Origin of the sequence: Bacillus sp. FSL M8-0049 (genome assembly GCF_038593355.1) — a bacterium.
Taxonomy (GTDB): Bacteria; Bacillota; Bacilli; order Bacillales; family Bacillaceae; genus Bacillus; species Bacillus safensis.
On the sequence record NZ_CP151986.1, the window covers coordinates 2,816,249 to 2,873,919 of the forward strand.

The window sequence follows — 57,671 nt, forward strand, 5'->3', positions numbered from 1 at the left end:
TTATAGTATGATGCTCCTCTTTAAAACTTTTAGAGGCCGTCTGAATATAGACCAATTGGAGAAAAAACCGCATGAAGCACCGATCGGCATGCTCATTCCGCCCATCATTCTAGCTGCACTTGTGGTCACCTTCTTCTTTTTCCCTAATATTCTTGCCTATTCTGTCATTGAACCCGCAATTGCGGCGATCATTCCTGAAGCGATTGAAACAGGAAGCCGGTTTTCTGTAAAAATTGAAGCATGGCATGGCTTCCAGCCAGAACTCTATATGACAATAGGTGTTGTTGTACTCGGCACAATCGGCTACTTGACGCTTTCAAAATGGCGTCCTATATACAACATCTTTAAGGAAAAATGGTCATTTAACGCTTTATACGACCGCTCTCTTATCGGTTTGGAAAAAGGTTCATACCGCCTGACAAACAGTTATATGACTGGTTTTCTTCGTGACTATCTTGTCTATGTGTTTGGGTTCATGATTATCGTCATTGGCGGCGTGATGTTTTATCAGCAGGCCTTTTCATTTCAAACAGATCAGGCTGCCTCAATTGGCACGTATGAGGTGATTCTTTCACTTGTGATGGTGGCGGCGACGATTGCCACAGTATTCGCAAGCTCACGATTAACAGCTATTATTGCTCTAGGTGTCATGGGCTACACGCTGTCACTATTCTTCGTGATTTTCAGAGCACCTGACCTTGCGCTGACGCAGTTGATTATTGAAACGATTTCAGTCGCACTGTTTTTGCTTTGCTTCTATCATTTGCCGAAGCTGAGCTTAAAGCAAAAAACGAGAAGATTCAAAATGACCAATTTCATCATTTCTTTAGGTGTTGGGGTTGTTGTCACTTGTCTAGCCTTCGCTTCCACAAGTCAGCAGTCACTTGACACCATCTCAACTTACTTTATTGAAAACAGCTACAAACTTGCTGGCGGTGACAATATTGTCAATGTCATTCTTGTAGATTTCAGGGGCTTTGATACCCTTTTTGAAATTACCGTGCTCGCCATTGCGGCACTTGGTATTTATGGGTTATTAAAAACACAAGTAAAACGGAAGAGAGGTGTGCGGCGATGAGAAAGATTGATACGAATGATATGCTTTTGCAAGTCACAACAAAAATCACAGCATTCATCATCTTGCTTTTCTCCCTTCACCTATTTCTTGCAGGACATAACAATCCTGGCGGCGGATTCATTGGCGGCCTGATGAGTGCTGCGGCTGTCGTTCTTCTGCTTTTAGCCTATGATCTGAAAACAGTAAGACGCATTTTGCCATTTGACTTTATTTATGTAACTGGAGCCGGTTTGCTCGTTGCGATCCTGACAGGTATGGGATCCTTTCTATTCGGTGCACCTTTTCTATCCCATGCATTTGATTATTTTCAATTACCGTTTTTAGGAAAAACAGAACTAGCGACAGCCGTCCTGTTTGATATCGGTGTGTATCTGGTTGTTGTCGGTGTCACCATGACCATTATTCAAATGATTGGAGAGAAGGAATAATGGAATTTCTAATGTCTATTATCGTCGGAATTATTTTTATGGCGGCGACCTATTTGATGCTGTCAAAGAGCCTTCTGCGGGTCATCGTCGGTACTGCTGTTTTGAGTCACGGCGTCCACTTGCTTCTTTTAACAATGGGCGGTTTAAAAAAAGGAGCGCCTCCAGTTCTAAAAGAGGGGCTCACATCCTATGTAGATCCATTACCACAAGCATTAATTTTAACAGCCATTGTCATTGCTTTTGGTGTGACATCCTTATTACTTGTCATGGCCTTCCGTGCCTTCCAAGAGCTGCGAACAGATGACATGGATCAAATGAGAGGAAATGATCAGCATGAATAATCTCGTGATCCTGCCTATTTTAATTCCATTACTAGCTGCTACACTGTTGATCTTTATGAATAAAAACATCATGCTGTCAAGAGTCTTTAGTGTCTTGGCATCTCTTTCAGCCATTATATGTAATGCATATTTGGTTCAAACGATTTTCACAAATGGGATACAAACCCTTTATTTGGGCGGCTGGAAAGCGCCATTTGGGATTGCCCTTGTGGCCGATCAATTTGCTGCACTCCTTGTACTGACCGCTTCCGTTGTCGGGCTTGTGACAGTCTTCTTCTCCTTTCAAACGATTGGGAAAGAAAGAGAGCGTCTCTTCTATTATTCTGGCGTGCAGTTTTTGTTAGCTGGCGTGAGCGGAGCCTTTTTAACAGGAGATATTTTCAACCTGTTTGTATTCTTTGAATTACTGCTGATGGCGTCTTATATGCTCATTGTATTAGGCGGATCAAAGCCTCAGCTTCGTGAATCACTCAAATATATTGTGTTTAATATCATCTCGTCGGCATTATTTATTGTCGGAGTCGCCTGTTTATATGCAGTGACGGGTACGCTCAATATGGCTGATTTAAGTGTGAAAATAGCTGAATCAGGGCAAACAGGGCTAATCACTGTTATTTCCATCCTGTTCCTCATTGTATTCGGCTTAAAAGCTGGGATCTTCCCGCTTTATTTCTGGCTGCCAGGATCGTATCACGCGCCGCCAGCAGCGATATCAGCTCTATTTGGGGCTTTGCTGACAAAGGTTGGCTTATATGCGATAGCCAGAGTCTTTACATTAATTTTTATACACGATACAGGCTTCACCCATACACTCATGGCGTGGCTTGCCGCACTGACGGTGATATTCGGTGTGATAGGCTCGATCGCCTATTCTGATGTACAGAAGATCGTGATTTATAACATTGTCACAGCTGTTGGGGTCATTTTGTTTGGATTTGCAGCCAACACACCTGCATCACTCCAAGGTGCCATTTATTATCTCATTCACGACATGGTGATCAAAGGGGCTTTATTTATGCTGGCAGGTGCCCTCTTTGTGTATGCTGGTACAAATCAACTGAAAAAAATGGGCGGACTGATTCAATCCCAGCCTCTATTAGGATGGATGTTCTTCATATCGGCTTTATCGCTTGCAGGAATTCCGCCGCTGAGCGGCTTTGTTGGAAAACTAAAAATTGTGGAAGGTGGATTTTCTGCTGGACACATGACGTTTTCTATCCTGGTCTTACTGTCCAGTCTTCTTGTCCTCTACTCTATTATGAAGATTTTCATGTCCGCATTTTGGGGCGAGGAACAGGATATGCGAAGAAGAAAGCCGTCAATTAAAGGAATGGTGTACCCTGGCGTACTGCTTGTCGTCTTATCGCTTGCCATTGGGTTAGGGACAGAGTTCATTGCCCCTTATATCAATCAAGCAGCGGAAATGCTCTCTACACCAGAAAAATATATTCAAGCTGTGCTGAAGGAGTAGATGAACATGGCCTTTCAAATATTACTAAACGCACTCCTCGCCTTTACATGGATGTTTATGAATGATACATACAGAGCCGCAGACTTTGTATCAGGTTTTGCATTAGGGATGATCGCCATTTTTATGCTGCGTCGATTTTTCCCGCAGCGTTTTTACGGCTATGCCCTTTATGCGATTTTCAAGCTGATCATCATTTTTATTCGCGAGCTGCTTCTTGCCAATTTAAGTGTATTAAAGACCGTATTATCTCCAAAGCTCACGATTAAGCCCGGTATTTTCGCCTTTCGTACGGACTTGAAAACAGATTGGGAAATCACCATACTGGCAAATATGATTACATTGACACCAGGTACACTAGTGATTGATATTTCCGATGATCGGTCCATTTTATACATTCATGCAATGGATATTGAAGATGCTGAAAAAGCCATTCACGATATCCGGGTTTCATTTGAAAAAGCGATTCAGGAGGTGAGCGGTAAGTAATGGAACTCATTTTGCAAATGTCACTTGGCATTCTTGCGCTGTCTACTTTGCTTTTTGTGATACGAGTGATCAAAGGTCCCTCTATTCCTGATCGCGTGAGTGCACTTGATGCGATAGGAATCAATTTAATTGGGATGACAGCCATCGTTTCAATTTTACTGAAAACCACTGCTTTCTTTGAGATTATTTTACTGCTCGGCATCCTTGCCTTTATCGGTACTGTCGCTTTTTCCAAATTCCTTGAGAAAGGGGAAGTGATTGAAAATGATCGTCATCGCTAAAGCCATCGTGATTTTCTTTATCCTGCTAGGCGCTATCCTCTGTTTGATTTCAGCCATTGGTGTCCTTCGCCTGCCGGATGTTTACACACGTATGCATGCTGCATCAAAAGCATCGACCCTTGGCGTTGTTCTGATTTTAGTAGGTGTGTTTTTTCACGAATGGTTTCTTGCAGGCGTTATTTCTGCAAAAATCCTTCTCGGGATCGTATTCATCTTCCTGACAGCACCAGTCGGCGCGCACTTGATCGGAAGAGCCGCGTACAATACTGGTGTTAAGCTCGACAAGCGCAGTGTCCAAGATGATTATGGCGGTTTCCGTAACTTTGTGATTAAGCGAAAAGAAGATTCTTATTTATAAAAAGCAAAAAAGAATGGCCTGCCATGTTGGGCCATTCTTTTTTTATCGCGCAACAGCATACAAAAAAAGCTTCCGCTGCACCGGGAGCTTTTTTATATGCGATCAATGACAGCAAGTGTGCATCTTGACGTACAGATGTGCCGGTCTCGATCATCTTTTATATCGATTTGAAATACCATTGTACGCCGTCCTACATGTACTGGAACAGCTGTCGCTGTCACCACTCCACCGCGTACAGATTTTAAATGATTGGCATTGATTTCAATACCTGAGCAAACTTGCTGCGTTAAGTCCAAATGAGCAGCAGCCCCCATGCTCGCCACTGTTTCTGCTAGAGCAGCAGATGCTCCTCCGTGCAGCAGTCCAAATGGCTGTTTTGTTCTGTGATCGACTGGCATTGTTGCAACGCATCGTGATTTATTGCACTCTACAATCTCAATGCCTAGTGCCTCAAGCAGTGTATTTGATCCGCTCACATCCATTAAGGCCCTCTCCCTTCACACGTTTACAGCACACTTTCAGACTTGGCAATTAACACCGCTTCTGTACGAGATCCAACATTCAGTTTATTAAAGATGGATGTCAAACTGTACTCAATTGACCGTTTGCTCAAATGAAGCACATCGGCAATCTCCTGGTTCGTGTATCCTTTTTCCACTTCTCTAAGAATCAAACACTCCCGTTCGGTTAAGAGCTCGTGATCAGTCTGCTGCGCCTGTTCTGGCTTTTCTTGCTGCTGTGAAATTAATTTCTTTAAATAGGACAGCTGAATGACAACTTCCCCTTGCAATGTGCGGTGTATGTATTCAATAATTTTGTCTTTCGTCTCTGTTTTGCTAATTGCACCGTGTAATCCAGCCCGAATAGCCTCTTCAAAATAATCATCTACTTCATACCCTGTATAAATGATAATTTTCACTTGATGATTGGTTTCTAAAATTTGTTTCGCAATGTCCATTCCATTGATATCCCCGAGATTTAAATCCATTAAAATCACATCATAGATGGAAAAGTCATGCGTCTTTAAAAAGGCGGCTTCTGCATCAGGACTTAAACAATCGACTGATAGCTGCTGGTCTGATTCTAATATGCTTTTTGTCCCTTCCATGACAGCCGGATGATCATCAATGACCAATATCTTCTTCATGTCTTCCTCCCTTTAAATCACTCACTTCCATTTTATATAAAAGACTTGGCTGATGCCAAGTCTTAATCCTTAATAAATCGTTACAATTCCATTTCAATTTTCACCTTGAGCCCTTTTTCCGGGGCTGTGTGAATTTGAAGCTTTCCATTTAACGCTTTCACTCTTTCTCTAATTCCCGACAGACCCATGCTCATTGTGTGCTGATCAAGATGACTGGCATCAAAACCGACTCCATCATCCTCATAGTGAAGAACAACCTGATCTTTAATACAAATCAGCATCACTAACACTTGAGTGGCTTTTGAGTGCTTCAGGGCGTTGGATAACAGCTCCTGAACAATTCGGTAAATATTCAGCTGTGAATCAATATCAATGTCCAATTCTTTATCAAAGCGTGTCGTATTCAGCCTAATATGAAACGGTGCTTCCTCCTGGATTTGAGAAGTCAGCTTCGATATCGCCTTTACTAAACCTAAATCATACAGCAGCTGCGGCCGAAGCTCATGACACGTTTCTCTCGTCGTTTGAATCACTTTGGACATTTGATCATTCCATGAGATAAGCGAATTTTCAATAGATGTCGGGCATTGGTTGTTTTGGAAATTCGTTAAAAACATCTCCGACTGCCTTTTTAGTGATATCAAGTCCTGCAGCACGGAATCATGAAGATCTCTCGCTAAATCTGAACGCTGCTTTTCTTCCATAGCAAACATGATTTTCTTCAACCATGCAGGATTGGCCTCGCGCTGTTTCAAATCGTCAAGGTGCTCCATCAATTCTTCGATCTTGACGACATTTTCTAAACTGACACTTGTATAAAAGGCCAATGTTTTCAGCCATGAGATTTCATCGCGGGTCAATTTCGGTGTCTGTATATTGGATAAGCAGCAAATCATAAACGAGTGACCGCCCCGCTCGCCAATTTTCATCATAAACCCTTTATCAAGCTCGATGATTTTACCAACTTCACCTAAAATATCTTGAAATTGATCCACGTATTCTTTCCATAGCTTACTATCATTTGTTGACTCATCAATTTCAATAATTTGTCCATCAGCCTTCACCTCAAGCACAAAGGCTTTATTCACAACTAGCACTTCTAAAATGGTGTATTTCAAATGATACAGCACTTGATGAAGTGATGACGCCTCACGAATAAGCTGTGTAAATTTAAACACGCTGTCTTGGTAATTATACTTTTCTGAAAAACGCTTCAGACGGAAGCGGAAATCTAGAATTTCTTTGAAATAGAATACAGCCAGCATGAGTGTATAGGTGATTAATGCGAGCTTCAGTGTGTACTTCAAATCTTCTGGCTTTTGCAGAATGTAAAACGTGACAACAACAAAAACGGTCGGTGTAATGGCAAGAAACCCATAGTATTTCAGTCTGCTTATCAAAAAATCCATATTGTAAAGCTTGTTCGTCATAAATTGATACACGAGTGAAAAAGGAATGAGCAAGACAAAAGAAGTTAAGAAAAAGGGATCTACCACATAAATACGAAACAAAACATATGGAATTGCAAACAAAAAGATAAATGGACAAAATGCTATGATGTTTATCATGACAAAAAACTTTAAAACAGACCCCTGCTCTGTCTCTTTATATTTCCGCATTCCATTGATAATCACTTTGAATGACATGATAATAGAAGCGAAAAAGAATAAAAGATTTAAACTTGGCATGTATCTGGCTAACGCCGAATCAATTGGAACAAATAACTCTATTACTAGATTAATTATAGGAAGACTATATAAAAAGCGAATCGTTTTTTGAGTCGTAATATGCAGGTCAAACTCTTTGAAATATTGATAAATGAAGTGAATATAAAAGATAAATACACTTGATAAACAAAATACGATCACATAATGGCTAAATCTCTCACCAATACCTGAAGTACCTGCACTAAGATATCCGATACAAATCGTTAATAAAAATACAACTAAAAGAAATGCTGATTTTCGTTGAGCCTCTTTGTTAATTCGAATGATAAAGAAGATACAAAATAAACAAATTGAATACAGGATGAGAGGAATTATATAGACAAATAAACTCTCTTGGCCAATCAATGTCTTATTTTTTAGGGTGATCATTTGGTTGCCTCTTTGAATATCAATTCTTTGCACATTCCTAAGCTCACCATTGATCAAATGATCTTTGTTGTTAGCAGGTTCCCCATTGATTTTAAGTATAATATCTCCTTCTTCTAATCCTGATGTGTAGGCTAAAGAAAGATATTCAACTTTGACAACTTCTGCTTGACCGTTCTTGTTCTCCGCTACACGTGCTCCATTAAAAATATCAAATACATAAATATATGAAACATAGATCACAAATAAAAAAGACAGAAAAACCAAAAAAGCAGATAGTTTCGTATAAGTTATCTTCATGTATAAAACATCCTTAACTGGAGAACTTTTAAATCATTTTTAAATGAATAGTATCATTTATAGTACCATATATAATCTGCAGACATTTGCCCTTTTTTAATCCCCTGAATGATTGCTTGCATGGTTTGCTCATCTGTGTGAATTAAACTTGCATTCCCTAAGTCCAATTCATTCACAACACCAGGATTTTTGACTAAATATGCAATAACATTTTGAATGTTCAATCATTGCCCTCCTTTGTCATAAATGCATATAATTGTTCCTTCTTCGTTTTAGGTAAATCAAGTTGTTCAATTCCTCGCTTCATTTTTAACAGCATAATCTCTCTCATCGATACCATGTACTGAGTCAAACCAGCTTCAAGTAACTTCTGCTTCAATTGAAACGACTTTTGCTCTGACTCATCCAGCCGCTTAGAAAAGAAGGAAAGAAGCTCTTGACTGGCATCGTTAAAACGTCTTTGTAAATAACTGAATGCCAGCGTTTGTTTTTTTTGAAAATCTCCGTTTGATTTTGAAAATAACGCAAAAAAATCGTTACTGATCTGTTCAGCAACACCATAATATATCGAATAAGATTCCACAGTAGCGTTTATTTTTCCTGTCGCTAAATAAACACCCAGTACGCTAGAAAGAGCTGTTAAAGATCCTGATTTTTTCCTTAAAACCTCTACACACTCTTCTTCTGTTCCATGCAAATGTCGCAAATCCTCATGCTGACCTTCCATTGACATTTTGATGAAATGGAACAGTTTCTCTACTAGTTGAGAATTATTTTCACATATTGACGTGATGAATTGAATACTCACCGTATACAAATACGTAGAAGCATTGATGGCCACTCCTTGGTCGACGTTCATCCAAGGATACGAATCATTGTCCTGATCTTCAATATCATCTAATATATCGGCAGCTAAGATGAGAAGTTCAATCCCTGCTGCCAGTTTTGTAATCGCTTGCTTGTCTTGTCCGTCAAATGCCTCATAATGCTGATAAGCTAATTGACCAAGAGGAAATTCTTTTTTTCTATCTGTAAATTTCAAAAGCAGCTTTTGTAAATCATTCTGCCTGACTGCATGTTGAATAAAATCAGACATATTCTGCTTGATTTTTGTATTCTCTAGATAGTTTAGCATACTCGATCTTGTACCTCACCCTTCCGCCTTTTATTTTACTAAAAAGACATGAGCAAATGTCCACTGACATCACTATTTAACAATTATATAATAATATATCCTTTTTTTGTATGTATTTGGATAAAAAAAAGACTTGATGATTATCAAGTCTTTAAGAAATTTTCACATATTCATATTTGTCGTATTGATCAATGCTTTTGTTAATGTTATGAAGAGAAGCCGTTGTTTCTCTGATTTCGTTTTCAAGTTTCCATAATAATTGTTTAAGTTCTTCGATTTCATACTTTTCCATCGATTCCACTCTCCTTTTTTGGAAGATCAATGTATTTGTGTATGGTGATTGGGTCATAAGTATTTGATCTGTTACTAACAGTGTAAATGTAATTGAGTATTTTTTCACCGAAAAGTATACACAAAACGTGTGCGCGATACCGCAAAATTCAATAGGTCTTTTTTCATCATTTTCTGACTTTTCAAATCATACTTTTATCTCAATTTCAAAGGAATTGCGTCATTTTTGCGACAGGAATAAGCATCATTCGTCACACTTCTCTCCCGATAGAACGTACGATCCCCTCTGTATCTTCGGTTTTGCGTGTCATAGGTCAGACGACAGATGCTATTGTGGACACCGCAATTTTTTGGCGACATTCACCGAAATTGACCGCAAAAGTACCTATTTTTATGCTGGAATTACAAAGGTAGAAAGATCATTTTGATTCTTTATTCTGATTTTCTACATACATTTAGAACAGATATCCGTCCAATTTCACGTCAATGAGAGAAGAGGTGACCATGTGTTTTACTATGTTCCTTATCCTGCTTTGCAGGTTCCCGCAATGAGCCGCGCATACCCGCCGCGCACGCCAATGACTTTTCCTCCAGTAGATGCCCACTCATTTCAACGAGCCGCAAAAGAATCAGCCCGCCTCGTTGCTGATGCTTCACTCATTACACAGCAAATTTCCAGCTCCCTTCCGTTTGCGCAGCGCATCATGGAGGCTGCTGAGCGCTCTGATTCAACAAGTGTGATCCGAATGCTGAAGCAAATCGGTGTGAAAAGCGGCATTGATATCCGCTTTAGTCCAGAAGGGATTCGAATCTACTTGTCTCTTGCCTCCAGCAGACTTTTCCTTCTTTTAAAGTGGGCATGACAAAGAAAAAGCCGCTCTCACGCGAGCGGCTTTTCTTAAGATTCAAACATTTTATGGCACCATTCAATGGCTTCTATATAACAGCCATAGGCTTCCTGTTTCGAGAGATTTCCATCTAACATCTCATCATCCCATTCATTTCGTTCAATACGTTTGGCCACACCTAGTACAAAAGAATAATCATTTTCATAGCCAAGCAGTGCCTCGCCAACTTCATCAGAAAGCGGCAGTTCCTTCACAAGTTCTGTGATATCTGCCCTGACAAGCGTATCAATCAGAGAAAACATACCTGTCAGCATATAAGAGGCGGGGTGCTCTCGTTCAGTACGAGAAGCAATCAGTTCACACGTTTTGGCACGAATGAATGACATTTTGATGATTTCTTTTTGGCTAGAATTAGCTTGGACATTCAGTTCTTTAAATGAAAGGATAAAGATCCAGCGCCGAATTTCATTAAACCCAAGCAGGATAATCGCCTGCCGGATACTTTTAATTTGATAAAGACGTCTCATGCCGCCTGAATTCAGCATTTTTAATAATTGATATGATAGCGAAAGGTCACTTTCAATAAAATGGGTCACGGTCTGGATATTCGGCTGGTCCTTGCTTAACTCATTTAAAAGCTGATGGTACGCATGGAAGCTGGTCGATAATGCTCGTCCCGATATCACATGCGGCTCACTAAAGAAATACCCTTGAAACAAGTGGAAGCCCGCTTCAAGCGCCTCTTCATATTCTCTTCTCGTTTCTACCTTTTCTGCTAGGAATCGAAGGCGATACTTTTTATACGAATGCAGAATATCTCTTCGTTCTTGCGTTGTGGTTTTCAGAAAGTCAATTTTTAAAATATCTATGCAGTAGAGGAGTTCCTCAAGCAGCTTGTCACTATAATGTGTTCCGTTTAGGAAGAAATCATCGAGTGCAATCGTATATCCCCATTTTTTTAACTGCTTACATCTCATAATAAGTGCCGGGGTAATCGGTACATTTTCTAATATCTCGATCACAAGCTGATGCGGATCAAAATAGGTGAGCAGATCAGATGAAAGCAAGCTTTCGGTGAAATTAATGTAGCATCGTTTTCCTTCTGTCAGTGTTTCGATGCCGATATTTAGAAAACTGTTGATAATGAGGTCCGTTGTCGCTTGATCACCGTCTTCAGCGCTATATGTATTGGTTTCACTATCTCTATAAAGCAGCTCATATGATACGACTTGTTCTTTTCTGTTAAAAATAGGCTGTCTCGCAACAAACACCCTCAACTGCTCCAATCCTCCTTTATGCCATGACAAACAAGATGTGCTTTCAGTATACCAAATGATTGCGGTTTTAGTTCAATTTCAATCGGTCAAAATAAAAAAAAGAGACCACCTGGCTTGATGGTCTCCCTTTCTTCAAATCATTCGCTTTCATAAAGCTCTTTTTTGATTTTATTTTTCACATCATGGATAAACTGCATTTTATTATCCCAGCATTTTTGACTCAAATCGACTGGATATTCTTCTGGTTTGCTGATTCGTTTGTATTCCTCCCAGAAGAGTCCAAGACTGTCCTGCACGTAGGCTTGAATCGTTTGAATATCTGGATTGTCATAGACAAGTTTTCCTTGATCAAAAATCGGGACGTGAAGATCTTTCGCCACAAAGTTTGTCACGAATTTACTAATAAACGTATGCACAGGATGGAACATTTTTAGTTTATCCTCACTATGAACATCTTCCTCTTCAAGTGCAATGTAGTCGCCCTCAGAATGATGATTCAATTGATTGATAATCCGGTACACACGTTTACGGCCTGGTGTTGTCACTTTCTCTGGGTTGGATGAAATTTTGATGGTATCATTCATTTTGCCGTTTTCTTCAATGGACACCAGCTTATATACTGCACCGAGGGCTGGCTGATCGAATGCTGTGATCAGTTTTGTCCCAACACCCCACACATCAATTTTGGCGCCCTGTGCCTTTAAATTCATAATGGTGTGTTCATCAAGATCGCTTGATGCAATGACTTTAGCATCATGGAAACCTGCTTCATCAAGCATTGTTCTAGCTTTTTTAGACAAGTATGCAAGGTCTCCGCTATCAAGTCTGACACCAATGAAGTTGATTTTATCTCCAAATTCTTTCGCTACCTTAATCGCATTCGGAATACCTGATCTGACGGTATCATACGTATCGACTAAAAAGACGCAGTCTGTATGTGTTTCAGCATATTTTTTAAATGCCGTATATTCATCGCGGTATGCTTGTACAAGTGCGTGGGCATGCGTTCCTGATACTGGTATGTTGAAGCGTTTCCCAGCACGAACATTACTTGTCGCCTGAAAGCCGCCGATGAGTGCCGCTCTTGCTCCCCACATCGCTGCATCCATTTCATGCGCACGTCTTGTTCCGAATTCTAATGCTGTCTCATCTTCTATGATTCCTTTAATCCGGGCCGCTTTTGTTGCAATCAGCGTCTGGAAATTCACGATATTGAGCAATGCCGTTTCGATTAACTGAGCTTCAACAAGCGTTGCCTCGATGCGCATAATCGGTTCATTCGCAAAGACAATTTCCCCTTCTCGCATTGAATGAAGTGTACCTGTAAAGGACAATCCGCTTAAATAGTCAATGAAATCGCTTTTATAACCGAGTTCATCTTTTAAATACGCTAGATCGCTTTCGGTGAAGGAAAAGTCCGATAAATATTCAATCGCTTTCTCTAAGCCAGCAAATACAGCGAAGCCATTGTCAAATGGAAGCTTTCTAAAGAAGAGTTCAAAGACTGCCTTCTTCTCATGAATGCCGTCTCTCCAATACGTTTCTGCCATGTTAATTTGATAAAGATCTGTATGTAGTGATAAACTGTCGTCATTAAACCGATGCTCCAACTTCCATTCTCCTTCCCTTACTTAACCACTTTCGCACCAAGCGACTGCTCAAAGTGAGAAAGTGCCCACTCGTGCCCCGCTTCATTAAAACTCGCCACAGCATTTTGGTGAATCACAAGTTCAAAGCCTTTATTGTACGCATCAACAGCTGTATGAAGTACACAAATATCGGTACATACGCCGGCTAAGTGAAGTTCCGTGATGCCGCGCTCGCGCAGTTTCATTTCTAATTGAGTGCCTGCAAAAGCAGAGTATCTTGTTTTTTCCATATAGTAGACATGTTTTAAATGTTTTGACGTGTGAAATAGTGAACTTAGTTGTCCATAAAGTTCAATACCCTCTGTTCCGCGAATATTATGGGGCGGAAATAACTTTGTCTCTGGATGATAAGGGTCCTCTTCTTCATGATGATCGACAGCAAAGACGACAAAGTGGCCTTCATCAATAAATGAAGAAGTGATTTCTGTGATCTTAGACTCAATCGCCTGTCCAGGCTTTCCGCATGTCAGTTTTCCATCGTCTGCAACAAAATCAACTGTATAATCTATACAAATCAACGCTTTGCCCATCCGCATCTCTCCCATATGCTCTTTTGAATCATTATAGCTTATTCATTTCACTAGGGAAACCTATTCAACAGATTCATGAGAAAAAGCTTTTTGAAACAGCTCATCCTCTATATAGATATGCTCCTGATTGACCGCATCAGGCATCTCTATGACAAGACCAAAAGGAGAGTGCGCTTCGTGATGATTCACCACTTTAAAGGAACATCCAGCGGCATTTGCCATTTTGACATATTGAGAATAAGAAGCATAGGAAAGTTCACCATTTAATAGAACTGTGGCCTGGCGATTGGCCTTCAATATTTGTTCGACTTCTTGATACGGTTTATTTCTTGATACTTGTCCCTTTGTCAGGGCGAGAAGCGCTCGTTCCCTTAATGAACCAAGAAACATTCTTCGTTCATCAGGTTTTGTTTCAGCATGTCCAAATATCCCTTGCTGCAAATAAAAGTCTACGGATTCTTCTTTCATCGCTGTGTTCACTCCTGGTTTCTAAATTTACATTTCTGTGACCCAGTGCACAATCTTGAGTGCGAGGTCACGGGCTTCGTCTGTTTCTACTCTTTCCATTAAGGATTGTTCAAGCGTATGGTTGAGCTGCTCCTTTTCGTCCTCATACGCAATGGACATACTCCATTCAATGTCAGGTACGGCTACAAGCGTTTTATATTCTTTTTTATTTTCATGTAAATATACATTGTAGGTCTTTGGTTGTCCGCTTGTGATGTGTGCTTTTCTAATTTTCATTTGACTCAGTTCACACCTCTTTTTTCTTCTTACATCCATATCCATTGTACCATAAAAAAAGACAGCTTCTGAAAAGGAATTCTCTTTCAAAGCTGGCTATGCATTAAAGCTCTTTTGCTGGCTGATCAGGTCTATATCCCACATAAACGTAACGTTTGGACTGCTAAAAAATTGGACAAAGTCCCCTGCATTATAGGTACCTGATCCACCGGCGGAGTGATCGACACTTTTTGGCGAAATGGCAAAAACATCACCGAAATGTGCAGAACCATTTCCAATCACACGGTCAATATGAATAGGCCCAACAATCGCTGGCATCTTTCCACCACCTTTTCTCCCCACATCATATGCCCAGCTCAAAAATACGTGTATGAAAAATAAAAAAGACAGCTGATCTGTGACCATCAGCTGCCTTTCTATGCGTTAAATGATTGAGGCTGGCCAAACAATGTAAAGTCCCAAAGCATCGTGGCATTCGGATCACTTGTAAGTGACATATAATCACCTGAATTAAAGGCTCCCGCACCGCCAGTAGAGTGGTCTACAGCCAAAGGAGCAATGGCCAGGACATCACCGAAAGTAGCTGCACCGTTTCCTCCTAACGACTCGATATGAATAGGTCCAACGATTGCAGGCATCAGAATCTCCCCCTATCTGCTTATCTCAATCATCTTATGCAAGAAGGGAAAAGGTGTGCATCTGTCCTAGACGTTTAAATGCTGTTCTTTGCGAGATCGCTGACGCAGCTGCACCAATCTGACAATATTCAAGGTGATGGCTTTGAGCAGTGCATAGACAGGGACCGCAAAAATCATGCCAAGGATTCCGCCAAAGCTTCCTGCCCCAATTAATAGCAGGATGATGGTCAAAGGATGTGTGTTGAGGCGTTTCCCAATGATCAATGGAGAAATGACATTTCCGTCAATTTGCTGAACGACAAGAATGACAATGACTGTCACCACCGCTTTTCCAGGCGAATCAAGAAACGCAATAAGCACAGCTGGTGCCGCGCCAAGATATGGCCCAAGGTACGGAATCACATTTGTGACCGCAATGATAATGCCGAGAATGAGCGCATATTTCACACCGATTAATAAGTATCCGATAAAACAAGCCACTCCAACAAACAAACAGACAACAATCTGCCCTTGTATGTAAGCTGCAAGCGTATCGTTTAATTCTTTAAAGATTTTCAATCCTTCCTTACGGTAAGGCATTGGCAAAAATTGAACGAGCTTGTCCGGAAACTTATGTCCGTCTTTCAACATATAAAACAAAATGAACGGAACTGTGATCACAGCTAAAGCAATATTGGCAATCACACCAAACACAGCAGACATACTTGAAGCAATATTTTCCGGCAAACCTTTTAATGTCGAAACAATTGTCTGTTCAAACTTCGAGACGGAGACATAATCTTGGTTCATCATCCAAGTAAATGTTTTAGAATGCGAGAAGTCGTTGATAAATTTCTGCATATCCGTCACATAACCAGGGAAGCTTTTGACAAGTCCACCAACCTGCGTGACAATAACCGGTCCCGCAGCATTCACAATGAACGTGATGAGTCCGATGAACAAAAGATAAATGATCAGGATAGCAAGTGTCCTAGGAATTTTCCTGGACAAAAATCGAACAATTGGATTAAAGATGAAAAAGAGAATTCCAGCCAGCAAGATGGGAACAAACAAGGTAGATGCAAATAAAATAATTGGCTGAAATAAAAACGAAACCTTTGTAGATACATAAACAATGAGTAAAACAAGTAATATTTGGAATGTCCAAAAATGAACTTTAGATTTTAACAAAGATGCTCCTCCTGTTACGTATTGATCTTATTAAAAAACTACTATTCCACCCACCTTCTGTCAACTGCTTCTTGTTTTAGAACCTTATTTTTTGTAAAAAAAAGAACAATTGGTATATCATGCACTTTTTCCAGATATACATTCTATAAGCGTGAAAAAAGCAGACACCTTTGCGTCTGCTTGTTACACTCTTTCACTGTGATCAGGCATCACCGATACAATTTGCTGGATCCGCACATAAAAAACTGATTTTGTCCCCGCCTCAATGACAATATGATCCGGCATGACTTCCTTCAATTTTCCGCGCACTGTATCTTTCACTGTTTGAACAATCAATCTCATACCGATCACTTTCTGCAATGTTTGATAAACATATGGATCAACTAATGAAACAAGCTGCGGACTTCCTTGTTGTGCCATCCTACCTGCCCCTTTACTTGTGTATTTACCCACATCGTATGCAATGACCCATGTGAATGTCACTCAGGCAAACCTACAACTCAAATACCATATTTTAACATTTTATTTAATCTTACATCTTTTGGAAGTATAATAGATTGGTGCTGCCAACAACTTAAATCATTTGAAGAGGTGAATGATCTTGAAAAAACTCATCTGTCTCGCTGCTGTCATGCTCTTTTTTTCCTTTGCAAGTTATGCGTATGCAGGATCAATTGGAGATGAACCTGGGACACCAGGAAAGTGGTTTAAAGGAGAAGAGCCGGTTCAAAAAGACGAGTCAAAACCACCACTTGTTTTTGTTCACGGCATTAACAGCTCCTCCTCCACATGGTTCGACCGAAACGACATGGCAAAGCAAGCTGTTCTGAACGGATACGAAAGCGCATTCATAGATTTGTATCCAGATCAGGATACGAAAAAGAATGGCAAACTATTAGCAGAAAAGCTAAAAGAAATTTATGATGTGTTCGGTCGAAAACTTATTGTGATTGGTCATAGTAAAGGCGGGGTGGATACCCAGTCCGCACTCGTGTATCACGATGCCCATCCATATGTAGAGAAAGTCATCACACTCGGCTCCCCTCATTACGGGACGCCGCTGGCAGATTTAGCGTATAGCAAGGGCGGAAGCTGGCTCGCAGAAATTCTTGGACAAAAAAGCGACGCGCTCTATTCTTTGCAAACGGGGCTCATGGCGGCTTTTCGAAGTGAAACCGACAAGCTGGAGAAGTTTCCTCAAAAATACATCACGTATTCGGGATCGGAATGGGGAACATTTGGCGGGGTGCTGTACTTAGGCGGCATGTATTTAAAGAGCTTTGGCGCAAACGATGGCGCCGTCACAGTAAGCAGCACAAGACTATCATATGCAAACAATATTTTAACAGGGAAATGGGATCACAACTCCATTAAAAACGGCACAAGCATGTTCCCTGTGTTTCAGCATCAGCTGCTGGCAAATGCCGCAAGCGCTGAAAAAGAAAATAAAGAGAGCCCGAACTCTACTGAGCTGAATACAGATGTTTATGTGAAAGGCGGTGAAAGTGAAAAGGATAAAACAGAAGCGTTCTATGTAGAGGAAGGAACGAATGGCTTATCGATTCAGTGGTTAAATGAAAGGCATGAGGCGCGGCCGGAAATCATCGCCCCAAATGGAGACGTCTTAACAAATCTGAAGACATCGGAAGCATCTTTCCCATATGAAGGCGCATTTTCGCACCATGTGCAAATCAATAAACCCGTTCCTGGAAAATGGACGATTCGATCAAATTCAGGAAAAAAGGCTCCTTATTTGCTGCTCGTATCCTTTGATTCACCATTAAATGACGAAATCAAAGCAGAGGCAGCGAAATCAGGGGATGATGCATCGACCCATTCAAGCGGTCTGATTAAACGATTAAGCAAGAAAGTAGAAACCTTTTACTTTAAGGATGCCCAAAAAGATCATCCACTCAAAACAACTGCTTCATCCGCTGTTGAATTGAAAAAAGAAGGTGCTTATTCTGTCACGGTTCATTACACCGGACTCACTGCATCAGGTACATCTGCATTTAACCGTACCGTTATTCGCACATTGTATGTCGATCAGGATGGAAATATTCATGGAGACATTCCATACTAAACAGAGCGTTTCATAGGCTGAAGTGCCTGCTGCACTTTTTGATCCAATTCCGTGATTTTTTTCATTGCAAGTGACTCGTCTATTTGTCTGTAATGGTGATGTCCGCCAGGCTCTTCATCCATTTCATCTGCCTTCTTGACGATTTGCTGAAGTGTGTCTTTATGAAGGTCGCCCTCTGGCAAATATGAATCTGTATGAAGCAGAATCGCAAGCGCAATATCTTTGGCTGCCTTTGGTTCCTCACCGAGGCGTATGAGCAGTTTGTGAGCCCGCTCTGCGCCTTTAATGGCATGGATATCATTCCGTCTATATGTCTCGTAATCCCATTCTCCGCCAGCTGTATACCATTCATAGTGGCCGATGTCATGCAAGAGGGCTGCTTTCACAGCGAGATCTGGATTAATCCCAGCCTGCACCGCCAGTTTGAATGCGTGATAAGCACAAGCAATCGCATGGGCTTTTCCTGAACGATTTAAATATTTTTGAGCGACTGGATGGGTGTAAACATCCATTAATGTAACCTTTCTCATGGAAACCCCTCCTTATCTATATTTTTAGCATCCTAACATATTCTGAAAAGAAACTCAAATGTTCTGTTATATTTTCTATGAGTCTCAAGAACAGCTTATGTCAAATGAGCTGTTTTTGCTTGTACAATACGAAAAAAGCAGTCGTTATGACTGCTTTTTCACATACTCACGTGCATCGTAGACACATCCGCCAGCTGGATCATCCGCTAAAAGTTCGAGCAAAATACCTGCGACTTCATCTGGGCTCTTCAGCGTGCCTGTTTCATATAATTGCTGAAAACGGTCTATTTGTTCAAAGTCTTGTTTTGATGACTTCCGAATTTCCCCCTGCATATCTGTATCGATCGTGCCGGGTGAAAAGGAAAACGTGTTGATCGGATGCGCCTCGTCCTGCTGTTCCTCATGAAAAGTCCTCATAAACATATCGAGTCCTGCCTTTGAACTGCAATACGCACTCCAGCCTTTATATGGGTTTTTCGCCGCTCCAGAAGAAAGATGAACGATCGTTTTCTTTCCGTTAAATGATTGAGTCTGCTTAGCAAACATATGGCTCAGTAAAATAGGAATGACAAGATTCAGCTTGTAATGCTGATGAAGCGTATCCTGTCCGCCTTGTCCAACGCGCTTGATAGGTGTGACCATTCCTGCATTGTTGACAAGTAAGATGTCATCAGCATCTGCCAGAGTTTGCGGCGTGAGACTATCTTGAATCCATTTGGCCGCTGCTTCTTCATCGGTCAGATCAACCTGGGTATGTGTAAGCTTCGGATGGGATATCGGCGATGCACTTCTTGCTGCTGTGTACACATGATCCCCGCGTGAAAGCAGCCTGTTCACAAGTGCTAAGCCAAAGCCTTTTGATCCGCCTGTAACGATTGAAATTCGAATGACAATCTCCTCCCTTGATATCACTATTTTACGTAGTGAAACGGTATGACATCAAGCAATCTGCATAAAGAAAAGCCTGCCTCTATTAAAAGAGACAGACTATTTCTTTTCAGCCTTCACATTCACCTTTGGAATCAGGATAATCATCACAACGAGACCAAGGGCTATCAAGAAACCAAAGATCATCGGAAGCAGTGCCGATGTCTGCTTCTCATGATCATCCTCAGAAGGTGCTGATACAGCCGAATCACTAAAAGAGATATTCATCTCTTTCATCATACGAGCCGGTGTTTTGGGCGGGTTCTCCTTTAGATCACTAAAAAGCTGCGGAGAAAGAGATCCCCCCGGGGCTTTGGGCGGTTCAGCAAAATGAATGTCTGTTTTGATTTTTGACGTCGTTTTGCTTTGTTCGTATTTTGTTTGATCCCTCAATATACTCGAGTTAATATTAAGTTCCTTTTCCTGATATTCATTCGGCTTGACATTCGTATCCGTATCTTCACCAGCAGCGAAAGCAGCAGGGATGAGGAGAAAAAGGGAAACGGCAACGAGTGCCGCCCCTTTCACGAATAGATTAAGCTTCATGAGTCACATCACGTTCCTCTGTTTTATCTTTCCATAGCTTTTTCACAAGCGGTACGACCATGAAAAGGACAGTTAAAATCACTAACCCTGTGACGCCCATTCCAAAGGTGTCTCCATTTCCATATTGGATCGACAGGTACACGTCTGTCACTGGATTGGTAAAGTGGAAATTCGGCATCACCAAATCAATTAACGGTGCGACAAAGAAGAAAATCAGTGCCGTTGCTGCCATCCATCCGGCAATGGAACCGAAAAGGAAGGCCGTGCGAATAAAGGCAGAGCACGCCACTAACAACAAAATGGTGAAGATCGACCATTGAATGGCTTGATCATCTGCAAGTTTGTAAATGTTCAGTCCAAACAAGCTGATCATGAGTCCGACTAATAGATTCAAGATGCCAAACAGTGCACCTTTGACCAGCATCGGAGCTGACGCATAATACGAGCTGAAAAAGCCAATTAACAAACTGCTGATCATCACAATGACCAAAATGACGACCGGCGGTACAGTCTGCGTTTTTTCTTCCGGCACATCGCCGCTGATTTTCAGCGGATTGGCTAAATGGTTATACACATAGTTGCTGTTGCCTTGATCACTTAATGTATTTCCTAAAATACCCTTTAAATCTTGCTGAACAAGTTTCGTAGAATCGACATTCTTGCTCCAGTTTTCATTCAGCGTATCTGCTTTATCTTGAACTGTTGTGACACTCTCTTCAATGTTATTCGTATAATCCGCCACCCCTTTTTGGCGGTCGGTTAACGAACTCATATTTTCAGAAAGACGAAGCACTTCCTGACCAATTGAATCCTGTGCACTGACAACAATTGAACTGCCTGCAAGGTCTGCTGTATACACCGCATCTCCTTGATCAGCCATTTGCTCAGCTACATTGTCCGCACTTTCAGAAATTGTTTGTAATTCCTGTTCCATGCTTGCCTGCTGAGTCGTAATGTACTCCGCATAACCATCTGAAAATTTCTGCATCTCATCAATAAAAGTAGACACATCATCGTTTGATGTCAGCATTTGGTTTTTGAGCTTATCCCAGTTTTCTGTTTCTTCTTTTTTGATGGAGAGGATGGATTTAATCTCATCTCCTTTTGTGTCTATTAGAGAAGAGTTATTTGGTGGTTCGTATAAGTCACCAAGCATCATTTCTAGTTGAGAGAGTTGATTGGAATACTCCATTAAATTCTTAGTGTTTATTGTCTTCACTTCAAATTTCTTCTTAAAAAGATCATCATCTAAGAGATTACTAATCGGTGAATTTCTTTGCTGCAGATTTTTCACTTTGCTTAAAATAGCCGCTTCCTGATTTTTGATTTCGTTCGGCATCACATTATATCGATTTATGATCTTTTCAAGTTTATCTATTTTATCAGAAAGGTCCTTAAGCTCTTTATTTATCTGACTCACTTTGTCTTTCAATTCGTCATTATGAGCGGCAGCTTTTTCTTGAATTTTCTTTTTCACTTCATCTAAACGAGTCGAGAGTGCTTTTAGATCTTCTTGCGACTGATTCGTGTTTCCGGAATCCGGCTGAGCAGGATTTTCACCGTTGTCCACCTCTTTATCACCTTCAATAGAAGGTGGCGTCTCCTGATCTGCTAATTGATCGGCGAGATCGTTCATTTCTGTTGAAATTTGCGAGAGTTCATTTGTTTCTTCATCTAAATTAATCCCAATCTCTTCAGGGTTTTCCTTATCTTGATCTGATGGTCCGTCATTGCTGGAGTCATCTGGCTTTTCAGTTTCAGCTAAAATCTGCTCCCTTTTTTCTTTTAAATTATTTTGCAAGGTTTTCATCTTATTTTTATAGTAGTCCAGATACCGCTCTTCATAGTTTTTAATCAGTTCCTTCTGAGACGCTATCACAAGTTCCTTTAACCCCGTGGATTGCTTAGGAATAACGTCTTCTCTCGACTTTTGAACAGATTGGATGGCGCTGTCCGTTGTTTTCAGCTGACTTTGTACCCCGTTGATGTCTGTTTTGAGTCCGCCCATTTGATCACTAAAGCTGCGGGCATTTTGGTTTTGAATGTCAGCGAGCTGTTTGAGCCCTTGCTGGATTTGCTTTTGACTTGCTGATTGCGCTTTGATCAAGAGATCCTTTTGTTTGTCTTGATACTGCTGATATTGATCGACTGCTTTCACAAAGTCCTTTAACTGGTTCTTTGCCTCTTCTGTGGTACTCAAGCCGTCTTTATACTCTTTCTGTGAATCGGCCATCGCATTTTTTAATTCTTCTATTTGTTTCTTCTGCTGCTGGACGGCATCTGATAGTTTGTTTGAGTTCGGTTTATAGAAGTTGTACATCGTGTTTTGGAATTCGACTTCTTTGCCGACAATATGCTCAAACTCTTCTCTTACATTGCCGATTTCCTGTGATACAAAACTCCAGTATAGCGTCGACATCTGTTCATTCATTTTCTTTTGTGCATTTTCCAGCTCTCTTTGCACTTTCTCTTTATTAACTGCATTGAGCTGATCTTGAATTGAAAATTGAATGGACGCCTTTTCAGGATGGTCTTTATCATAGCTCAGCACATTTTTAGAGAAATCAGACGGAATATAAAGGACAGCGTCATATTTTCTGTTTTTCAGTCCATTTTCCGCCGCACTGCGATTCACTACAGTCCATGTATAATCAGGACGTTCTGACAATGCTGCCACAACATCCTGTCCGAAACGAGCCGTGTTTTCACTTTCGCTCGCTCCCATATCCTCATTGACCACTGCAATATTTCGTGTGGCATTCTTCTTCTGTTTTGCCGGGTCATCTCCAATCAGGTGGAAAAATAAAACCGGCAGCACAAGAATCAATATCATGGTGGATACGATTTTGATGGAGCTTTTTTGCTGCTCTGTCATTGAACACTCTTCCTTTCTACCGCACATAAAGGAACCTGGATTTTCTTCTCTTTTCCGTTTTCAACCAAATACCCGAAGCCTGGCTGAATCTCTGGTTCTTGTCTTGCATACGGAAGCGGTATGATGTTTTGCTCTGATTTTTTCATGAGTAACATAGCATGACGAACTTGTTTGATTTCGTTTGTGAGTGCATCATAGCCCTTACTGAACTCGGTATGATTCCCTGATGCAATCAGGCTGAAGCCTAAGTGTGCATATGACTTCATGAAATCAGCTAATTGATCTTGAAGACGCGGATCGATCGTCTGCTGAAAACGCGTAATGCCATCAATCACAAGCACAATTTGAGGAAATGACAGCTGATCGGTCTCCCCTTGGCGTACAGCTTCGACATACATTTCTTCCCGCACCTTGAATATGCGGTCCATTTCTTCTGCCCATTCGGTGATATCATCTTTTGTTTCAAGGTAATCAATGTTCTCTTCTTTTGCATAATGGGATAGACCTCGATCAATTGAATCAAAGACAGCCAGCTTTTCAGGCTTTGCCACTAAAAGCTGATCGAGCATCAGTTTTGTCACATTTGTTTTCCCGCGCTGCGTTTGACCGATGATGAGACAATGTTTATTCTTTTTCAAGTCAAAATAAACAGGTGCCACAGATTCCTCATCTAATCCGACTGGAATGTCATAAGGCGGTTTTTGTTCATCTAAACGACTCTCAAGCTCCCAAACTGTCAGCTTATCAGGAAGCATTGGCACAGGCTTTGGTTTTTCGGATGCTTCAAAGCGGTCATGAAGAAGCTGTATCTCTTGTTTCAAATGCTCAAACAATTCGAGATCGTTCTCTCCTTCAACTGGCAGAAACATTTGCGCAAAATAAAGCTCTTCTTTGTTAATAATGACTCGTCCTGGGATCGGCTCTAAGCTGAATTTCGGTCTGCCAATAATCGAGTACGCCTCTCCTTGATCCATTAAGTAATGGACAATCTTTGTTTTCAAATTGTTCATCAGCGATTGACGCACTGCATTTACCCGGGTTGCTGTAATCAAGAAGTATATACCTAGTGATTGTCCGTCACGGCTCAGCTGAATAAATTCAGATTCGAGATCATGCATTTCGTCTTTCACAATGTCAAAGTTGTCAATCACGATAAAAATGAACGGAAGCTTTTTCTCATTTAAGGCGTTGTACATTTTGATATGACTCATTTCTTGCTGTCTAAATAACCGCTTGCGATATTCAACCTCTTCCCGCAGACGCTTAATTGATTTTTGGATCTTTCTCATCTGATCCATTAAGAAATAATCCGCCGTATGCGGTAGTTTGGCTAACGGAAGCAATGTTCCGTTTCCGAAGTCATAAATATATGCATGCCATTCTTCAGGTGAATACCTCTCCGCAAAGCTCATCAGCAGTGTTGTAGCAGCAAGTGATTTGCCGTAGCCGGAGGAACCGAAGATGCCAATGTTCCCATCTTCCATCATTTGATAAGAAAGTGGATGCTGGCTTTGCTGATCTGGTTCATCAACAAGCGCAAAATGGAAGACATGCTCTTCACTCGACGCATAACGCGTTTTTGGAATCCGTTCTTCAAGCGGTGGAAGCCATGGACTTGGCAGCTTCTCAATTCCAAGCTCCTGCTGCATACGTTCAATTTCATCCACAACAGCGGAAATCTCCGTCACTGTCTCTTTTTTCACTGCTGGCTCTGTGCTTACCCCTGATAACGGAATAAGACCAGTATCTGTCACAATGGCAATGTCATCTTCTGAGCCGTAGCCATCTTCCATATATGGTGCACCGCTCCAAGCCGATTGGAACAATTCATAAATTTCATTGTTGCCCACTTGTAAATAACCGCGGCCTGTGACCGTAATGGACGCTGCATCACTATTTTTCAAAATTTCCTTACTGTCTGACGCATCTTGTACTTTTAGTGCGACCTTAAAACGGGAGTTACTCCAAATCTGGTCATCAATGACCCCGCCTGGCTTTTGGGTAGCCAAAATGAGATGGACCCCAAGGCTTCGGCCGATACGTGCAGCGCTGACAAGCTCCCTAATAAAGTCTGGCTCTTCACTTTTTAATTCAGCAAACTCATCAGAGATTAAGAACAAGTGAGGCATTGCCTGCTCAGCCTTTTTCTCCTTGTAGAGCTTCGTATAATCATTGATGTGATTCACGTGATACTGATCAAACAGCCGCTGCCTTTTCTTCAATTCACTTTTAATTGAGGCAAGCGCTCTTTCACTAAAGTTCTTGCTGCCTTCAATATTGGTGATCGTTCCAAGTAAATGAGGAATATTTCGAAACGGCTGCGCCATTCCGCCTCCTTTATAGTCAATCAACAGAAAAGCAACTTCATGCGGGTGAAAATGTACAGCGAGCGATAAAATATACGTCTGTAAAAATTCACTTTTCCCTGATCCCGTTGTCCCCGCCAACAGTCCGTGCGGGCCGTGCGCTTTTTCATGCAGGTTCAGATCGACAATGTCGTTTTTCCCCTTATAACCGATTGGCACTGATAATGATTTGGCCGTTTCTGAAGTCAGCCATTTTTCACGAATGCCAATGTCATCTACCTGTTTAGCATGGAAAAGATCAAGGAATGAGACCGTCTCAGGAATCGAATTGGTCATACCAACTTGATGATCCAATGTTCTCAGTGTTCTGGCAAACAGTTCATTGTCGCCGCGCTGATGTGTATCAAGCTGAAACGGAATTCGTACTGCCTTTTTGTGCTGAATGAGAATATCTCCTTCTTCTTCGTTAATATAACGGACAAGCGTCGAAATATTTTCAGCTAAGCTTTCCTTTGTTTCTGCTGCAAAGATGATGGAGATACCAAGATCTGTCCGGCTGCCTTCTAAGTATTCTAAAATCACATGCTCGGCAATGAGCTCATGATTTGTCACGATGAACACAAAATGAGGCGTAAAGATTTTCTTCTCTTTTTCTTCTAAATCACGCTCGCGTAAAATTTCATAAATCGAGGACAACAGCTGATCGCGTGTTTGTTCGTTGTAAATAAACCCTTTGCCATATGTATGAGGCAGCTGGAAGTGCGGAAGCCATTTCATCCATTCCCAATTCTCATACTCCTGCTCATGAAAGATAAAGACAAATCTTAAATCGTGATAGCTGTGTGAGAAAGCAAGCTGTCCGACAAGCTGATGAAGCTCATTTTTCACAATCGCAGGCTTCCCAATTAATCCTGTTGGACCATCCGCAAGACCGAATGTAATTGGGACATTCTTCACTTCACGATATACTTTTTGCATGTGCTGCGTTTGTTCCATTAAGTCATCAACATCTCGATTGGCCATATCGCCGCCGCTCATCGATAATTCATAGCTTGATGGGACTGCGCCTGTTCCAAGACGCAGGTGCAAGAAGTCGTCACTCACAAGCGTCTTTTCCCAAATGCGTCCGCTGATTTCTGATGTTAAATACTTCATTTGTTCAAATGACGGATAATGATACGTCAAAATATATTGCTGGCGGTCATACAGCTCCTGCAGCTCTTTCCGCTTATTTTCTAAATAAAGAGAGTAGACTCGCTGCCGCTTCTCTTCTCGTCTTTTGCGCTGTGATTTTTCCTTAAAGTATTGAACGGACGATGTAATTAACGTCATGATAAACATCGCCATCGACACGATAATAAAGATTCCGCGCGGCTGGATTAGGGCAACAATCCCCATCACAAGGAGCATCACAAGCGGCGGAAGGACAACAAGCCAAAGCCCTCTGCTGTTATTTTCACTCTCCTGCGAAGGAAAGCTAAAGGATACCCTGTCATCTGGCAAATCATAAATCAAACGCGGTGTACGTCTGTATGAAGGGTATTTTTGTTTTGTTTCCGTACTTGGCGGTCTTGTTTTTTCCAAACGTGTATGAAAAGGTTCGTAAGCTGTCACCTGTAATAAATCATCGTCTTTAAATGTCACCGTCAGAAAGTTCCAGAACAGCTCATCTCCTGCATATACCTTCTCTGGACCGTGAATTTTCTTTCCGTTCACGTAAATCTTCTCGTCTTGAGGCATGACATACCATGTTCCTTCAATTTTCTCTAAAGTGAACTGGCTGGCATCTTGAAACATGGAATGGGCTTGTTCTTTCAACACATCTATCTCATCTTTCTCTTCACGTGAAAAAGACAGCTCCACTCTATTTCCTAGGTAATAAATATGTTGATCATGATGTGCATCCATTAAAATAAGTGTAAGTGAACCAAGCTGATATGGTTCATGTGGAATTAATTTGCCCTTTTTCTCATCTCCCTGATAAATATAAAAACCATCATTCGGTTCTTCAGGAGATAAACGAATGACCCCTTCATCAAACGAAAGTGATGGGATTGTCACCGTATGCTCTATTTCAGGTCCTATCAGAGCTTCTCGATTGAACTGCTCATCTAAACGGACAGTTTGATAATCCTCCTCATAAAAAACCCAAAGAAGACTCAAACGCTCCACCTCCTCATGGGACAGCACCAACTGTCAGTTGTATCGAAAGAATTATTTTTTCTCATCTTTTTTCGTCTGAGAGGTTTTCTTTTTCGCTTCAGATTCTTTCTCTTTTTTCTCTTGATCGGCTTTTGACTCTTTTTGTTCAGCTGTTTCATCTGTTTGGCTTGCGTCTGAGGAGTCACTTGTGCTTGTCTCGGTTGTTTCTTTTTCTTCATATTTCGCCATTTCCTTAATGATCGGATCTAGCTGTTTTTGTTTTTCTTCAGCAGAAAGGCTGTCATCGTTTTGAATTTCATTGCGGTAGGCGACAAGTGCCGTAAATATGTACCTGTCGTCTCCAAGCACCCGTGCAATATCAAGTGCTTCCTTGCTATTGCCTTGTCCAATATGAATCCAGAATAGGAAGTATTGCGGATCTGTCTGCAATGTGTACGTTTCTGTGATTTCTTTTTTATGCTGATCAAGCAACAAACTGCCTTGGTTCGTTTGTACATACGAAATGGCCAGTTCATATTGAAGAGAGACTGGCATTTGATTGGCTGGATATTTCTCTAACGTATCCACCACTTGACTGTACTGCTTGTTGAGATAATATTTGTTTGCCTCGACGTACGCTTCTTGTTTTGGCATGGCAAAAAAGAAGGTGTAAATGGTGTACACCAATGCAGGGATTAACAGGACAAGCAGACCTAGTCCGATGTATCGCTCGATCTTCCATTTCTTTTTAGGTATGGTTAAGAGCGTTTTTTCTTTCGCATCGATTGCTTTGATCTTTTGCTCAATCAAAGCTGACAATTCTTCCAGCGACTTCGTTTCACTAATTTCTTTTGCCAGCTCAGATAATTTCAACGTTTCATTGTAAGCCGCATATTCTTGAAATTGATATTCATGGTCGACCACTCGAAGAACAACAGCCTTGACCTCTTTTAACAGGCGATACTCATCGGTTTCATATGGCGGAATGCTTTCTTTAACCCCATAATGCAAAAATGCAGGAGCTAAGCCTTGATGAAAAACAATGTTTTCAGGAGAAACAATAGGATGCAGCCGTTTCACATCGTGTTTAAGAACTGCATCGACAAGCTGGTATGAAAAAATCCATTTGCTTTTTTCATCCTTTGCATGGATGAAACGAAATTCCTGATAGGCAGGAGGCGGTTGTATAGAAATGATGACCTCATCTTCAGTTAATTGAATCTCTTTCTGAAATGAAGGATTGATGTCTTTGATCGGTGCCGCTTCTAAACCGTCTAAGAGTTTAATCGTCTCTTTTTGAAAAATAAAGGTATAGGTGCCTCCCTCTTTTTTCATGACTGCTTCTAATTGTTCTTCTAAATAGGAACTCTTTTTATCTGCCATTTACAAAAGTCCTTTCATAGTATTTCCAGCCTGTCTCCTGTGGTAATTCCACAGTCTGACAGCTTATATTCGCCTGAAAACACAGCTTTCTTATTGACTACCCGCACCCATCCACCTTCTCGCTTTGGAAGTGAGATTTGTTTTGCCTGCCAGGCGATATGGATGACTTGTTTAATATGTAAATAATTTGATAGTCTCAAATCAAACACACTGCCATCATAATTTTTTAAGTCGATGGTAATATCGATATACACAAATTTCCACCTCACAAAATAGAAAGAGCGCCGGCATCCATTGACAGACTCGGCGCTGTTTCTGCTTTTCACACTTAGAAAGGAAATCCCTTTGATTAGCCGCGGATTTGGCTTGCGATGTCTTGGTCAGTGCTTTCAAGTGTATTTGCCGTTTGATCAAGCTGATTGCTGACATCTGTTAATAGATCAGACATTTTGATAAATGAAGGCTTAAGCTGTTCGTATTGATCAGCAAATGCTTCACTAGAAGCACCTTCCCACATTCCTTTTAAATCAGAGATCATTCTATTTAGACGATCAACTTGGTTTAACACTTCTTGACTTTCAACACCATATTGCTTAGCGGTCGCTCTTAGTTCTTCTGGGGTTACGCGAATAATTCCTGACATATTCCTCATTACCTCCCGTGCATAGCCGCCATATAATGGGCTAATCCACTTATTTTTTGACGTTATTATTATAAAAACAGAAATGATACACAGTCAAACAAATCTGTTTTTATTTTACAAAATGAGTCTATAGAATTACTGTTTTTTCGCTTTTTATCTAGTATTTAACATTTTTTTGGTCATATATTCATAATAAGTGTCCACCTACTTTGATGGACCTTTCCGCCTATTGATTTTTTACTACGTTATTATTGTACTATTTCTTTTTCATCGTGCTTCAACATTCATTTGCTTGCTTCTCACACTTTTTGTTTTTTTAAGTTTATGGCAGTTTTTTGTTGATTTACGTACCTCATTCTCTTCATAATGTAAGTACGTGAAATATTCGAAAAAGCAGGGGTTTTTTATGACAAAAAAGACAGATCCGTTTAAGTATAGTCTTGATCGTTTAGAGGATGTGGCAGACCAAATTAGTGATGTGCTCAATTGCCCTATTACTATAGAAGATACTCATCATCGATTATTGGCATATAGCACACACAATGATTTTACTGATCCCGCCAGAACTTCAACCATTATCTCCCGCCGGGTACCGGAAAAAGTCATTAATCGGCTTTGGAAGGACGGCATCATTCCTACACTCCTTAAAACAGACGAACCGCTTCGTGTCCCTCAAATTGCAGAAGTGGGTTTATCTAGCAGGGTCGCCATTTCGATCTGGAAGGACAAAGAAGTGCTCGGATTTATTTGGGCGATTGAATCCGCACAGCCTTTTTCAGAAGAAGAAATGGACCTTCTCAAAATGGCAGCGCATGCCGTGAAAAACAAATTACTCAATTTACAAATTCGAAAAACGAAAACAGAAGAACGTAATCAGGAGCTTTTCTGGAAGATGCTCACAGGTCATATTCATGAAAAGGATGAGATGCTTGACCTATTTTTAAGGCTTGGCATCAGATGTCCAGACACATATGCCATCATCATCTTCCGTCTTCGTGACGAACTCACAGAGGAGACAGAAAAAAAGCTGTCCTATCTGCTTGAAACAACACAGCAAGTACAGGTACTGTTAACGACTGTTGATTTTCACGAATTCATTATTCTTGTCTCACCAAAAACAGAACATCCGCTTCAAGATATTAAGCAATTCACAAGCGGCATGCTGCAGCAGCTTGCGGACCGGTATCATATTCAGCATGTTCAGGCAGCAATTGGAGGAATTTACGATAACATCTCTCAAATTCAGCCTTCCTATAAAGAAGCACTGGCTGTATTAAAGACGAAAGAACGCTTTCCAGTTGAAACAGAACGTTTAAACAGCTTCTCTGAATTAGGCATTTATCAATATCTTGATGTGCTTGCTGAGAAGCGAAAGGGCTCTTCTTACTCCAGTTACTCTTTATCAAAGCTGGAGGATTACGACCTAAGGCATCATTCCAACCTTGTCGAAACCCTTGAGCGTTTTATTGACTGTGACAGCAATGCCAATATTGCCGCAAAGCAATTAAACATCCACATCAATACCTTAAATTATCGATTAAAACGGATTACAGACATCGCAGAAATTGATTTAAAAAACATGAATGAGAAAATGACCATCTACCTTGATATGAAGCTAAAAAACGTCCATTTGTGAAATTTCACAAAGAGGCGTTTTTTTATTTTTTATTTCAACCGAAGAATTTTCTAAACTTTCCGGATACACTAGACATACAATATCAATAGATAAGCATAGGAGGAATAAACATGATCATCGGCATTCCGAAAGAAATTAAGAACAATGAAAACCGAGTGGCTTTAACACCAGGAGCAGCTTCTCAATTGCTTTCAGCTGGACATCAGATTTTAATTGAAACAAACGCTGGTTTTGGAAGCGGATTCACTGATGACGATTATGTATCTGTTGGTGCAGAGATTCTTGATCAGGCGAAAGATGTATGGGCATCTTCTGATATGATCATGAAAGTAAAAGAACCATTACCTGAGGAATATCCTTATTTCAGAGAAGGACTTATCTTATTTACGTACCTGCATCTAGCCGCAGAGCCCTCCTTGGCTGAAGCATTAAAACAAAAAGGCATTACAGCCATTGCTTACGAAACAGTAACGGACGGAAAATCACTCCCTCTTCTCACACCAATGTCTGAAGTAGCAGGCAGAATGGCCGCTCAAATTGGGGCACAATTTTTAGAAAAGCCAAAAGGCGGAAAGGGTATTTTACTTGCAGGTGTACCAGGGGTATCAAGAGGAAAGGTCACCATTATTGGGGGCGGTGTTGTTGGAACAAACGCAGCGAAAATGGCGATCGGACTTGGCGCAGATGTCACCCTGATTGATGTAAACGCAGAACGCCTGCGTCAGCTGGACGACCAATTTGGCCATCAAATGAAAACGTTAATGTCCAATCCTGTCAACATTGCAGATTCAGTCAGTGAGGCAGACCTTCTTATTTGTGCGGTGCTGATTCCTGGTGCCAAAGCACCGACGCTTGTGACAGAAGAAATGGTGAAACAAATGAAGCCTGGCTCTGTCATTGTGGATGTAGCGATTGATCAAGGCGGCATTGTCGAAACCATTGATCACATCACAACCCATGATCAGCCTACTTATGAAAAACACGGCATATTACATTATGCTGTCGCTAATATGCCAGGCGCGGTTCCGCGGACATCAACTGTTGCTCTAACGAATGTCACTGTTCCATATGCGCTGCAAATTGCGAATAAAGGCGCTGCAAAAGCTATTAGAGAAAACAATGCCATCGCAGAAGGTGTCAATGTGATGAACGGACATATCACGTACGAAGCGGTCGCTCGTGATCTCGGCTATGATTACGTACCTGTCAGCAAAGCCATCGATGCCACTTTTATGACCGAAGCTTAATCAGCTACCCGCCCTATTGATGGGCGGGTTTTATTGTTAACCTAAAATAAAAACAAGTTGACAAAAATCCCTCTTCCCCTTAATCTATTTGTACAGATAAGACAGGGGGAAACATCATGCAAAAGAAGACAAGAACTGCTGACTTTGTGCTAGTGGGAATGTTTGCTGCACTCATGGCTATCGGAGCCAATATCACATCCATTGTGCCATTTTTACAGGTCGGCGGAATTCCACTTACGATGCAGCCGTTTTTTTGTGTGCTTGCTGGTCTTTTACTCGGCAGACGGCTTGGCGCATTAGCTATGATTGTCTATGCCTTGGTTGGAATTGCTGGTGCACCTGTATTCGCCCAGTTCTCTGCGGGCTTTGGGGTCATTTTAGGCAAAAGCGGCGGCTTTGTATTATCATACATCCCTGCTGCCTGGCTTGCCGGATTCATTCTAGAAAAAAGAAAAAACCCTGGCTTTGGCCGCTTTTTGCTTGCAGCCATTGCTGGTACGACCGTGATGTATGTGATCGGAACGACCTATACATACCTCGCATTAAATGTATGGCTCAATGCACCGATTTCCTATCAAACCACATGGTTCTTTATGATCTGGTTTATGGTAAAAGACTACGCATTGACTATATTACTTGCGATGCTGGCACCTAAAATTTATCGCTCTGTATCCAAAGCCACATCCTTTCGAAAACAAGAAGCTGTATCATAGAAAAAAGAGCCTGTCTTCATTCAGGCTCTTTTTCATCATTACTCAGCGTATTGATCTATGATTTCTTCCAGCATTCCTTCAAGCACTTCTACATTTTCAAGATCTGATGGACTGAAGCGGTAGCGCACAAGCTGTTCCCCATCATTATACATCTCCTCAAGCCAGCCTCTCAGGCCTCTTGCTCTACGGTCGACTTCAAAAACAATGTCTAATCCGCCTTCATCTATCAGAAAAATCAGCTCTAACTCATCAAGCATATAGCGATAGTAGTCTGATGTCGGAATGAACTCGAATTCTTGGACGAATGGCAGGCGCCGCTGAAAGTAAGGTGCTTGCTCACAGTCTGCTTCATTTAGGTGGAAGCCAAGATTTCTAGTGGCCTCCAGTACATTTCTCACCCAAGGGTGTGCTTCAACGAAAATGCGGTCATAGTCAGATTTATCGATTCCGCCTTGGATATCAAGGTCTGTCTCCACTGCAATTTCAACTTTTCCGATCGTCATCGGGGTATCGATAGGAAGAATAAAAGAAAACGGAAATTCATACTTTTCTCCAGGCTGGATGGTAAAAGAATCCGCCACCCGTACAGAATGGATGTTTGCATATTTTCTACGCTCTTCATCATCTTTTACAATCACATACTGTGTTTCAATTTTAACATTGATATGGCGGATTTCCTGAGCAATTTTTCCGCCCTTTACATGGACAGTTCCCTTTACTTCTTGTCCTGGATAATAAGCGTTTTTCTCTAAAATGGTATCTACTTTTGCCGCACCAATTCCTGCACTTGCCGCTAGCTTTTTAAAAAATGACATGTCCCATCTTCCCCTTTTCATTTTTATCAGCATATATACGTAAGATAGAGAAAGAAAGATTCATTTAATTCATACTTTTGTCCTAATTATTTTTTCATCTGCGAACAACAAAAAAGCTTATAGAAAAAACATCATCGTTTTCTCTACAAGCTTTTCATTTTACAGAATAATCGCCGCCAGCCAGCCGAACAGAACAAGCGGAATATTATAATAGATAAAAGTCGGGACACAAGTTCCCCAAATGTGGTGATGCTGTCCATCCATATTCAATCCAGATGTTGGTCCAAGCGTACTGTCACTTGCAGGTGAACCTGCATCTCCAACAGCCGCAGCAGAGCCAATAATGGCAATGGTAGCCATTGGACTAAAACCTAAGTGTAAGCAAAGTGGAACAAAGATGGTTGTAATAATCGGAATCGTTGCAAATGATGATCCGATTCCCATTGTCACAAGCAGACCAACGAGCAGCATTAAAATCGCCGCAAGACTCTGGCTGTTTCCGATAAATTGGGAAGATGCTTTGACAAGAGATTCAATGTCTCCTGTTTTTGTTAAAACGTTGGCAAACCCAGCCGCAACAAGCATGACAAAACCGATAAATGCCATCATATTCATTCCAGATGTAATCAGTTCATCTGCTTCATCCCGTTTCATCATTCCAGTCACAAACAAGACAAGCAGTCCTGCGAGTGCACCGAAGATCATTCCTTCCACACCAAGGCTTTGTGATAGATAAAGCTGGACAATCAACGAAACGAGAATAGCAAGACCGGCAAAGAATAAGCTTTTTTTCGTATAAGCCGATTTCTCTACATCTGTAATTTCACGATTCTCATATACCTTCGGCTTTCGATATACAAAAATGGAAACGATCAAACCAAGAACCATTCCTGCTACAGGAATCAGCATGGCATATGGAATATCTGCAAGGTTTACAGTCAGACCCGCTTCCTTCATATTGTCACGAAGCATTCCGTGGAAAATCTGTCCAAAACCGACTGGAAGTAATATATATGGTGCAGTGAGTCCGAAGGTAATGACACACGCTAGCAGTCTGCGGTCAATCTGAAGCTCGTTAAACACCTTTAATAACGGCGGAATGAGGACTGGGATAAAGGCAATGTGAACAGGAACGACGTTCTGTGAAAAACAGGACACGATCAAAATGACAAGAACGATGAGCACTTTTGATAGTGTTTTCCGTCTTGAATCGCCTTCTTTTCCTAGAAGCTTCACTGCTCCTTCAACCATGGCATCTGGAAGACCTGTTTTCGTCAGTGCCGCAGCAAATGCTCCTAATAACGCATAACTAATCGCCACTGTTGCATTTCCTCCGAGTCCGTCCGTAAAGGCGTCCACTGTTCCTCCCAAGCCTAATCCACCTGCAAGTCCGCCAGCTAAAGCGCCTATTGCCAGCGCAATCACGACATTAACCCGCAGCAAGCTTAATATCAACATTAAAACAACCGCTAAAACAACTGCATTCATGGTGAAACCCCCGAAATCCTTTAGTTTACTAATGTAGTAGATAATTAAAGTACCAACGTATGTTACCATAGAAAAAAAACTTCGTCAAATGGCGTATGTCCTACATAAAAAAGCTCTGCCACTTGGCAGAGCCCAGCGTGTAGACAAACCCTCGCATTCTTTGTCAGTCCTGCGTGCTGGTGCTCACGAATGTCAAATTCGCTCCGCTCCAGTACTCGTCCTTCCTAGACTTCAAAGGTTTTCTATCACGCTGAAAAGAAAAAGACAAAGAGCTAAAATAAAGTTCATTTTAGCTCTTTGTCAACAATCTGAAGCCCTGCCACTCGGCAGAGCCTTCTCCTTTATTTTGTTCCTTCAAATCGTTCCACAAATGTTGCGAGTGATCTCACCATCACACCTGTTGCCCCTGTTGGTCCAAAGCATGAAAGTTTTTCTGTTGTTGCAGTTCCTGCAATATCTAAGTGAACCCAAGGCGTATCCTCTGCGAATTCACCGATGAAAGCACCTGCCATGATCGCATGACCATCACGGCCTGGTGAGTTATTGAGATCAGCCATTTTGCTGTTTCGTACTCGTTTTTTATCTTTTTCTGTGATTGGCAGCTGCCAGATCATTTCACCACATTCTTCTGATGCTTCTTTAAACTGAGCGAGCAGCTCATCGTTATTGGTCATCACGCCTGTTGTCTCATTTCCAAGCGCCACAATGACACCGCCTGTTAATGTGGCCACATCTACAAGGACAGAGGCACCGTGCTGCTTCGCATATGTCACCCCATCTGCTAAAACAAGACGGCCTTCTGCATCCGTATTGAGCACTTCGATTGTTTTACCGCTTAGTGACACGATGACGTCATCCGGCTTCATAGCGTCTGCCGAGATCATATTATCGGTTGAGGCAATGACAGCAATGACATTTTGCTCTGGGCGCAGTTCTCCGATGATTTCCATGGCGCCTAAAACAGAGGCTGAGCCGCCCATATCTGTTTTCATGCCAACCATACTAGCTCGTGGCTTTAATGAATAGCCGCCGGTATCATACGTGATGCCTTTACCGACAAGGCCGATGACGTCTGTCCATTCTTCCTTGCCTTGATATTTCAGCACGATGAGTTTTGGAGGTTCTGTTGAGCCTCTATTGACGGCTAAAATACCACCCATTCCGAGCTCTTCCATTTGTTCTTTATCTAAAATTTCAATCTCAAATTCGTATTTATATGCAAGCTCTGCCGCATACGAAGCCAAATCAGAGGATGTGAGCATGTTCGGCGGCATATTCACAAGGGTACGGGCCGAATTGACTGACTGTCCGTACACTTCGCCGACTTTCAAACTCGCCTGAATTTCAGCTTGATCATGCTCTGTCGTTGCATAAACAAACTCGATAAAACGATCCGGTTCATTTGTTTTATGTTTAAAATCCTGTAATTCATATGTAGCTAAAAGGCAGCTTTCAGAAAGGGCATGGGCTGCATCTTGAGCAGGCAGATCCTTTCCAATAAACGTATCCAGCAAGACAGAAACCGCTTGCTTTTTATCTTGATGAAGCTTTTTGAATAAATGGGCAAACACTTCTTTTGCCTCTTCAAACGTGTAATCTGATTCCTTCCCAAGCCCGACAAAATAAATGCGTTTGATGCCTGTTTCAGGGGATGGGAAAAATTTCGAAAGCTGATTTCGTTTGGATGAAATGTCGCCTTCTTTTAATAATTCAGTGATTCTTCCTTCAAGTAATTCATCCATTTCTTTTGCTTTTCCTGATAATTGGCTCTTTTGAAAAAGTCCGATCGCCAGTGTATCTTTATGCTGCAATTCATTTGTCGAGAAAAACATATTTATCACACGCTCCTTAATGAACTCCATTTTTCACATTGGAACTTCTATTATATCAAAATTTGCGTGCCTATACGATCATTGCCAGTCTGTCTTTACTTGATGAACATTTATATTTTCAAACGCGGAAGGGCATCATGAAAAAGCGGCGAAAACCTGTGCAGCCTGTCCTTGTTCTCCTCGTTCCACATCTACTTTCTTTAATGTTATAATGAACATGGACTTGGCAGCATTTTTTACTGCTATCATTTTTTCATCATACTAGGATTTTTAGTCCATCATTTCGCACGATATTTTTTCTTAAAGAGAGGATGTTTCTTGTTCATGAGCGTACTGACGAATTTTCCGCTGCTTGCCAGCCTTGCAGCCATCTTTTTTGCTCAATTTGTAAAAGTACCGATTCAATTTATCATTTCTAGACGACTAGATTGGTCGCTCATTACAAGCACAGGCGGAATGCCAAGTTCACACTCCGCAGCAGTAACAGCACTCTCAACAGCAGTGGCTTTAGAGCACGGGCTAGATACATCTATCTTTGCCATTTCCGCCATCTTTGCCATTATTACGATGTTTGATGCGACAGGCGTTCGCAGACAGGCAGGAGAACAGGCGACTGTTCTCAACAAGCTCGTAACAGATTTTAACCGATTTGTTTCCGAAGCAAAGAATTTCCCGAATGCGGAAGAAAAAGAAAAGCAAAAGAAATTAAAAGAGCTTCTTGGTCATAAGCCGATTGAAGTCTTCTTCGGCGGCTTAACAGGGATCTTGCTGACACTCATCTTAGATTATTACTTCATGTAGAAGCGAAAAAGCTTTGGACCTTAAACGGCCCAAAGCTTTTTTATTCTTTATTGGCTTGAAACTGCTGACGGAATACTTGCATCGATTCTGCTTCATTAAGCTGATTTAAGTCTTTTTCCGTTAACGTCCCTTCACCCTTTTTGATGATATACACATCGAGCACTTTTTTACCCCATTCTCTATACACATCATCAACGGTTTCATAGTATAAATCAAGCTTATGACCTTTAATGGCTTTCCCGGTATCTGCAACCACACCGTAGCCATAGTTTGGGATAAACAGCACCGTTCCAATCGGAAAAACAGATGGGTCGGCTGCCACTGTTGAGTATAAATCACGTTTCACTTTGACGCCTGAATATGTAATGCCATATGCATGATGTTCCTTCGTTTTGCCTGTTGATTCCACACCTGCTGTATAGCCGGTTGCAACAACTTTCTGTTTCGGGTAATCGTTCCAATTAAAGGCTTCTTCGAGAGAAACAGCCCGCGAATCTTCACTTTTGAGTGCGATCGTTTCCCTTTTTTGCTGCTGAAAAAAAGAAGATACTTGCTTGCCCGCATCGGTTTTTTTCACCCATACAGCTAAATCACTTGGTTCGACTCCAGATATGCCCGTAAAGCTTGTCAAAAGTGCAAGCATGAATAGGGCGGTCATGAACAATCGTTTCATCCATGTTTTCATCTCTATTTGTCACTCCTCTACCCATCTATTTGTTTCCAAACAAAATGGAAACTATGCAAAGGAGAAACAAAAAAACCCACTTGCGTGTCCACAAGTGAGTTAAAACATTTGATACCCTCTTTTTCGAAGTGCATTAATGACAAAACCTGATGTGATTGCACCGATCAGGCCGCTTAATAAGATGATGATATCTGCCGCAGCGAGTGAGACGATCCGGTCTCCTATTCCTGAAAAAGCAGTGCCAGGCTCTCTTACATAAGCGATCATCTTTTGATTGTTAATAATGAAAAGGCATACAATTGGATATAAAATAGCCATAATCCATGACATTCTCAGTAGCATATTGAGCAAAAAGCCAATGCCGAAGAATAACACGAAAAATAAAATAACTGAAATGATAACGACTGGTAAACTGATCACTTCATCTCCACCCCCAAATATCCCATCATTAGTTTAACTTGGAAATAGAGATGAAGTCAATCAATGGAAAAAGCAGATCGATTAACGCTTCTTTCCTGTCCCTTTACATTCCTCACACGTTTCAGATCCGCCGAGCAATAGCTGAAAATACCCTTTTCCTGAACAATATTGACAGATTGATGTTTTTTCCTTTGTTTGTGCATTCATATTGCTCACTCCTTAATCTAAATTTTCTGATAATTCATCATAACATATTTTGCCGTCAATGACCAAGTGAGAAAATATACCACAACTTATAAAAAAACGTGTATCACGAGGATACACGTTTTTGTCTATGATGGTTTAGAAGAACTTGAATTTTCCTTTTTTCAGAACAAGTCCTGGTCCGCCAACCATGAATAAAGAACGGTTGTCGATGATTTTCTTCATTGCAGAAGCTTTTGTTCCTTGAAGTTTTTTACCAAACGCAACACCTACAGCGTCGTGTTCACCAAGAGAAGCAACTGTTCCTTTGATGTCTGGCTTAAAGCTTTCAAGAGAACCGCCTTTTACTAGTGCTGCAAGGTTTTTCGCTACTGTTTCACCTTGCTGCATAGCGATTTGTGCAGTTGGTGGGTATGGACGGTTGATTTCTTCATTGATAATCAATGAACAGTCACCAATGATGAAGACATCATCATTTTCTGGTACACGAAGGTCTGGAGAAACTTTTACGCGGCCGCGCATGTTTTCAAAACCAGCTTCTTCAACGATTGGGTTACCGCGTACACCTGCTGCCCAAACAACAGTTGCAGCTTTGATTTCTTCTGTATCATCGTCTTTTCCAACAATGATCCCCTCAGGTGTACATTCTTTGATCGCTGTACCAATTTTGAACTCAACACCTTTACCTTGAAGGTAGTTCATCGCATAGTCGATCAATTCTGGATCGAATCCAGGAAGAGCTGTTGGCGCAGCTTCTACACAGATGATACGCACGTCTTTTTGATCAATGTCATACTCTTTACAAAGCTCAGGCACACGATTTCCAAGCTCACCAAGGAACTCAATACCTGTGAATCCTGCGCCGCCGACAACGATTGTCAAACGCTCTGGACGTTTTTCAGCATCCGTATTATACGTCGCAAATTGAAGCTCAATGTGCTCACGAAGCTGACGAGCAGAGTTGATGTTAGAGATTGAGAATGCGTATTCTTTCAGTCCTGCAATACCAAATGTTTCAGGAACAGCACCAAGTGCAACAACAAGGTAGTCATAAGAAAGTTCGCCATCTGATGTCACAACTTTCTTTGCTTCCTTATCAATGCTTTCAACTGTTGCTTGTACAAAGTTGACACGGGAACTGTTAATCACATCTTTGATTTGATAACGACAGCGGTCATGATGAAGTGTACCTGCACTTGCTTCATGAAGCCATGTTGTTTCGTAATGATAATTATGCTTGTTCACAAGAGTAATGTCCGCATCATTTGTGCCAAGCTGTTTTGTTAATCTTGTTACAGTCATTAATCCGCCATAACCTGCACCTAATACAACGATTTTCGGTTTATTCACTGGAATCACATCCACCTTTTTTAAATTTGCTGTAAAACGGATAAAGAATTACATATCGTTATTCTCAACCGCTTTGCGGCATTTTATGAAATTTAAACAAAAAAATAAGTATGTGAAAATCTGAACTTTCACCTACATAAAACGAAAGCATTTGACCGTATCCGACAAAAATTCATAAAAAATTAATATTTAGTTCCCTTAACAATAATAGCGAGTTCTGCTCCAATTTTCAAGGCTTTAAACTGAAAATCCTTATGATAAAGGGTCTTTCTCACTTTTTCCTCCTTTTCAAAGCTTCAGCATCAAAAAACGACAAGTTTTTCAAAACAAGTCAAACGACGATATGTGGTATGATATGATATAGTGATAACAATTTTCATTTGGGAGGATTAAAGGAATGCAAGAAGATTCTAAGGTATATGACATTACCGTTATCGGGGGCGGCCCAGTTGGATTGTTTACTGCGTTTTACGGAGGCATGAGACAGGCAAGTGTGAAAATCATTGAAAGCCTTCCTCAGCTCGGCGGTCAACTATCCGCTCTTTACCCTGAAAAATATATTTATGATGTGGCTGGATTTCCAAAAATCCGCGCACAAGAATTAGTTGATAACTTAAAGGAACAAATGGATAAATTTGATCAAACCATTTGCTTAGAGCAGGCAGTTGAAACGGTTGAAAAGCAAGCAGATGGGATCTTTAAACTTGTGACAAATCAAGAGATTCATTATTCTAAAACAATTATCATCACAGCTGGTAACGGTGCATTCCAACCGAGAAAGCTTGAGCTAGATGCAGCAGAATCATTTGAAGGAAGCAACCTGCATTACTTCATTAATGACTTGAACCAATTTGCCGGCAGACGTGTGGCCGTTCTTGGCGGCGGAGACTCTGCGGTGGACTGGGCACTTATGCTTGAACCAATCGCAAAAGAAGTATCCATTATTCACCGCCGCGATAAATTCCGCGCGCATGAGCACAGTGTAGAAAACCTGCACAACTCGAAAGTCAATGTACTGACACCATTTGTACCAACTGAGCTCATTGGTGAAGACCGCATTGAACAAATCGTGCTCGAAGAAGTCAAAGGCGACAAAAAACAAGTGCTTGATGTGGACGACGTGATCGTCAACTTCGGTTTTGTTTCCTCCCTTGGACCAATCAAACAATGGGGCCTTGAAATCGAAAAGAACTCCATCGTGGTGAAATCTACAATGGAAACAAACATTGAAGGCTTCTATGCGGCAGGAGACATCTGTACGTATGAAGGAAAAGTCAAATTGATTGCAAGCGGATTTGGTGAAGCACCAACTGCTGTCAACAATGCGAAAGCTTACATGGACCCGAAAGCCCGTGTACAGCCTCTCCATTCCACAAGCTTATTTGAAAACAAATAAGATCGGATCAAAAAAGGAGTTCCCACTCGCGGAACTCCTTTTTCGTTTATTTAAAAACCCCAATATAGGCATTTGCCATTCCAAGTACCATTGCAGCAAGCAGCACCACAACAATCCCTGCCACAACCAAAATCACCCGATCCTTCACACGTTCCTTTTTCGGAAGCGGCTTCTCAATCCCGCAAGATGGACACGTTTTGGAACGATACGGAATCAGCTCATGACAGTTCCTGCAATTGATTTGTTCACTCAAACCTCAGCAACCTCTTTTCTCACTACAGTTTATGTTTGGTTCTCATGATACTCTTTTCGAGTGGAAATAGCCAGTTGGTGAAGTAAAATGTCACGGAATTGATGTAATTACATATACAATGATTTCTTTTCAATAGTTTTAATAAATATTGCACTTATATAATATAATTGTTTATATTATTATCAATTTTATTAATAATTATAGCCTATATTATTTATGATAATTTTCTCAACTGTTGTACATTCTAATAAATCCGTATCGAATACCATTAAATTATAACCTTTTGTACTAAGTGTACTTTCGAAGACAATTCCCTGATAACTTTCAGACTGAATTTCGTTAAGGCTCTTTATATAATCCACAATAAATTGGGTAGGTAAATATTCCAATTTACTATCCCCGCTACGAACGGGTTTAGATATCTCCATTGACATTTCATTAAATATATCTAAATTTATTGCATACATAACTGGATCTTCAAAAGTAAAAACATCTAGATTTTTCAACATTCTAAAATCAATAACTTTTAACTTTTGTTTTAGTGGAAATTTCCCTACATAAACAGTATCACTTATACTAGGTCTAATCTCGCTCACTACTGTTTCAATAGCACTAGCTAGATATAGGTGACTAATTCCTTCTGAATTTGCTCTTCCGGCACTTGATTTTGGTGGATCTGGAGCTCCCATATTTTTAATCCCTAATACTTTGTCATTCGAGATTCTCCCTCGATAGAAAATATCTTCTTCAACAAAAGTTGTTAGTTTTTCAATGTACTCATTCAATACTCCAAAATTAACATATTTTGAATGAAACCTATTTCGATATTTAATATAATTTACGAAGTCTGTCCAAGTATGACCTTTCAGTACAGATTTTTCCTCTAAATATTCTTTATTCATCCATTCAATAATTCCAACTTGATTTATTAATAATTCCACCTTATCTGGGTGTTTACGTTCAAGAAGAGTTTTCAAAAAAGTATATATTTTATTCCCATCAAAACCACTAAATATTTTCCATTTATTCTCAAATTGATCTTTAATACTAATTAAATTGACCTCGGGAAATCCATCCTTAATTAGCTCTGAACCTAATTTAAATATGTTTAAAATTTCATTAAACAAGATGTCCAAACCATCGTCAGCGATAAGATCATATACTTGAACATTTCTACTATAGCAAAAAGCACAATCCCCATGATTATCCAAACTACTTATAATACTTTTTATTTCAGGTGACACAAAGCATTCAACACAACAATTCATTTATTTCACCCTCGAACTTAGTAAACTTCCCATTAGTTCAAGATGATGCATAATAGATAATTTTTTTATAGTTGCTAAACCTGGATATGTCCCCTTTTTATGATGATCTTCAAAGGACTGCATAGCTAATGTATGCATTCTTTTATCAGCTTTAATATCATAGTACCAACTCATCATTTTCTCTAATGCTTCGGAGAACTTTCCAGCAGGGTCACTTATATCAGTATTTGAATCAGAAACAAAATGCATTATTTCCAGCCCACCTTCAGAATTCGGATAAACAATGTGAAACGCAACTGCATATGGGGCGAAACCACTTGTATTGTATTCTGCACCTACAATAGAGTAATCGGAAAATCCAATGTATCCCTCCTTTTCATAAAAGAGATGCTCCTCTGAAAAGAACTCACTTTCAATCTCTAAATAATCTGCATTTCTAGGGAGTTTATTAAATTTATCACTTAAACCTACTAAATTTTGATCGTCTAATTGTCTCCTGAAGGAATTATCAGATGGGATAATGTTTAGATAAGCTTTAAATGAAGAATATATTTCTCTGTACAATTGTATAAATTTTCTTTCAGTGTGAAAAATAACTAAATTTTCTAAACTTAAAGAAACGTCATCTGATAATTTCTGAATCTCATTTTTTGAATTTCCATTTAATTGATGTCCAATAATTACATTGTCCAAGCTCATTAGACTTAAAAATTTACTATAGATACTAGGCATTGCTAATTCTCCGTGAAATGAACCGATTTTTGGATTAGATACCAGGATTATTTTTCTAGAATTTTCTTTGAAACTATTTATTGTAGACACTAGAGTAGGGCTCAGCTTAGTAGGCTCGATAACTGGAATTACCTTTTCGCTCAAAAGATTTTTTTCTAATAATTCTCTAAGTGCTAGCAAATCATATTGCCTACCTCTAATTATTGGATAATACATTACAATTCCCCCATTATACAGTTATTTTTTTATATATTTTTTCTAATTCTATACTATTCAAATTACTCGAGTATATAATCCATCTAATAGGAATTGGAAAATATTTTATTTTTTCAAGCTCTTTAGGATTAACTCTTTTTTTCAATTGTTTAAACACCAATTTCTGAGCTTCTCTAATTTCAATTGTTTTAAACCATTGAAGAGATGTTCTAAAATATTGAACTGGCTTAACATTAGGTAGACATTTAAACTTAAAATATAAGATTTGTTCATATTCGTTTTTTCTTAAAAGTTTAAACAAGACTTCATGATTAAGTTTGCTACTATCTAAAGTTGCTTTTTTTCTTACACTTAGGGTTTCTTTTTTGGTTAATACAATGATACCCACATTAGGATTTTTTTCTTTTATAGTCTTAAAAACTGGGTAATAATATTTTTCGGAGGTTACTATGTAGATTTCACTAAATGCTTTTGAATAATCATTCAGTTGATTATCCATTCTTTCAAGGTTATCTAAATCAGTCTTAATTTCATAAACAATCCCAAAGGTTTTATTTATTAATACAAAGTCTGCTTTAGAGTTACCAACAATAACTTCACTAAAAGCAGTTGTAGTATTTAAACTATATTTTCCTAAAACCAACTTATTAAAAAGAGTATTTTTAAAAAAGAATTCATTCCTATATTCTTTTCTCAAGATATCATAATAATTTTGAATTTCTTTATTAAAGATTTCAGCACTAAATCTATCTCTTGAAAATTTTTCTGTTAAATTTTTTTTACTAAAAAACTTATTTAAATAAATATAATTCACACTCATCACACTTTCCAATCATCTATACCAAATAAGTTTAACATTTTCTGCGATATCCAGTGCAAATATTCATATGAAATTTTTAGCATCTTGAACTTAACATTCCAATCTTCAATTTTAATTTAACCAGAATATCCATGTAATTACAAATAAATCATTTTTTTAATATGATACCACATCAATTTTCTTTAATTTGTTATATGACATTTAGAACTATCAAACAGTGTATTGATTTTATACCTGCATAAAAAAGACTCTGAGGAAAAACTCAGATCGAAGAGAAAGTAAAGTTTTTCAGGGTAAGATGTCAAAAAAATTTTATTTTGTTTCAATTTGTTCCCATTGATGGATAACGTGTTTTCATTTTAAAAAGGCTGTCAAGAAAATCTTGACAGCCTAATCCCCATATATAGAAGGTTTTCAGTTTTAATTTAACACTCTTCCGGCGTACCGGTATTCGTTGCTGTTCTGAAAGAAGAACCGCACCCGCATGACGCGATGGCGTTCGGATTGTCGATGGTGAAACCGCCGCCCATGAGTGATTGTTTGAAATCAATGATGGTTCCGTTCATGATATCAAGGCTTTCGGAATCGACAAGGACATTGATGCCGTGCTGCTTGAACTGCGTGTCTTTCTCTGAGACTTCATGGTCAAAGCCCATGCCGTATGAGAGACCGCTGCAGCCGCCGCCTTTTACGCCCACTCGAAGGAACGCATTTTCTTCTTCATGCTCTTTCATCATATCTTTAATCTGCAGTGCAGCAGCTTCTGTAATGGTTACTGGTGTACTCATGATCATCCCTCCTTTTGACTGGATGTTTCTTTTCAATTATAAACGTGATGATGCCTTTTCTCAAATAAATGGTTTAGAGATAAAATGTGCCGTCACAAATCGTTTCAGCAGGTCCTGTCATGAGCACGTGGTCATTGTCTTTCCAACGAATGATGAGGTCTCCGCCTGCTAAATGAACGGTCATGTCTGTTTCTTTTTTTGCCTGACCATTCATAATTGTGGATACAGCCGCAGCACAGGCCCCAGTTCCGCAGGCCTGGGTAATCCCTGAGCCTCTTTCCCACACGCGAAAATGCAGTTCTGTTTCACTGACAACTTCAACAAATTCTACATTGACGCCTTCAGGGAACATGTCGTGCTTTTCGATGATCGGACCAAGTGTATGAAGCGGCGCTTTTTCTATGTCCTCTAAATAAAAAACGATGTGCGGGTTTCCCATCGAAACGGCCGTTCCATTTAATTTCGCAGTGCCAAAATCAAGTGGCTCATTAACCGTTGTGCTAGCCGGTTCACCAAGCATCGGCATTGCTTCTTTTTCAAAACGTGGTTTTCCCATATCTACTGTGACTAGCTGAACGTGACCATCCTGAGCGTGAACGGTCGCTTCAACGAGTCCTGACAATGTCTCAATCTGGAACGTTGTGTCCGTCACAATTTGATGCTCATACACATACTTTGCAACGCAGCGCAGCCCATTCCCGCAGTTTTTGCCCTCTGATCCATCATTGTTGAAAATGCGCATCTTCACAGGTGCAACATCTGATGGGCAAATAAGAATCATCCCGTCAGAACCGATTCCTGTATAAACAGAAGAAACGCGAATCGCTATCTCTGATAGCTGCTCTTCCGGAAGCTGTTCCTTCATCTGATTGACGTAAATATAATTATTTCCTAATCCGTGCATTTTCGTGAATTGAAATGATGTCATGAGCTTCCTCCAAAAATGTTGTTTCTTTATAGTATAAAAGGAGTCGATTCAGGAGACAATCTTATCATCCCCCGTTTTTCATACATAGAAGCTCTTTGCTGCCATGGCAAAGGGCTTTTATTATGCATATGCCTCTTTTTCTCTCGTGTGATGCTTCATATTGATGATATTTTATTAGCATAACATATTGGATGCGCTTTCTATTAATTCTCCTTAAAATGGAAGCTGGAAATGTGAAAAAAATGCACCTCATGACCCATGTGGTGCATTTAAAACATGTCGTTTTCCTCTATAAATGCATAAATACGCTCGACTAGCTGCTCTGCATTTTCTCCTGAAACAAATTCTCCATTCACAAGCGCAAATGGGGAGTCCATACATTTGCCGCAATAGCTTAAACAGCCGTATTCCATTACGTCTAGGTTTGGGTCTTTTTCAAGCTTCTCTTTTGCTTCTTGAGACCCTTGTGCAAGATTACTTACACAAAATTCGATCAGTGGAAACACTGTGCTTCACCTCACATTGCCTTACCATCCTACCGAAATTCCTTGTATTAGTCAAAATATGAGCTTCGCCTGTATCGTTACGCCTATTCCTCGTAAAATGTTTTACTATTTAGGACTAACTGATGAATATGTAGGTTATTTTGAAACAATTATTGTGGTTTCACAGTAAATTCGATATAATTTTATTTGGTATTTTAACTTAAAGTTTTTTAGTATAAGTGTTTTTCAATGTCTACGGGGAAAAGGAGAATCGTCATGAAAAATTTAGTCTTGATCGGCGGAGGTTACGGGAATATGCGGGTTCTCCACCGCTTATTGCCAAATCAATTACCTGATGATGTCACTATCACATTAATTGATCGAAATCCTTACCACTGTTTAAAAACAGAATATTATGCACTTGCTGCTGGAACGATCTCTGATCATCACATTCGAGTATCTTTTCCAGAGCATCCGAAGCTGGATATTCAATACGGGGAAGTAGAAAAAATTGATATTGAAAACAAACAGATCTTATTCAGCGACCGTGAACCGATTCCGTATGATGATACGGTGATTGGACTCGGCTGCGAGGACAAGTATCATAATGTCCCTGGTGCGAAAGAACATACATACAGCATTCAAACCATTGATCAGTCAAGACATGCGTATAACAAATTAAACAATTTGAGCGCAGGTGCAACGGTTGGCATCGTCGGTGCTGGACTTAGCGGGGTAGAGCTGGCCAGTGAACTAAGAGAAAGCCGTGCTGATTTAAACATTATTCTTTTTGACCGCGGAGAGCTGATTCTATCAAGCTTCCCAAAAAGATTAAGTTTGTATGTGCAAAAGTGGTTTGAAGAAAATGACGTAAAGATCATTAACTGTGCCAATATTACAAAGGTTGAAGAAGGTCTTGTTTATAACCATGAGGACGCAATTGAAGCTGATGTCATCGTGTGGACAGCAGGAATACAGCCAAGCAAAGTGGTACGAGAAATGGATGTTGAAAAAGACGCACAAGGCCGCGTCATATTAACTCCTCATCACAATCTCCCAGGGGATGAGCATGTATATGTTGTAGGTGACTGCGCAAGTCTGCCGCATGCCCCAAGTGCACAGCTTGCCGAAGCGCAGGCAGAACAAATTGTCCAATCTCTGCAAAAACGCTGGAAAAATGAGCCGCTTCCTGAGGCTTATCCACAGTTTAAGCTAAAAGGTGTTTTAGGTTCTTTAGGGAAAAAAGCCGGCTTTGGCTTAGTGGCTGATCGTCCACTTGTTGGACGGGTGCCAAGACTCCTGAAATCTGGACTCCTTTGGATGTACAAGCATCACAATGGCTAAAATCATGTGAATTTTTTCTCAAAGCTCCTTCGTGACGAGGGAGCTTTTTTCTATGAAACGGCATGTGCCGATGAGTTGGTCCATTTGATCGGAGCAAGAGCAAGAATGCAGTCTTTACGAAAGGTTCTCATCGTTTTCTTCGATAAACAATACGCTTGGATAAGCTGATCCGTTTGACGGTGTACAATGATTTTTCTCTTTGTGCAGTCTCCATTTTTCTTCATATAAATCATCTCAATCGGTATTTGCTGATGAAGAGATTGTTTTAGTAAATAATTCATGATGCTCACACTCCTTTCATTTCATTATAAACGAACAAACGTTCTTTTTCAACCCAAAAAGGAACACTTGTTCGTTTATATTTCTCAAAAAAAGAACAGCTTATTCACTGCTCTCCTTGTACCCGTACTTCTCCATTTCTTGATAAATGTCTTTTAATTTCGGATTGCCCTCTCCAACGATTTGATCCTCTACTAAAACAAGCGGATAAAAGAATTCATCATCAAGAATTCGTTCAGACAATTCCTTTTGTTGTTCATTTTCTGGCGGGTGCTCAATATCAATATATGTGATGCGAAATGGCTGATTCGGATATTTTCGTTTTAATGCTGCATCTAACCATTCAAACGTATCTTTTGAAGAAGGCAGATTCACGCAGCTAGCGCACAAGACATCTCTTCCATATACATAAAGATCGACGGTTTTGTTCATTTGACAAGCCCCCTATTCTTTCTTCATTTTAGCTGAATTTTATGGATGAAAAAAGTCAAAATCACTTTTTGTTTCAAGATGAGATTGTGCTATAATGAGAAGGAAACTTTGAAACCAATCAATAGATTTTTATCGTCCAGATGAATATAATGGTGATATGTTGTGAAAGGAGCGATTATATCTAATGACTGAAGTCGAAATGAAAGACCAAGTACAGGAAGTACTGGACAAACTTCGTCCATTTCTATTACGTGATGGTGGAGACTGTGAGCTTGTAGACATTGAAGATGGCATTGTGAAATTACGTCTTCTTGGTGCATGCGGCAGCTGCCCAAGTTCAACCATTACATTGAAAGCCGGTATTGAGCGCGCATTATTAGAAGAAGTGCCTGGCGTTGTAGAAGTTGAACAGGTTTTCTAATTCATATATGACATGAAAACGACCCAATTAGGGTCGTTTTTTTCATGATTGACAAAGGCTTTAGCCCTTTGTCTTCTTTTCAGCGTGATATGAAAACCCTTGAAGTCTAGGAAGGACGAGTACTGGCGCGGAGCGAATTTTCTATTCGTGAGCACCAGCACGCTGAACTGACACCGAATGCGAGGGTTTGTCAGCACGCTGAAGGGTCGTTTTTTATTAAGCTAGCTTTTCTCTAAACCATTCCTTTATAAAAGTCAGTCTTTGAATACGCTGCCCCGGATGGCCACTTCTGGATAAATCATGAGATGCCTTCGGGAATTTGACCAATCTTGTGTCTTTCCCAAGCTCCTTCAATGCCACAAAAAGCTGCTCTGCTTGATCAACTGGGCAGCGATAATCTTCATCACTGTGCAAGATGAGAAGCGGTGTGTTCATCTGCTTCACATATTTTAGCGGAGAGCGATCCCATAGCTTATCGACAGAGTCATAAATATCCCCATCAATCTGCCACCTTGTAAAGAAATAACCGATATCACTGATGCCATAAAAGCTAATCCAGTTTGAAATGGAGCGCTGTGTGACAGCTGCGCGAAAGCGGTCGGTCTGACCGACAATCCAGTTGGTCATAAAACCCCCATAGCTGCCGCCTGTCACGCCAAGTCTTGTTTCATCAAGGAAATCATAGGCTTTGAGCACATGATCAACAGCCTGCATGACATCGTCATAATCAACGTCACCATAGTTTCCTCTCACACGGTCAGTAAACATCTGTCCATATCCATGACTGCCATGCGGGTTGATATACACGATGGCATAGCCTTCAGAAGCGAGCATTTGAAATTCATGAAAATACGTATGACCATACATCGCATGCGGACCGCCATGAACCTCTAGAATGAGCGGATATTTCTTTCCCTCTTCCATCTGGGAAGGCTTCATAAACCAGCCATGCACCTCGTCGCCATCTTTTGACTGAAAAGAAAATGGTTCAGGTTCCGATACGATATGCTCCTTTAGAAAATCATGATGCTCGAACGTGATTTGCTTTAGCTCAGTCTCCCCTAATGTCATCTCATACAGCTCACTTGGTGAGACAGGTGTAAGCCGGCTGAACAGCAGTTTGGATTCATCTGGATGAAGGCTGAAATTGGTGATATGTTCCGCCTCTAGTCGAACAGGATAGGCTAAACCTTCAATAGAGAAATAATAAATCCCTGTACTGCCTTGATCAGAAACAAGCGCATAAAACCCTTGGCTGTCCTTTGTCCACTGAGGAGGCTGAAAGACCTCTCCCATCACGCTATCTCCTGCCATACAGTTTCCAACATACATATCGAGCATTTCTGACAGCTGAACCGCCTTGTCTTCCTTCAGATCATACAGCCATAATGATGGAAAGGTGGCATTTTGAAATTCGCGCTCATGTCCAATATACAAAAGGCTCTCTCCATTTGGAGAAAAAGAGACGGTGGAATAAGCGCCGTTTGCTTGTGTGATCTTTTTGGTCTGACCATCTTCTAATGACAGGAGACACACGTCACTTATGTAAGGTGTCTGTGCGTTTAATTGAATAAAGGCAAGCCATTTGCCGCACGGAGAAACCGTATGATTCATATGATGAACCTGCTCGCTCGTGACAGGCTCTATCTCTCCTGAATCGATATCCACCTTCACGATCTGCGTGACACGCCCATCTAAAAAGCCTCTTCCATCTGCTTTATAGGTCAAATCATCATATACCGCTGGAGCAAAGTCATCTTGCTCTTCCTTTTTTTCATCATGAACAGATTCTGATTGTTTCAATGACACAGCCGCATAAAGAAAAGCACCATCTGGAGAAAAGACAGGATGAGATACTCCGTAAGGAATCGTCGTTAAGGTTCGCACGCCGCCTCCTTCGCTCTTCATGAGCGCCAGCTGAGGGACTTCCTTTGGCTTTTGTAAAATAAAAGCAAGCTGCCTGCCGTCTTTTGACCAAACTGGCTGATGATGCTTTCCATCCTCAAATGTCCATTGTGCCAGCTCCTCTGTCTCTTCATTTCGAACCCATAAATGGATGTTGTAATCGTCTTTTTTCTCATTCACAGTGACTTTTGTAAAGACTGCCTTTTTTCCATCTGGTGAATAAACCGGATGGGAAACAGAAACAATCTTCGTTAAATCTTCTGCCGTCATCAATTTCTTCATGAACGTATCTCCCCCTTTTATGCTTAAAAAATAGTTCGATCCTCTAAATAATAATCCCTGCTTCTTCATATAAAAACAAGCATAAAAAAAGAACGTGCAGATTCACAGCACGTTCTTAGATTGTTGAAAAAGGGCTAAAATGATCTTTATTTTAGCTCTTTTTCTTCTTTTCAGCGTGACCTGAAAACCTTTGCAGTCTAGGAAGAACGAGCACTGGCGCGGAGCGAATTGAACATTCGTGAGCACCAGCGCGCAGGACTGACAACGAATGCGAGGGTTTGTCTACACGCTGCGAACGTGCAGATTCACAGCACGTTCTTTACTTGATTAACAGGATGATGCTGCACGACAACACCTTCTACTGGCACCGTCAGCAAATCGACTTCGCAATGCGGGAAGTTTTGGGCAAGCTGTTCTTTCAGCGCTTCTCCCTTCCCTTTTTCCACTAAGGTGAGGATCGTCGGCCCAGCACCGCTCAAAGCCGTTCCATAGGCTCCTTTGAGAGAAGCGACATGCTCTACCTTTGAAAGCTCTGGCACAAGCATTGTGCGGTAAGGCTGATGAAATAAATCCTTATTCATCATTTCTCCAACAAGCGGCCAGTTTTGCGTCATTAAGGCGGCCACTAGGACGTTGCTCACAGCACTCGCACTGACGGCATGTTTATAGGAGAAATCCTCTGGCAGGACATCACGGGCATCCTTTGTCAGCACTTCATAAAAAGGAATCACCACGACGACATCTACATCCACATGCTGCACTTTCACGGCATGTGTTTTGTCTTCTTCGTGGAGACCAATCAGTAAACCACCGAATAAAGAGGCACCCGCATTATCTGGATGACCTTCTACCTCACTTGCATAAAAGAGCTTCTGATCATCTGTCATGTTTAATTCAAGAAGCTGATTGGCAAGTTCAATGGCGGCCACGATGGCAGCAGCACTGCTGCCAAGCCCCCGTGCCAATGGAATATCACTCCACACTTTGACATGAACAGGCGGGAGTGTTTTTCCAAAGTCATCTGCGACCTTTTTGGCTGTTTGGTAAATCAGGTTGTCGGTGCCTGATGGAATCCCAGACACGACATCTGTTTCTGCTTCAAACAGCCAGCTATCATGGTCAAAGACCGATAGCTTTAAATAGCGGCTGAGCGCCATTCCAACTGAATCAAAGCCTGGTCCTAAATTGGCAGTGCTTCCCGGTACTGTGATTGAAAAAAGCATGGAGGCTTCACTCATACGCGTGCGGCCTTTTCTAAGTGTTCAAGAATTTGATCTTCATCTGCATCGAGTGTGACCGGCTTGATTTGTGAAATATCGATAGCCGTATTTGGATCTTTCAGCCCATTGCCTGTTAGTACCGCAACAACTTTACTGCCTGGCTTGATTTCTCCAGATTTCACCTGCTTTAGAACGCCCGCAATCGACGCACATGAGCCCGGCTCTGCAAACACACCTTCTTCACGTGCAATCAATTGATATGCATGAAGAATTTCTTCATCAGTCACTTCATCAATCTTTCCGTTTGATTCATCTGCGGCTGCCACAGCTTGTTTCCAGCTCGCTGGATTTCCGATACGGATAGCCGTTGCCACTGTTTCTGGCTGCTCAATCACTTCATTTCGAACGATTGCCGCTGCACCTTCTGCTTCAAAACCGCGCATGACAGGCAGTCCTGTTCCCTTTTTCTCGTGATATTCCTTGAAGCCTTTCCAGTAGGCCGTGATGTTCCCGGCATTTCCAACAGGAATCGCCAGTACATCCGGGGCAGAGCCTAGCTGCTCACAGATTTCAAATGCCGCTGTCTTTTGTCCTTCAATTCTATAAGGGTTGACTGAGTTCACAAGGGCAATCGGCGCTTTTTCACAGATGCTGCGGACGATTTTCAGTGCATCATCAAAGTTGCCGTCAATGGCAATGATTTCTGCTCCGTACATGACGGCCTGTGCAAGCTTACCGAAGGCAATTTTCCCGTCTGGAATGATGACAATACATTTCATATCAGCACGAGCTGCATAAGCCGCTGCTGCTGCAGAGGTATTCCCTGTTGAGGCGCACATGATCGTATCATTGCCTTCTTCTTTCGCCTTTGCAACGGCCATGACCATTCCTCGATCCTTGAAAGAGCCTGTTGGATTGACGCCTTCTGTTTTCACATGAAGCTCAATCCCCAGCTTTTCTGAAAGCTTGGCGAGGTGGACCAGCGGTGTATTCCCTTCATTTAATGTTAGTTTAGGTGTAGATTCGTTTACTGGTAAGAATTCTTGAAATTCTTCAATGAGTCCATTCCATTTCATCGGCTTAAACCGTTCCCTTCTACTCGGTACGTGCTCTTCACTTGAACCACCACGTCGAGGTCGTTTAATTTTTGCAGGATATTTGAGAAATCTTCTTCTGAGGTCTGATGTGTAATAATCACAATTTCAGCCAGCTCATCATGTCCTTTCACAGGAAGCTGAAGGATCTTTTCAAAGCTGATGCCTCTTTCAGAAAAAATAGATGTAATGCGGGAGAATGCCCCGACTTGATCTCTAACATGAATTCTTAAAAATTGCTGAGCAAATATTTCTGATGAGGATTTGATTTTCTTCTCAAACTGCGGTGCGATAAATCCGCTTCCGTTCACGCCAAGGCGCATGTTTTTCATTACTGCGACTAAGTCTGATACAACAGCTGTTGCCGTTGGCAGACTTCCTGCTCCAGGTCCGTAAAACATCGTTTCTCCTACAGCACTTCCGTAGACATACACCGCATTGAATTCATTGTTGACAGATGATAACGGATGATGATCAGGAAGTAAGGTTGGCTGAACGCTGACCTCTACTTTCTCTCCGTCCCTCTGAGCAATGCCGATCAGCTTCATTGTATAGCCAAACCGCTTACTGAAATTAATATCCTCATCAGAGATATCAGAAATACCTTTCACCTTGACGTCCTCTAAATCTACATTCATGGAAAAGCCGAGCCTTGCAAGAATCGCCATTTTCCTTGCTGCATCCAGTCCTTCTACATCAGCTGTCGGATCTGCTTCTGCAAAGCCTAGATCCTGTGCTTCTTTTAAGACATCCTCATATGCGCTTTTATCGACATTCATTTTCGTTAAAATAAAATTCGTTGTACCGTTCACAATCCCCATCATCTTCGTGATTCGGTCAGAGGCCAGCCCTTCCTCCAGCGTACGCAGAATCGGAATTCCTCCGGCGACACTTGCTTCATAATAAAGATCACAGCCATTTTCTTTCGCTACATGTAAAAGCTCCGTACCGTAAAGCGCCATTAAATCTTTATTGGCTGTAATGACATGCTTCTTCTCATTCAACGCATCTATTAAATATTGTTTTGTCTCTTCAATGCCGCCCATCACTTCAATGATGACGTCGACCTCTGGATCTCTAATCACATCGTATACTTCAGTTGTGAAGACCTCTCTTGCGACATCCACATCTCTTTTTTTATCGGGATTGCTCACAAGCACTTTTTTTATTAATACCGGACAGCCGATTTGGTGCATTAATTTATCCTGATGGTCTTGGATAATTTTTACGACACCGCTTCCCACTGTTCCTAATCCTAATAGCCCAACTCGAATTGCCTTCACCTGAAATTCCACCTTTCTACGTAAATGTCCTCTCTAAAAAGACATTTGTTAACCTTACACAGACATTCAATGTACACACATTATAAAGGGGTATCCTCAATTTGACAAGGTAATAAAATACGAGATTGTCAGAATGAAACCGCTTAACAGCTATTTATATCAAGATTCTATATTTTCAAAATATTTTTGTCAGAAAAGCTCCCGAAAGCCGGGAAGCCTTCTATTATGAACGAACCGGCGTTTTGGCTGGCTCGTCTTGTAAGACAAGCGCAATATTTTCAGCACATAAACGCATCATCGTTTTTCTCGTTTCGACACTAGCACTTCCAATATGAGGGAGGACTGTGACGTTACGTAATGTCGTTAACGGATGAGACGGACTGACAGGTTCCTGTCTAAATACATCCAGACCAGCGCCGGCAATTTTTCCTTTCGTGACAGCCTCGTATAAAGCATCCTCATCCACAGTCTGTCCTCTTGATACGTTAATGAAATAAGCAGAGTTCTTCATCAGATCAAATGCTTTTTCATTAAACATGTCTTTCGTTTCCGGGGTTAACGGCGTCAGACAGACGATGAAATCAGACTGCTTGAGCAGTTCCTCAAAAGCCGCATAGGTCACGCCAAGCTGCGCTTCTGCTTCGGGTTTTCTTGAACGATTATGATAAAGGACATTCATATTAAAGCCTTTGGCCCGCTTGGCAAGTGCTGTTCCAATGCTGCCCATTCCGACAATCCCGAGTGTTTTGTGATGAACATCAGCACCGGCAAGAAGAAGCGGCCCCCAGCCTGTCCAGTTTCCATCCTTAATCCAATCACTCGCCTCGACAATGCGTCTAGCTGACGCCATCAGAAGAGCAAAGGCTAAATCCGCCGTCGATTCTGTTAAGACGTCTGGTGTATGACATACGGTGATTCCGTGCTTTTTGGCTGCTTCAAGATCAATATTGTCATAGCCAACAGCAAGGTTTGCAACCACCTTGATATTCGGAGCCTTTGATAAAAGCGGCTCATCTATTTGATCTGACAGCATGGTGAGAAGCGCCTCCGCTTTAGCAGCTTGTGTTTCTAACTCTTCTCTTGGACACGGCTCATCCTCGCTTTGCCACATCTCAACATGAGCGACTTCTTTTAATGGTGTAAGTGATGCTTCATCCAGCTTTCTTGTGATATAGACATAAGGTTTTGGCAAGAAGAACACTCCTTTAATTGATTTCTTTAAGCATAACGAAAAACGCCTCAAGAGAAAAGAGACGTTTCGTCTGTTCACTGAAACTTCAAATCAGCTGCAGGCTGAATCCAGCCAACAGCCGGAATGGGGGTCCCGCCGCTTCGCATGGCACTCATTTCTTGAAAGACCTTTAGAAAGTATTCATAGCGATTGGCATCATTTAAGACGTAATCTAACCGCTCTTCATAGTATGACTTTTCATTTTCTCCCGACATATAGTAGCCTTCCACAATTTCAAAGTAATGAAGCGGGAACAGCAGGCGGCTGTATAACAAACGCTTTGAAAAGGAGGAAAGAGGTGTCACCTCCTCATATTGCTGAAGAAAGGAAAAGCCTTCTTCAATTAAATCTTCCTTATGCTGTACAAAGGTTTCTCTTAAGTATTCAGCAATATCACGGGTTG

General features: G+C 40.9%; 60 protein-coding genes and 1 pseudogene (2 of these 61 running past the window's edge). 16 read left to right on the plus strand and 45 right to left on the minus strand.

What is annotated here, in order from left to right; all coding sequences use genetic code 11:
* The 7 genes in view from NSU13_RS14630 to mnhG are tightly spaced (at most 6 nt apart) and all read left to right on the plus strand, a layout consistent with a single transcriptional unit that may run on beyond the window.
* Nucleotides 1–1,078: the final stretch of a Na+/H+ antiporter subunit A gene (locus tag NSU13_RS14630; RefSeq protein WP_034282561.1), read on the plus strand. Its footprint begins 1,328 nt before the window's first position; only the last 1,078 of its 2,406 coding nucleotides appear in the window; the start codon falls outside the window, past its left edge; the stop codon is at nucleotides 1,076–1,078.
* Nucleotides 1,075–1,506 carry a Na(+)/H(+) antiporter subunit B gene (locus NSU13_RS14635; protein ID WP_024423315.1) on the plus strand — a complete coding sequence of 144 codons (432 nt, stop codon included), beginning with the start codon at nucleotides 1,075–1,077 and terminating at the stop codon, nucleotides 1,504–1,506. The genes NSU13_RS14630 and NSU13_RS14635 overlap by 4 nt, the downstream gene beginning before the upstream one ends.
* A complete protein-coding gene (locus NSU13_RS14640) occupies nucleotides 1,506–1,847 on the plus strand; it encodes a Na(+)/H(+) antiporter subunit C (RefSeq protein ID WP_024423316.1) in 342 nt (113 codons plus the stop codon). The genes NSU13_RS14635 and NSU13_RS14640 overlap by 1 nt, the downstream gene beginning before the upstream one ends.
* On the plus strand, nucleotides 1,840–3,318 hold the full coding sequence (locus NSU13_RS14645) for a Na+/H+ antiporter subunit D (protein ID WP_211043414.1): 1,479 nt from the start codon (nucleotides 1,840–1,842) through the stop codon (nucleotides 3,316–3,318). Before NSU13_RS14640 ends, NSU13_RS14645 begins: the two co-directional genes overlap by 8 nt.
* A 6-nt stretch (nucleotides 3,319–3,324) precedes the next feature.
* On the plus strand, nucleotides 3,325–3,804 hold the full coding sequence (locus NSU13_RS14650; RefSeq protein ID WP_024425941.1) for a Na+/H+ antiporter subunit E: 480 nt from the start codon (nucleotides 3,325–3,327) through the stop codon (nucleotides 3,802–3,804).
* Nucleotides 3,804–4,085, plus strand: coding sequence for a Na(+)/H(+) antiporter subunit F1 (locus NSU13_RS14655; RefSeq protein WP_024425942.1), 282 nt, complete (start codon nucleotides 3,804–3,806; stop codon nucleotides 4,083–4,085). The genes NSU13_RS14650 and NSU13_RS14655 overlap by 1 nt, the downstream gene beginning before the upstream one ends.
* Entirely contained in the window at nucleotides 4,069–4,443 is a 375-nt protein-coding gene (mnhG, locus tag NSU13_RS14660; protein WP_024423320.1) for a monovalent cation/H(+) antiporter subunit G, read from the plus strand. Before NSU13_RS14655 ends, mnhG begins: the two co-directional genes overlap by 17 nt.
* A 92-nt stretch (nucleotides 4,444–4,535) precedes the next feature.
* Here the strand turns inward: mnhG and NSU13_RS14665 are convergent, their stop codons facing one another.
* The 6 genes from NSU13_RS14665 to degQ form a co-directional block, all read right to left on the minus strand.
* Nucleotides 4,536–4,925, minus strand: a complete 390-nt coding sequence (locus NSU13_RS14665; RefSeq protein ID WP_034282564.1) for a hotdog fold thioesterase — start codon at nucleotides 4,923–4,925, stop codon at nucleotides 4,536–4,538.
* Between the two features lie 23 nt (nucleotides 4,926–4,948).
* Nucleotides 4,949–5,590 (minus strand): response regulator transcription factor, encoded by a 642-nt coding sequence (locus NSU13_RS14670; RefSeq protein ID WP_034282566.1) that lies wholly within the window; start codon nucleotides 5,588–5,590, stop codon nucleotides 4,949–4,951.
* Nucleotides 5,591–5,670: 80 nt separating this feature from the next.
* Nucleotides 5,671–7,983, minus strand: coding sequence for an ATP-binding protein (locus NSU13_RS14675; RefSeq protein WP_034282568.1), 2,313 nt, complete (start codon nucleotides 7,981–7,983; stop codon nucleotides 5,671–5,673).
* 53 nt (nucleotides 7,984–8,036) lie between these two features.
* The gene (gene comX / locus NSU13_RS14680) at nucleotides 8,037–8,207 is read right to left on the minus strand and encodes a competence pheromone ComX (RefSeq protein WP_073207246.1); all 171 of its coding nucleotides are present in this window, start codon (nucleotides 8,205–8,207) and stop codon (nucleotides 8,037–8,039) included.
* Nucleotides 8,204–9,118 (minus strand): polyprenyl synthetase family protein, encoded by a 915-nt coding sequence (locus NSU13_RS14685; RefSeq protein ID WP_034282569.1) that lies wholly within the window; start codon nucleotides 9,116–9,118, stop codon nucleotides 8,204–8,206. Before NSU13_RS14685 ends, comX begins: the two co-directional genes overlap by 4 nt.
* Nucleotides 9,119–9,269: 151 nt before the next feature.
* Nucleotides 9,270–9,410, minus strand: a complete 141-nt coding sequence (degQ, locus tag NSU13_RS14690) for a degradation enzyme regulation protein DegQ (RefSeq protein WP_003213123.1) — start codon at nucleotides 9,408–9,410, stop codon at nucleotides 9,270–9,272.
* A gap of 505 nt (nucleotides 9,411–9,915) precedes the next feature.
* Here degQ and NSU13_RS14695 point away from each other — a divergent pair.
* On the plus strand, nucleotides 9,916–10,272 hold the full coding sequence (locus NSU13_RS14695) for a hypothetical protein (RefSeq protein ID WP_041115816.1): 357 nt from the start codon (nucleotides 9,916–9,918) through the stop codon (nucleotides 10,270–10,272).
* Between the two features lie 35 nt (nucleotides 10,273–10,307).
* Here NSU13_RS14695 and NSU13_RS14700 read toward each other — a convergent pair whose 3' ends face one another.
* From NSU13_RS14700 to NSU13_RS14740, 9 genes are all read right to left on the minus strand, one after another.
* The gene (locus tag NSU13_RS14700; RefSeq protein WP_176967282.1) at nucleotides 10,308–11,534 is read right to left on the minus strand and encodes an HDOD domain-containing protein; all 1,227 of its coding nucleotides are present in this window, start codon (nucleotides 11,532–11,534) and stop codon (nucleotides 10,308–10,310) included.
* A 137-nt stretch (nucleotides 11,535–11,671) separates the two neighbouring features.
* Nucleotides 11,672–13,144 (minus strand): nicotinate phosphoribosyltransferase, encoded by a 1,473-nt coding sequence (locus NSU13_RS14705; protein ID WP_041115814.1) that lies wholly within the window; start codon nucleotides 13,142–13,144, stop codon nucleotides 11,672–11,674.
* Between the two features lie 17 nt (nucleotides 13,145–13,161).
* A complete protein-coding gene (locus tag NSU13_RS14710) occupies nucleotides 13,162–13,713 on the minus strand; it encodes an isochorismatase family cysteine hydrolase (RefSeq protein WP_024425949.1) in 552 nt (183 codons plus the stop codon).
* Between the two features lie 60 nt (nucleotides 13,714–13,773).
* Nucleotides 13,774–14,181, minus strand: a complete 408-nt coding sequence (locus NSU13_RS14715; protein WP_034282575.1) for a YueI family protein — start codon at nucleotides 14,179–14,181, stop codon at nucleotides 13,774–13,776.
* Between the two features lie 27 nt (nucleotides 14,182–14,208).
* Complete coding sequence (locus tag NSU13_RS14720; RefSeq protein ID WP_061110359.1) at nucleotides 14,209–14,457, minus strand: YueH family protein; 249 nt, start codon at nucleotides 14,455–14,457, stop codon at nucleotides 14,209–14,211.
* 96 nt (nucleotides 14,458–14,553) lie between these two features.
* Nucleotides 14,554–14,775, minus strand: a complete 222-nt coding sequence (locus NSU13_RS14725; RefSeq protein WP_024425952.1) for a spore germination protein — start codon at nucleotides 14,773–14,775, stop codon at nucleotides 14,554–14,556.
* 98 nt (nucleotides 14,776–14,873) lie between these two features.
* Entirely contained in the window at nucleotides 14,874–15,095 is a 222-nt protein-coding gene (locus tag NSU13_RS14730) for a spore germination protein (RefSeq protein ID WP_003213446.1), read from the minus strand.
* A 66-nt stretch (nucleotides 15,096–15,161) separates the two neighbouring features.
* Nucleotides 15,162–16,265, minus strand: a complete 1,104-nt coding sequence (locus NSU13_RS14735; RefSeq protein ID WP_034282578.1) for an AI-2E family transporter — start codon at nucleotides 16,263–16,265, stop codon at nucleotides 15,162–15,164.
* A gap of 183 nt (nucleotides 16,266–16,448) precedes the next feature.
* On the minus strand, nucleotides 16,449–16,685 hold the full coding sequence (locus NSU13_RS14740; protein WP_034282580.1) for a YuzF family protein: 237 nt from the start codon (nucleotides 16,683–16,685) through the stop codon (nucleotides 16,449–16,451).
* A 175-nt stretch (nucleotides 16,686–16,860) separates the two neighbouring features.
* Between NSU13_RS14740 and NSU13_RS14745 the strand changes: the two genes are divergently transcribed.
* On the plus strand, nucleotides 16,861–18,348 hold the full coding sequence (locus tag NSU13_RS14745) for an alpha/beta hydrolase (RefSeq protein ID WP_242025997.1): 1,488 nt from the start codon (nucleotides 16,861–16,863) through the stop codon (nucleotides 18,346–18,348).
* Here the strand turns inward: NSU13_RS14745 and NSU13_RS14750 are convergent.
* The 8 genes from NSU13_RS14750 to NSU13_RS14785 all read right to left on the minus strand — a co-directional run bounded on the left by NSU13_RS14750 (nucleotide 18,345) and on the right by NSU13_RS14785 (nucleotide 29,700).
* Nucleotides 18,345–18,878 (minus strand): HD domain-containing protein, encoded by a 534-nt coding sequence (locus NSU13_RS14750; RefSeq protein WP_024423336.1) that lies wholly within the window; start codon nucleotides 18,876–18,878, stop codon nucleotides 18,345–18,347. The genes NSU13_RS14745 and NSU13_RS14750 overlap by 4 nt on opposite strands.
* A gap of 144 nt (nucleotides 18,879–19,022) precedes the next feature.
* Nucleotides 19,023–19,766, minus strand: a complete 744-nt coding sequence (locus NSU13_RS14755) for a (S)-benzoin forming benzil reductase (protein WP_254001746.1) — start codon at nucleotides 19,764–19,766, stop codon at nucleotides 19,023–19,025.
* A gap of 99 nt (nucleotides 19,767–19,865) precedes the next feature.
* Complete coding sequence (essA, locus tag NSU13_RS14760) at nucleotides 19,866–20,351, minus strand: type VII secretion protein EssA (protein WP_041115809.1); 486 nt, start codon at nucleotides 20,349–20,351, stop codon at nucleotides 19,866–19,868.
* Nucleotides 20,341–23,226 carry a type VII secretion protein EsaA gene (gene esaA / locus NSU13_RS14765; RefSeq protein ID WP_144496357.1) on the minus strand — a complete coding sequence of 962 codons (2,886 nt, stop codon included), beginning with the start codon at nucleotides 23,224–23,226 and terminating at the stop codon, nucleotides 20,341–20,343. Before esaA ends, essA begins: the two co-directional genes overlap by 11 nt.
* Nucleotides 23,223–27,695: a type VII secretion protein EssC gene (gene essC / locus NSU13_RS14770; protein ID WP_342489588.1), complete on the minus strand. Its 4,473-nt coding sequence runs from the start codon at nucleotides 27,693–27,695 to the stop codon at nucleotides 23,223–23,225. Before essC ends, esaA begins: the two co-directional genes overlap by 4 nt.
* 51 nt (nucleotides 27,696–27,746) lie before the next feature.
* The gene (gene essB / locus NSU13_RS14775; RefSeq protein WP_041115803.1) at nucleotides 27,747–29,057 is read right to left on the minus strand and encodes a type VII secretion protein EssB; all 1,311 of its coding nucleotides are present in this window, start codon (nucleotides 29,055–29,057) and stop codon (nucleotides 27,747–27,749) included.
* A gap of 14 nt (nucleotides 29,058–29,071) precedes the next feature.
* Entirely contained in the window at nucleotides 29,072–29,311 is a 240-nt protein-coding gene (locus NSU13_RS14780; RefSeq protein WP_003213579.1) for an EsaB/YukD family protein, read from the minus strand.
* 95 nt (nucleotides 29,312–29,406) lie between these two features.
* A complete protein-coding gene (locus tag NSU13_RS14785) occupies nucleotides 29,407–29,700 on the minus strand; it encodes a WXG100 family type VII secretion target (protein ID WP_003213769.1) in 294 nt (97 codons plus the stop codon).
* Nucleotides 29,701–30,106: 406 nt separating this feature from the next.
* On the opposite strand from NSU13_RS14785, the gene NSU13_RS14790 reads away from it, so the two are divergent.
* The 3 genes from NSU13_RS14790 (at nucleotide 30,107) to NSU13_RS14800 (ending at nucleotide 33,296) form a co-directional block, all read left to right on the plus strand.
* A complete protein-coding gene (locus tag NSU13_RS14790; protein WP_024423341.1) occupies nucleotides 30,107–31,336 on the plus strand; it encodes a PucR family transcriptional regulator in 1,230 nt (409 codons plus the stop codon).
* A 110-nt stretch (nucleotides 31,337–31,446) separates the two neighbouring features.
* On the plus strand, nucleotides 31,447–32,583 hold the full coding sequence (ald, locus tag NSU13_RS14795) for an alanine dehydrogenase (RefSeq protein ID WP_342489589.1): 1,137 nt from the start codon (nucleotides 31,447–31,449) through the stop codon (nucleotides 32,581–32,583).
* A gap of 116 nt (nucleotides 32,584–32,699) precedes the next feature.
* On the plus strand, nucleotides 32,700–33,296 hold the full coding sequence (locus tag NSU13_RS14800; RefSeq protein WP_034282595.1) for a biotin transporter BioY: 597 nt from the start codon (nucleotides 32,700–32,702) through the stop codon (nucleotides 33,294–33,296).
* A 38-nt stretch (nucleotides 33,297–33,334) separates the two neighbouring features.
* On the opposite strand, the gene NSU13_RS14805 is transcribed toward NSU13_RS14800, so the two are convergent.
* From NSU13_RS14805 to NSU13_RS14815, 3 genes are all read right to left on the minus strand, one after another.
* Nucleotides 33,335–34,111: a sporulation protein gene (locus NSU13_RS14805; protein ID WP_342489590.1), complete on the minus strand. Its 777-nt coding sequence runs from the start codon at nucleotides 34,109–34,111 to the stop codon at nucleotides 33,335–33,337.
* Between the two features lie 159 nt (nucleotides 34,112–34,270).
* The gene (locus NSU13_RS14810; protein WP_024425962.1) at nucleotides 34,271–35,599 is read right to left on the minus strand and encodes a Na+/H+ antiporter family protein; all 1,329 of its coding nucleotides are present in this window, start codon (nucleotides 35,597–35,599) and stop codon (nucleotides 34,271–34,273) included.
* A 341-nt stretch (nucleotides 35,600–35,940) separates the two neighbouring features.
* The gene (locus NSU13_RS14815; protein ID WP_342489591.1) at nucleotides 35,941–37,431 is read right to left on the minus strand and encodes a leucyl aminopeptidase; all 1,491 of its coding nucleotides are present in this window, start codon (nucleotides 37,429–37,431) and stop codon (nucleotides 35,941–35,943) included.
* A gap of 324 nt (nucleotides 37,432–37,755) precedes the next feature.
* On the opposite strand from NSU13_RS14815, the gene NSU13_RS14820 reads away from it, so the two are divergent.
* Entirely contained in the window at nucleotides 37,756–38,232 is a 477-nt protein-coding gene (locus tag NSU13_RS14820; protein ID WP_024423347.1) for a divergent PAP2 family protein, read from the plus strand.
* Between the two features lie 40 nt (nucleotides 38,233–38,272).
* On the opposite strand, the gene NSU13_RS14825 is transcribed toward NSU13_RS14820, so the two are convergent.
* The 4 genes from NSU13_RS14825 to NSU13_RS14840 form a co-directional block, all read right to left on the minus strand.
* Nucleotides 38,273–38,917 (minus strand): 3D domain-containing protein, encoded by a 645-nt coding sequence (locus tag NSU13_RS14825; protein ID WP_024423348.1) that lies wholly within the window; start codon nucleotides 38,915–38,917, stop codon nucleotides 38,273–38,275.
* A 99-nt stretch (nucleotides 38,918–39,016) separates the two neighbouring features.
* On the minus strand, nucleotides 39,017–39,337 hold the full coding sequence (locus tag NSU13_RS14830) for a YuiB family protein (protein ID WP_024423349.1): 321 nt from the start codon (nucleotides 39,335–39,337) through the stop codon (nucleotides 39,017–39,019).
* Between the two features lie 81 nt (nucleotides 39,338–39,418).
* Nucleotides 39,419–39,544, minus strand: coding sequence for a YuiA family protein (locus NSU13_RS14835; protein ID WP_157834354.1), 126 nt, complete (start codon nucleotides 39,542–39,544; stop codon nucleotides 39,419–39,421).
* Nucleotides 39,545–39,679: 135 nt separating this feature from the next.
* Complete coding sequence (locus tag NSU13_RS14840; protein ID WP_024423350.1) at nucleotides 39,680–40,897, minus strand: NAD(P)/FAD-dependent oxidoreductase; 1,218 nt, start codon at nucleotides 40,895–40,897, stop codon at nucleotides 39,680–39,682.
* A 391-nt stretch (nucleotides 40,898–41,288) separates the two neighbouring features.
* Here NSU13_RS14840 and yumC point away from each other — a divergent pair, with 391 nt between their 5' ends.
* Nucleotides 41,289–42,287, plus strand: coding sequence for a ferredoxin--NADP reductase 2 (yumC, locus tag NSU13_RS14845; RefSeq protein WP_034282604.1), 999 nt, complete (start codon nucleotides 41,289–41,291; stop codon nucleotides 42,285–42,287).
* A gap of 46 nt (nucleotides 42,288–42,333) precedes the next feature.
* Here yumC and NSU13_RS14850 read toward each other — a convergent pair whose 3' ends face one another.
* The 7 genes from NSU13_RS14850 to NSU13_RS14880 form a co-directional block, all read right to left on the minus strand.
* Nucleotides 42,334–42,540 (minus strand): hypothetical protein, encoded by a 207-nt coding sequence (locus tag NSU13_RS14850; protein WP_024423352.1) that lies wholly within the window; start codon nucleotides 42,538–42,540, stop codon nucleotides 42,334–42,336.
* 191 nt (nucleotides 42,541–42,731) lie between these two features.
* A complete protein-coding gene (locus tag NSU13_RS14855) occupies nucleotides 42,732–43,808 on the minus strand; it encodes an RES family NAD+ phosphorylase (RefSeq protein ID WP_342489592.1) in 1,077 nt (358 codons plus the stop codon).
* Nucleotides 43,809–44,756 (minus strand): sce7725 family protein, encoded by a 948-nt coding sequence (locus tag NSU13_RS14860; protein WP_342489593.1) that lies wholly within the window; start codon nucleotides 44,754–44,756, stop codon nucleotides 43,809–43,811.
* A 13-nt stretch (nucleotides 44,757–44,769) separates the two neighbouring features.
* A complete protein-coding gene (locus NSU13_RS14865) occupies nucleotides 44,770–45,570 on the minus strand; it encodes a sce7726 family protein (RefSeq protein ID WP_342489594.1) in 801 nt (266 codons plus the stop codon).
* A 431-nt stretch (nucleotides 45,571–46,001) separates the two neighbouring features.
* Complete coding sequence (locus tag NSU13_RS14870) at nucleotides 46,002–46,364, minus strand: iron-sulfur cluster assembly accessory protein (RefSeq protein WP_024425967.1); 363 nt, start codon at nucleotides 46,362–46,364, stop codon at nucleotides 46,002–46,004.
* A 73-nt stretch (nucleotides 46,365–46,437) separates the two neighbouring features.
* Complete coding sequence (dapF, locus tag NSU13_RS14875; protein ID WP_218677014.1) at nucleotides 46,438–47,292, minus strand: diaminopimelate epimerase; 855 nt, start codon at nucleotides 47,290–47,292, stop codon at nucleotides 46,438–46,440.
* A 269-nt stretch (nucleotides 47,293–47,561) separates the two neighbouring features.
* On the minus strand, nucleotides 47,562–47,798 hold the full coding sequence (locus NSU13_RS14880; RefSeq protein WP_008346813.1) for a YuzB family protein: 237 nt from the start codon (nucleotides 47,796–47,798) through the stop codon (nucleotides 47,562–47,564).
* Nucleotides 47,799–48,053: 255 nt separating this feature from the next.
* Between NSU13_RS14880 and NSU13_RS14885 the strand changes: the two genes are divergently transcribed.
* Nucleotides 48,054–49,121, plus strand: coding sequence for an NAD(P)/FAD-dependent oxidoreductase (locus NSU13_RS14885; protein ID WP_268412713.1), 1,068 nt, complete (start codon nucleotides 48,054–48,056; stop codon nucleotides 49,119–49,121).
* A gap of 50 nt (nucleotides 49,122–49,171) precedes the next feature.
* Here NSU13_RS14885 and NSU13_RS14890 read toward each other — a convergent pair whose 3' ends face one another.
* Together NSU13_RS14890 and NSU13_RS14895 are read right to left on the minus strand one after the other, a co-directional pair.
* Nucleotides 49,172–49,402 carry a hypothetical protein gene (locus NSU13_RS14890; protein ID WP_041107660.1) on the minus strand — a complete coding sequence of 77 codons (231 nt, stop codon included), beginning with the start codon at nucleotides 49,400–49,402 and terminating at the stop codon, nucleotides 49,172–49,174.
* A gap of 100 nt (nucleotides 49,403–49,502) precedes the next feature.
* A complete protein-coding gene (locus tag NSU13_RS14895; protein ID WP_034282615.1) occupies nucleotides 49,503–49,832 on the minus strand; it encodes a YuzD family protein in 330 nt (109 codons plus the stop codon).
* A 121-nt stretch (nucleotides 49,833–49,953) separates the two neighbouring features.
* Between NSU13_RS14895 and NSU13_RS14900 the strand changes: the two are divergent.
* A pseudogene (locus NSU13_RS14900) lies at nucleotides 49,954–50,253 on the plus strand (NifU family protein).
* Nucleotides 50,254–50,469: 216 nt separating this feature from the next.
* Here NSU13_RS14900 and NSU13_RS14905 read toward each other — a convergent pair.
* The 6 genes from NSU13_RS14905 to yutH all read right to left on the minus strand — a co-directional run.
* The gene (locus NSU13_RS14905) at nucleotides 50,470–52,440 is read right to left on the minus strand and encodes a S9 family peptidase (protein WP_342489595.1); all 1,971 of its coding nucleotides are present in this window, start codon (nucleotides 52,438–52,440) and stop codon (nucleotides 50,470–50,472) included.
* Nucleotides 52,441–52,745: 305 nt separating this feature from the next.
* Complete coding sequence (gene thrB, locus NSU13_RS14910) at nucleotides 52,746–53,678, minus strand: homoserine kinase (protein WP_070325983.1); 933 nt, start codon at nucleotides 53,676–53,678, stop codon at nucleotides 52,746–52,748.
* Nucleotides 53,675–54,736, minus strand: coding sequence for a threonine synthase (thrC, locus tag NSU13_RS14915; protein ID WP_034282619.1), 1,062 nt, complete (start codon nucleotides 54,734–54,736; stop codon nucleotides 53,675–53,677). The genes thrB and thrC overlap by 4 nt, the downstream gene beginning before the upstream one ends.
* The gene (locus NSU13_RS14920; RefSeq protein ID WP_081124792.1) at nucleotides 54,733–56,037 is read right to left on the minus strand and encodes a homoserine dehydrogenase; all 1,305 of its coding nucleotides are present in this window, start codon (nucleotides 56,035–56,037) and stop codon (nucleotides 54,733–54,735) included. Before NSU13_RS14920 ends, thrC begins: the two co-directional genes overlap by 4 nt.
* A gap of 223 nt (nucleotides 56,038–56,260) precedes the next feature.
* The gene (locus NSU13_RS14925) at nucleotides 56,261–57,229 is read right to left on the minus strand and encodes a D-glycerate dehydrogenase (protein ID WP_342489596.1); all 969 of its coding nucleotides are present in this window, start codon (nucleotides 57,227–57,229) and stop codon (nucleotides 56,261–56,263) included.
* Nucleotides 57,230–57,303: 74 nt separating this feature from the next.
* Nucleotides 57,304–57,671 carry the final stretch of a spore coat putative kinase YutH gene (gene yutH / locus NSU13_RS14930; RefSeq protein WP_257994908.1) on the minus strand. The gene runs 655 nt beyond the window's last position, so only the last 368 of its 1,023 coding nucleotides appear in the window; its start codon lies beyond the right edge, outside the window; its stop codon occupies nucleotides 57,304–57,306.

Coding starts and splice junctions, on each gene's coding strand:
- NSU13_RS14860 (WP_342489593.1), bottom strand. CDS start 44,756: ATGTATTATCCAATAATTAGAGGTAGGCAATATGATTTGCTAGCACTT.
- yumC (WP_034282604.1), top strand. CDS start 41,289: ATGCAAGAAGATTCTAAGGTATATGACATTACCGTTATCGGGGGCGGC.
- NSU13_RS14665 (WP_034282564.1), bottom strand. CDS start 4,925: ATGGATGTGAGCGGATCAAATACACTGCTTGAGGCACTAGGCATTGAG.
- NSU13_RS14800 (WP_034282595.1), top strand. CDS start 32,700: ATGCAAAAGAAGACAAGAACTGCTGACTTTGTGCTAGTGGGAATGTTT.
- NSU13_RS14670 (WP_034282566.1), bottom strand. CDS start 5,590: ATGAAGAAGATATTGGTCATTGATGATCATCCGGCTGTCATGGAAGGG.
- NSU13_RS14885 (WP_268412713.1), top strand. CDS start 48,054: ATGAAAAATTTAGTCTTGATCGGCGGAGGTTACGGGAATATGCGGGTT.
- NSU13_RS14890 (WP_041107660.1), bottom strand. CDS start 49,402: ATGAATTATTTACTAAAACAATCTCTTCATCAGCAAATACCGATTGAG.
- NSU13_RS14810 (WP_024425962.1), bottom strand. CDS start 35,599: ATGAATGCAGTTGTTTTAGCGGTTGTTTTAATGTTGATATTAAGCTTG.
- NSU13_RS14715 (WP_034282575.1), bottom strand. CDS start 14,181: ATGAAAGAAGAATCCGTAGACTTTTATTTGCAGCAAGGGATATTTGGA.
- NSU13_RS14685 (WP_034282569.1), bottom strand. CDS start 9,118: ATGCTAAACTATCTAGAGAATACAAAAATCAAGCAGAATATGTCTGAT.
- NSU13_RS14710 (WP_024425949.1), bottom strand. CDS start 13,713: ATGGGCAAAGCGTTGATTTGTATAGATTATACAGTTGATTTTGTTGCA.
- NSU13_RS14825 (WP_024423348.1), bottom strand. CDS start 38,917: ATGAAAACATGGATGAAACGATTGTTCATGACCGCCCTATTCATGCTT.
- NSU13_RS14650 (WP_024425941.1), top strand. CDS start 3,325: ATGGCCTTTCAAATATTACTAAACGCACTCCTCGCCTTTACATGGATG.
- thrC (WP_034282619.1), bottom strand. CDS start 54,736: ATGAAATGGAATGGACTCATTGAAGAATTTCAAGAATTCTTACCAGTA.
- NSU13_RS14835 (WP_157834354.1), bottom strand. CDS start 39,544: ATGAATGCACAAACAAAGGAAAAAACATCAATCTGTCAATATTGTTCA.
- NSU13_RS14720 (WP_061110359.1), bottom strand. CDS start 14,457: ATGAAAATTAGAAAAGCACACATCACAAGCGGACAACCAAAGACCTAC.
- NSU13_RS14750 (WP_024423336.1), bottom strand. CDS start 18,878: ATGAGAAAGGTTACATTAATGGATGTTTACACCCATCCAGTCGCTCAA.
- ald (WP_342489589.1), top strand. CDS start 31,447: ATGATCATCGGCATTCCGAAAGAAATTAAGAACAATGAAAACCGAGTG.
- dapF (WP_218677014.1), bottom strand. CDS start 47,292: ATGACATCATTTCAATTCACGAAAATGCACGGATTAGGAAATAATTAT.
- NSU13_RS14785 (WP_003213769.1), bottom strand. CDS start 29,700: ATGTCAGGAATTATTCGCGTAACCCCAGAAGAACTAAGAGCGACCGCT.
- thrB (WP_070325983.1), bottom strand. CDS start 53,678: ATGAGTGAAGCCTCCATGCTTTTTTCAATCACAGTACCGGGAAGCACT.
- NSU13_RS14790 (WP_024423341.1), top strand. CDS start 30,107: ATGACAAAAAAGACAGATCCGTTTAAGTATAGTCTTGATCGTTTAGAG.
- mnhG (WP_024423320.1), top strand. CDS start 4,069: ATGATCGTCATCGCTAAAGCCATCGTGATTTTCTTTATCCTGCTAGGC.
- NSU13_RS14635 (WP_024423315.1), top strand. CDS start 1,075: ATGAGAAAGATTGATACGAATGATATGCTTTTGCAAGTCACAACAAAA.
- essA (WP_041115809.1), bottom strand. CDS start 20,351: ATGAAGCTTAATCTATTCGTGAAAGGGGCGGCACTCGTTGCCGTTTCC.
- NSU13_RS14820 (WP_024423347.1), top strand. CDS start 37,756: ATGAGCGTACTGACGAATTTTCCGCTGCTTGCCAGCCTTGCAGCCATC.
- NSU13_RS14870 (WP_024425967.1), bottom strand. CDS start 46,364: ATGAGTACACCAGTAACCATTACAGAAGCTGCTGCACTGCAGATTAAA.
- NSU13_RS14740 (WP_034282580.1), bottom strand. CDS start 16,685: ATGGCACAACAAGGAAGTCCGCAGCTTGTTTCATTAGTTGATCCATAT.
- NSU13_RS14895 (WP_034282615.1), bottom strand. CDS start 49,832: ATGAACAAAACCGTCGATCTTTATGTATATGGAAGAGATGTCTTGTGC.
- NSU13_RS14655 (WP_024425942.1), top strand. CDS start 3,804: ATGGAACTCATTTTGCAAATGTCACTTGGCATTCTTGCGCTGTCTACT.
- NSU13_RS14805 (WP_342489590.1), bottom strand. CDS start 34,111: ATGTCATTTTTTAAAAAGCTAGCGGCAAGTGCAGGAATTGGTGCGGCA.
- NSU13_RS14640 (WP_024423316.1), top strand. CDS start 1,506: ATGGAATTTCTAATGTCTATTATCGTCGGAATTATTTTTATGGCGGCG.
- NSU13_RS14645 (WP_211043414.1), top strand. CDS start 1,840: ATGAATAATCTCGTGATCCTGCCTATTTTAATTCCATTACTAGCTGCT.
- esaA (WP_144496357.1), bottom strand. CDS start 23,226: ATGACAGAGCAGCAAAAAAGCTCCATCAAAATCGTATCCACCATGATA.
- NSU13_RS14745 (WP_242025997.1), top strand. CDS start 16,861: ATGATCTTGAAAAAACTCATCTGTCTCGCTGCTGTCATGCTCTTTTTT.
- NSU13_RS14725 (WP_024425952.1), bottom strand. CDS start 14,775: ATGCCAGCGATTGTTGGGCCTATTCATATTGACCGTGTGATTGGAAAT.
- NSU13_RS14815 (WP_342489591.1), bottom strand. CDS start 37,431: ATGTTTTTCTCGACAAATGAATTGCAGCATAAAGATACACTGGCGATC.
- NSU13_RS14675 (WP_034282568.1), bottom strand. CDS start 7,983: ATGAAGATAACTTATACGAAACTATCTGCTTTTTTGGTTTTTCTGTCT.
- NSU13_RS14730 (WP_003213446.1), bottom strand. CDS start 15,095: ATGCCTGCAATCGTTGGACCTATTCATATCGAGTCGTTAGGAGGAAAC.
- NSU13_RS14855 (WP_342489592.1), bottom strand. CDS start 43,808: ATGAATTGTTGTGTTGAATGCTTTGTGTCACCTGAAATAAAAAGTATT.
- degQ (WP_003213123.1), bottom strand. CDS start 9,410: ATGGAAAAGTATGAAATCGAAGAACTTAAACAATTATTATGGAAACTT.
- essB (WP_041115803.1), bottom strand. CDS start 29,057: ATGGCAGATAAAAAGAGTTCCTATTTAGAAGAACAATTAGAAGCAGTC.
- NSU13_RS14905 (WP_342489595.1), bottom strand. CDS start 52,440: ATGAAGAAATTGATGACGGCAGAAGATTTAACGAAGATTGTTTCTGTT.